This is a genomic window from Bacillus sp. EKM501B (assembly GCF_011800505.1).
Classification (GTDB): Bacteria; Bacillota; Bacilli; order Bacillales; family Bacillaceae_G; genus Bacillus_A; species Bacillus_A cereus.
On record NZ_JAALFZ010000001.1, the window covers coordinates 57,473 to 115,143 of the forward strand.

A 57,671-nucleotide genomic window follows, 5' to 3' on the forward strand; every position below is an offset into this window, starting at 1 on the left:
AAGTTGATGAACTTCCCATTTATTGAAAAACCCTGGGTTAAACCATGGAATGGAGTAGTCTTGTTCTAATTTTCTTTTTGCTCTGACAATTGGTTTGTAATTTTCCGCTTGTCGATTCGGTAGTCGATCGTAAATGACGTTTGGTAAAGGAACCTTTTTCTTTATCCATTGTTTCTCTCGAAAGAAATATCCTTCAATTGTTTCTTCTTCCCAGTTTATATGTTGAACGCCAAAGACGAATACGAACGGTCGTAATGAGAATGGTGGTGTTAACAACTCACTGAGAGCGATTGAACGATTTCCTAAAGGATTAGAAGAATCATCGTTAAAGCCAGTTGTGAAAATGCCGATCAATGGTCCGAAAATAATCGTTTGGTTTTGTGTGAATGCATGAATAGTAGTTGATTGAGGCAGTAAAAGTTTTTCGGCAATATGCTTTCCGATAATAATTTCGCGAGTAAAGGAATAATGAATTTTTACTTCTTCACTTGCTATATGACGTATGCCGAAGGAGAGGGATGTAATAGGTGGTGTAATAGAAAAAACGTAAGGTAAAGTAATGCTATTTGGATGTTCATCTGAAATATTTAATGTATATATATGTTCTTTCAAAATAGGTTTACCTCCTTTCATTATGGTGTAAAGCGACTGAATTTAAGTGGTCCGTGAAATATCTTTTCAGCTAATGAATCACTATGACGAATGTATTGTTCGTAAGGAGGGATCGTGTTGACATACATAAGCCAGATTGCACCTTTTTGATCCATAATTGTGGAAAGTTCTAGTTCAAATAACGAAGAATAAGACTGATCTAGTGTTTGGAATACTTCATTTATAATGTCGTGTAAAGCGTCGTGTAATAGTTGCACACCTGTACTAGATAGTACGTATTTAATTTTTGAAAATGAATGTAATGAATCATCGTCCGTTGTTGAGGGTAAAAGCTGATTAGGAAATGAGCTTTTTTGTATAAATTGACCGATAACATTCCAAGTTTGTTCTTTGTTTTTTTGCAAAATGGTTCGAATGTGCAGTGGATATGTTAATTGATTTGGTGGTTGTAGCATAGTGTGCGCTATGTAACGTGATGAACGTATGTTAGATTTACACCAAGATATAAATTCGTCTGTGCGTTTGATTGGAATAGAAGTATGGTATTTTTCATTTACTGTATCGATCTGAAACGTTTTATTTTTGTAAGCGACTCGATATAAGTTATCTTTAGAATGTATATTAGTGGGGCGTATAATAATATCCTTAGTTTTTAACAACAGTTTGAAAATGTTTTGTATCGTCGCAATTTCAAATTTTGGTATATAAGGAGACAGTTTTTTATTAGTGAGAAATAAATCATGTAGTTCACTTGAATTAATAAGTGTGTTATTTAAAAAGGTAGTGGAAGGACGATTGTGCAAAGAGTGAATAATTGATTTTACTTTTTCAAAGTCTGTTTCCTCTTGAAAAGAATAACGATCATATATATAAGAAGGAATAGGGAATGTTTGCTTTTTCCATTTTCCTGTATCTGTATCGTAAATAAGACCAGAAACAAGGTCTGTTTTAGGATCAATACAAAATGGCGTAAACTGGGCAACGACATTATGATAAAGCCGAGCGCGTTTAGCGATTTCGGTGTAATACGTTTGCTCATAATGAAGTTTAGAAGTTAAAAGGCCGAGAACCAACGAAATCACTCCTTTACTACTATTTGCATAATAGGCGAAGCTATATATTGCAAATACGTTTTTATACCATTATACTTTTGTCCGTATGATGATATGCTATAGTTTTGGAGAAGTGAAAGGTTGATTGTAATGAATATATGGTTAAATATGTTAACGACGACAGGACTCGGAGCAATTATTGGAGGATATACGAATCATTTAGCGATAAAAATGTTATTTCGTCCTCATCGTCCTATTTATATCGGAAAGTTTCAAGTTCCATTTACACCAGGGTTAATTCCGAAGCGGCGTGATGAACTTGCTGTTCAATTAGGAAAAATGGTTGTAGAACATTTGTTAACACCAGAAGGAATCGGAAAAAAGCTAACAAATGAAGAGTTTCAAAAAGGTTTAATTCACTGGGCGCAAGTGGAAGTGGATAAAGTAATTACGAATGAACAATCACTGCGATATATGTTAGAAAAATGGAATGTAGCACATGTAGAAGAAGAAGCGACTCGAAAAATCGAACATGTGATTACAGAAAAAATTCATGCATTTTTAGCAGAGTATTATACATATACATGGGAACAGGCTTTACCTCATTCTGTACATGAAAAGATAGAGAATGCGATTCCGAATGCCTCGGCGTTTATTTTAGAGCGAGGAATTAGCTTTTTTGAAAGTGAAGAAGGGAAAGCGCGTCTTTCAAAAATGATTGATGATTTCTTTGCTTCTCGTGGAACGCTACTTAACTTAGTTGGGATGTTTTTAGGAAATGTAAGTGTTGTGGATCGTGTGCAGCCAGAAGTTATTAAGTTTTTAGGGCAAGATGCTACAAAGCAGCTTTTAACTGACGTACTGCAAAAAGAGTGGGAAAAGTTAAAAGGAAGAGATGTAAAAGAATTAGAAGCATTTGTAGAGAAAGAAATGATTGTAAGCTCCGTGCTGTCAGCAGTTAAAGTAGAGGAAACAGTGAGTAAGTTTTTAAATCAATCTGTTCAGCAAGTATGTGAACCAGTTCGAGAAACAATTATTGAAAAAGTGGTTCCAAGTGCAGTAACGAAAGGCTTAAAGTGGGGAACAGAAAACGTAGAGAGTATACTAAACAATCTACACCTTGCGGAAATTGTCCAGCAAGAAGTGTCTACATTCTCAACAGAAAGATTAGAAGACTTAGTTCTGTCTATTACGAAAAACGAATTAAAAATGATTACGTATTTAGGAGCGTTATTAGGCGGAATGATCGGGCTCGTACAAGGATTGTTACTATTGTTTCTTAGATAATAAGGTGAGTACATAGAAATAAAAGTGAAATTTCTTCACATCTCTTGCATAGTTTGATATGGTAAAAAGAGGTGCGTATGTAAATGCACTGAAAAGGCAGTGCGTATGAAAAGCGCTAGCCTTCTAAAGGAGGAAAAATAAAATGACAAAGAACATTCATGATGTTGCATATGAATTACAAAAAGCAATCGCTGAAAACGATGACTTCAAAACTTTAAAAGAGAGCTACGCAGCAGTTCAAGCTGACACAGCTTCAAAGAACTTATTCGATGAGTTCCGTACAATGCAACTTAGCCTACAACAAAAAATGATGCAAGGCCAAGAAATCACTGAAGAAGACAACCAACAAGCACAAGAAGTTGTAGCTCGCATTCAACAAGATGCTAAAATTACAAAATTAATGGAAACTGAGCAACGCCTAAACGTTGTAATCGGTGACGTTAACAAAATTATCATGAAGCCACTTGAAGAATTATATAGCGCGCAACAACAAGCGTAATAGTGGAAGACGCTCCTAGTTTAGGAGCGTCTTTTTTGTTTAGGGAATTTAATAGTTATATCACAAAAACTCCCTTTCAAAATAGCCATTTCTTATTGATTATTTTGAAAGGGATATGTAACACATCGGTTAATTTTTTTTATTGCTGTTAATTGAAGTTTTAATATTTTTTTCGTTCAAAAACTTTTCAATCTCTTTTTGTTTCCTCCCATTTATTTTCTCAAAGCGCTTTGTAAAAGAAAAATTGGCCTTGAATAAGTTACCATCTTGGGCGAGTTTGTCTAATTCTTGATCTAGCTCTACGAAAATATCCGTAGATGATGACATAAATTCATAGATTTCTTTTGAAGGTTTTTTATAATCATTAGGTAAATTATTATTACTAATAAACTCATGGAAATTCATATCGTTTTGCTTCGCTAAATCAATTAGTTTTTGTAATTTTTCTCGGTCAGATTCTGTGAAACTCTTATCAGAATTTGTTGAAGCGAGAGGGATAATATTTTCAGATAACTCCCAACTATAATCTATATAATTTTTTATATTTTGTTTCATTTCGTCTTCATTAATAGTTTCATTTTTCTTTGAGGAACTAAATATATTTTCTGGAACTTTAATAGCAACATCTTTGATAGATTGTACATCATTTTTTTCCTTAGGCTGTACACTGTTTGAACAAGCTGATAGAAATAACATTGTAAGTAACATGAGTGGATATAAAATATATTTTTTCATAGTAATCTCCTTTTACATTCATTAGTATCTTTGTAAAATAGCTACATTCCATTTCAAATACTTAACTAAAGCTACGTATAGATGTTTTATTATTTGATAACATATGACGGATATTAGTAAGCCGATGCAAAAAGCTATGAATACATTGTAAACATCGGAATAACTGATTTGATGAAACCCTTTAAAGAATCCTAACCCTATTAATAATATAGGTGAAATAATTAATAACGGTGTAGCAATTATAAGTGCTAGAAGAAGCGGTAATAGAAAGAGTAATACGAAAAAGGCGATAATGATAAATATAAAGTTTAAAAGACTTAAGCTCATAACAGAAAACAGTGCTGTCATAATGTTTTTTAGGCTGCGTTTCTTGTCAGCTTTACTGATTACATATGAAATATTAAGTTCTTTAGCGATAGTTTTAGGGTTTCCTAGCTTTTTAGAAATTTCCTCTTCAGATATTCCATCTTGTTTACCACTAATAAAATGAGTTTCGTACTCCGAGATAATATCCTCCTTTTCTAAATTAGGCATATTCTGCAGAGAGGAACTAAGTTGTTCCAAAAATTCATTTTTGTTCATAACAATCACTTTCCTTTATAGAATGATGAATTACAGTTGAGAATCTTATCTTCTTTCTAAACAGCACAATCTATATCTACCTTTTGAAGGGTATATATAAATTATAAAAAAAGATTCCAAATAATGGTTATTCTATTATTTACAAATATATCACTTGCTATTATTCTTTGCAAGGTACTATAAATTTGTTAATAATGTGAATAGGTGGAAGTATTTTTGTACATTTTTAGAAGAGATATAAAAATGTTATTTTAAGATAAACAAAAGGTTGTAAGCGCATTCTTTAAATCTTGTCAAAATAATATCGAATTCATATTGTTGGAAAAATAATGCATTTGTAATATAATGATAAATGATACTTCACCACATTAATTAACTAGGTGAAATTGAAAATCTTTATTACACAAATTATGAAACAAAGGAATGATTAGTTTGAGTACAGGTGTAAAAGTAAACGACGTGAAGACAAAAACAAAAGGAGCAGATCTTGTTGTTGATTGTTTAATTAAACAAGGTGTTACACATGTTTTCGGTATTCCAGGAGCAAAGATTGACTCTGTATTTGATGTATTGCAAGAAAGAGGACCAGAGTTAATCGTTTGTCGTCATGAACAAAATGCAGCATTTATGGCAGCTGCTATTGGTAGATTAACAGGGAAACCGGGCGTATGTCTTGTAACTTCAGGACCAGGGACATCAAATTTAGCGACAGGTCTTGTTACTGCGAATGCGGAGAGTGATCCCGTTGTTGCTTTAGCTGGTGCAGTACCGCGTACGGATCGATTAAAACGTACGCATCAATCTATGGATAATGCTGCACTATTCGAACCAATCACAAAATATAGCGTAGAAGTAGAGCATCCTGATAATGTGCCAGAAGCACTTAGTAATGCATTTCGAAGTGCGACTTCCACAAATCCGGGAGCTACTTTAGTAAGTCTTCCGCAAGACGTTATGACTGCGGAAACAACTGTAGAGTCTATCGGTGCGCTTTCTAAGCCACAGCTTGGAATCGCTCCCACAAATGATATTACATATGTAGTAGAAAAAATAAAATCAGCGAAATTACCAGTTATTTTACTCGGTATGAGAGCGAGCACAAATGAAGTGACGAAAGCTGTTCGTAAATTAATTGCGGATACAGAACTTCCTGTCGTTGAAACATATCAAGCAGCTGGTGCGATTTCACGTGAGTTAGAAGATCATTTCTTCGGCCGCGTTGGATTATTCCGTAACCAACCAGGTGATATTTTACTAGAAGAAGCAGACCTTGTTATTTCTATCGGTTATGATCCAATCGAGTATGATCCAAAGTTCTGGAATAAACTTGGCGACAGAACGATTATTCATCTTGACGACCATCAAGCAGATATCGACCATGATTACCAACCAGAGCGTGAATTAATTGGTGATATTGCCTTAACGGTAAATAGCATCGCGGAGAAATTACCGAAACTTGTATTAAGTACGAAATCAGAAGCGGTATTAGAACGATTACGCGCAAAATTATCAGAACAAGCAGAAGTTCCAAATCGTCCTTCAGAAGGTGTTACGCATCCACTTCAAGTGATTCGTACACTTCGTTCTTTAATTAGTGACGATACAACCGTTACATGTGACATCGGTTCCCATTCTATTTGGATGGCGAGATGTTTCCGTTCTTATGAACCACGTAGATTATTATTTAGTAACGGTATGCAAACGTTAGGTGTTGCACTTCCTTGGGCAATCGCAGCGACTTTAGTAGAACCAGGTAAAAAAGTAGTTTCCGTATCAGGTGACGGTGGTTTCTTATTCTCAGCGATGGAGTTAGAAACGGCAGTACGTTTAAATTCTCCAATCGTCCATCTTGTTTGGAGAGACGGCACATATGATATGGTTGCATTCCAACAAATGATGAAATACGGCAGAACATCCGCTACAGAGTTTGGCGATGTTGATCTTGTGAAATATGCGGAAAGTTTCGGGGCGTTAGGTCTTCGTGTTAACACGCCTGATGAATTAGAAGGGGTATTAAAAGAAGCATTAGCAGCAGACGGCCCTGTCATTATTGATATTCCAATTGACTATCGTGACAACATTAAATTAAGCGAAAAATTATTACCAAACCAATTAAACTAATGGAGGCAGATTTGAGATGACTGTTGCGCAATTAATTGATATTGATGCAAAAAAAACGAAAATGAGTAATGAAGTATATCAAACATCTACAATGCTTGCGCTATTAGATGGTATATATGATGGTGTGATTAGCTTTGAAGATTTGAAAAAACATGGTGATTTTGGCATCGGCACATTTGATCAATTAGACGGTGAAATGATTGCATTTGATAATGAATTTTATCATTTACGTTCAGACGGTTCAGCGGAAAAAGTAGAGCCAGAAGAAACAACGCCATTTGCAACTGTAACGTTTTTTGAAAAAGAAATGAGTTATACGGTAGAGCGTCCGATGAATCGTGAAGAAGTTGAAGCGTTATTACATGAATTAATGCCAAGTAAAAACTTATTTTACGCTATTCGAATGGACGGTACGTTCCGTGAAGTAAGGACGAGAACTGTTCCAAGACAAGAAAAACCGTATACACCGCTCGTTGAAGTGACGAAATCACAGCCAATCTTTTCATTTGAAAATACAGAAGGTACGCTTGCTGGATTTTGGACACCAGATTACGCACAAGGTATTGGGGTAGCTGGATTCCACTTACATTATATTGATGATGAAAGAAGCGGGGGCGGACATGTTTTCGACTATGTTGTAGAAAACTGTACGATCCAAATTTGTCAAAAAGCTCATATGCATTTAGCACTTCCAGAAACAGCAGATTTTATGGCGGCTGAATTATCAAGAGAAAATTTAGAGGATAATATTGCAACTGCGGAAGGTGCAGAGTAAAAGGAGAAGACTGTTCCACTTTGGAACAGTCTTCTTTTATTTGTCGGTAAGTCGATATCGTTTATTTCTTTGAAACAAACGGATGTCCCTCATAATAAAAACGCCACGGATAATGTACAGCTTCTTCTGCATAGTCGATATTAATACGAGGTCCTGCTGTTATTTTATATTGTGATGATATGTGTTCTTCTTTTGGAACTAATTCAATATGTAACGTATCACTTTGTAACGATACACCGCGTTCTTCTAAAGTAATTCCGAGGGCACGGCATAGTTTGCCAGGACCGTTCGTTAAATTTTTGTACTGCGCTTTTGTAATTTCGGTCTTATTGTAGCGCGCTAGTTTTATTTCTTCTATTCCATCTACCGGCTCAAGGGCTCGAATGAGAACACCTTGCGGGGTGCCCGCTGGTGCTGTAATAACGTTAAAGCAATGATACATACCGTAAATTAAATATACGTAAGCATGCCCTGGTGCACCAAACATAACTTCTGTGCGGTCCGTTCGTCTGCCTCCGTAACTATGTGCTGCCTTATCATCGGGGCCTTTATATGCTTCTACTTCTACAATGATTCCGCTTCGCTTTATTCCGTCTACAATATGAACAAGTTTTTGTCCGAGTAATTTTTTTGCGACTTCTAACGTATCGCCTTCATAAAAAGAAGGAGGTGCCTGCATTGTACTATCTCCTTTGCTAAGTGTATATGTATATAGTAAACCAAATTTTCAGTAGTAATTCTAACTCGTTCTATTTATCGGGTTTATTTCATAAATTATGGATAGAGTACAACAGCGAAGAGGGGGAGTGCGACATGATTTATCGCTTACTAGCTCTTAATATAGATGGGACACTACTATACAACAATGGAAAAATTGCAAAAGGATTACGAGAAACAATTGAATTTGTGAAAAGAAAAGATGTATACGTTACGTTATTTACGAGTCGTAATTTTCAATCCGCTCATAAAGTAGCAAAGGCGTTAAAATTAGATTCTATATTAGTGACACATGGTGGTGCTTTCGTTTCAGCAACGTTAGATAAGCCGTACGTTCAAAGAAGATTGTCTGAAGAGAAGACTTTTAACATTGTGCAAGTGTTAGAGCACTTTGATTGTAACGTACGTATTTCTCATGAACGGTTTTCGATAGGAAATCGTGAGAGAAATACACCAAACTTAATTGCGCGCACTGTATTATCAAGCGCAGATCCGTTATTTTATCCAGTTCAATTTGTAGATTCGTTAGGTGACGCGCTTCGTGACCATCCGGTAGCGGCGCCAAAAATTGATGTTCTTTTCCAAACTAAAGGTGAAAAAGAACGCGGGCTAAATACATTAAGAAAAGCGTTCCAAGATGTAGAGTATGTTGAATGTGATTCAAAACGAATAGAAATTTTACCGCAAAATGTATCAAAATTACGTGGATTACAATTGCTTGGAGAGCATTTAAATATTTCGCTAAATGAAATGGTTGCGATTGGAGATAGTATGGAAGATTTAGAGGTTATTGAAAACGTGGGACTTGGGGTAGCGATGGGGAACTCGCCTGTAGAATTAAAGCAAGCAGCAGATTGGATTACACGTTCAAATAGCGAAAACGGTGTAGAGTATATGATTAAAGAGCATTTCCGTAAGCAATTCCCGCTTCCGTTTTTGAAGAATCATAAAAATACACCGAAACGATGACAGAAAAACGTAGCTTTTTGGCTACGTTTTTTTGTTTATCTTATTAAAAACAGTGAAAGCGTTTTAAAATATGAATTGTGTATGAAATCTATACAATTCACTTGAATCCTTTAGAAAACTAATGTAAAGTGGATGATGTTGCCAAAACAGTTACACCACATGAAATATTCTTCAGATTAATTTTATTGGGCTCCCATACGTAAAAGTATTTCCGCATGACAGTTTAGTTCACGTATTATTTCAAAAATGAATTGTAGCAATCTTATTAAGTAGTTGTAGTGTTTCTTTATTTTATTTAAATGGATTATTTTAAGTTAATGTGAGTAAGGTTTGGTGCATATGATATGTACTTCTTTTTTGGGTTTTAGGAAGTTTAAAAGGGGGAATGAATTTCTTGAGGAAATCATTTAATCAAAAAATTAAAAAGTTAAGTAGTAGTTTAATAGTTGTATTACTAATATGTATGAATTTTTTAATCCATTTACCATTTAAAGCAGAGGCAGCTACAACAGAATTAAAAGGTTTAGGTGATGTATCTTATTACAATGCCATCATTTTTGGAGATCATAGTGCAACGAGTGCGGATATTGAAGGTGCGATGGCTGTTCAGAAAAATATGAACGCATCAAGTTATACAGTCGTAGCGGCTGCAACTGGAGCAAATAACTTAGCTGGAGCAACTTGGGTAGATGAAGGATATCCATCATTATTACTAGGCGGTCAATTTACGAAAGCGGGAGCAGGACAAGTAATTATTCAAGATGGAACAGTGGCGATGACAAAAGACGGTGACCCAGATGGCGCAATGAAAACATCATATGACCGTATCTCTTATAAAGAGCAAGCGGAGATTGATGCTAAGTTTAAAGAATTTAGAAAAGACGTTGATGGTGTAATCGGGGATGCAAGTAAACTACAGACTGATAAGCCAAAACCTAATATGAGCTTTGGCATCGGTGAAGATGTAAATAACCCTAATATTTATGTCTCTTCAGGCCAAACTGGAAAGAAAACATTTGATGTAAAAGACGTTTTTCTTCCGAATGTAGAGAATAAAGACTTTATTGTTATTTATTCAGATGCAGAAGAAGTGAGTTTTGGTGGCGGTGCAATTTTGTATGATACAAGAAATACTGGGATGGCGACGGATTTAATTAATACATCTCAAGCATACGATCCTAATTCATCTTTTACTGAGTTAGCTAGTAAGGTAATTTGGGTATTTCCTAATGCTACAAAGATAACAACTAAAGGTTATGGTGTAGTAGGTAGTGTGTTTGCACCTAATGCAGTTGTAGAAACAAAAGGTGGTTCTATTAATGGACAAGCCTATGTTGGAGGATTACACCAAAGAGATGGTTTTGAGGTTCATAACTTTAAATTTAACTGGCCAAAGTGGAATAAGCCAGCAACTGAAAAAGGACATTTACAAATTAAAAAAGTTGATGAAAACGATGAAAACATTGTTTTAAAAGACGCAAAATTTGATGTTATAGACAAAGATAATAACGTTGTGGCTACTGTTACAACAAACGAAAAGGGTATTGCGGAAGTTAAAGATTTACCACTTGGTGACTATTTTGTAAAAGAAATAAATGCACCAGAAGGATATATAAAAGTTGATACACCAGTCAAAGTAACAATTGATAATACAAACGTAATTGAACTTGTTATGAAGAATACGAGAAAAGTAGAGAATGGCCAATTTAAATTATTGAAAAAAGATAGTGAATCTGGTCAACTTCTACCAGGTGCAAAATTTGATGTTATCGATAAAGATGGGAAAGTTGTGGAAACAATTGTTACAGATGATAAAGGCGAAGCCTTATCGAAACAACTTCCAGTTGGAAGCTATACATTAAAAGAAGTAGAAGCACCGAAAGGATATGAATTATCATCTAGTTCAGTTTCTGTTGATGTAGAGGCTAATAAAGTAGTGACTGTAGATGTGGTGAATAAAAAGATCTCCGAAAAAGTAACGGGTCAATTTGAAATCGTGAAAGTAGATGCGGAAGATAAAACGAAAGTATTATCAGATGCAGAATTCGAAGTGTATAAAGATGGTAAAAAAGTAGATACGTTACGAACAGATAAAACTGGTAAAGTAGTTTCACAGAAATTAGAACCAGGAAAGTATACATTAAAAGAAACGAAAGCACCACAAGGATATAAATTGTTAAAAGAAGAAATTGAAGTCGTTGTGGAAGCAAACAAGTTAGTAGAAGTACAAATAGAAAATGCGAAAGAACTAGGAAGCTTACAAGTAATCAAAAAGGATGCAGAGAGTGGAACAGTTCTAGCAGGTGCAGAATTTAAATTAAAGAACGAAGCTGGTCAAGTAGTTGGAGAAGCGAAAACAACGAATAAAGAAGGTGTTGTGAAATTCGAAAACTTAGTGCCAGGAAAGTACACGTTAGAGGAAACAAAAGCGCCAGAAGGTTATAAGGCGTTAGAAGTAACAGTAGAAGTAAACGTTGTAGCGAACGAAGTAGTAAAACAAGAAGTTACGAATGAAAAAGTAACAGGTCAATTTGAAATCGTGAAAGTAGATGCGAATGATAAAACGAAATTGTTATCAGGTGCAGAATTCGAAGTGTATAAAGATGGTAAAAAGGTAGCAGAACTAAAAACAGATGAGAGTGGAAAAGTGATGTCACCGAAATTACCGCTAGGTGAATACACAGTGAAAGAAACGAAAGCACCAGCGGGCTACAAGCTTTCAAATAAAGAATGGAAAGTAACAATTCAAAACGAGAAAGAAGTAGTAAAAGTAGAGGCAGAAAACGAAAAAATCTTAGGTTCTCTACAAATTATTAAAATGGATGATAAAGATCAAACGAAACGCTTAGCAGGCGCACAATTTACATTGAAAGATGCGAAAGGAAATGTTGTAAAAGAAGGACTTACAACAGATAAGTCTGGAACGGTTAAAGTAGACGGACTTGTGCCAGGTGAATATACGTTAGAAGAAACAAAAGCACCAGAAGGTTATGAGTTAACAAAACAAATAATTCATGTAACAGTTGACGGTGAAAAAGTTGTTGATGTAAAAGTAACGAACAGTAAGAGCCTTGGTCAATTCGAAATTGTAAAAGTAGATGCGGAAGATAAAACGAAAGTATTATCAGACGCAGAATTTGAAGTGTATAAAGATGGTAAGAAAGTAGATACGTTACGAACAGATAAAACAGGTAAAGTAATTTCTCAGAAATTAGAGCCAGGAACATACACATTAAAAGAAACGAAAGCACCACAAGGATATAAGTTGTTAAAAGAAGAAATTGAAGTCGTTGTGGAAGCAAACAAAGTAGTAGAAGTACAAGTAGAAAACGCAAAAGAACTAGGAAGCTTACAAGTAATCAAAAAGGATTCGGAGAGTGGAAAAGTTCTAGCAGGTGCAGAATTTAAATTAAAGAACGAAGCTGGTCAAGTAGTTGGAGAAGCGAAAACAACGAATAAAGACGGCGTTGTGAAATTCGAAAGCTTAGTGCCAGGAAAGTACACGTTAGAGGAAACGAAAGCGCCGGAAGGTTATAAAGCGCTAGAAGTGACAGTAGAAGTGAACGTTGTAGCGAACGAAGTAGTAAAACAAGAAGTTATGAATGAAAAAGCGAAAGAAGAAATTACAGGTCAATTAGAAATTACAAAGGTAGACGCTAATAATACAAATAAAATATTAGCAGGCGCAGTGTTTGAAATTTGGAAAGACGGAACAAAAATCGACACATTAACAACAAACAAGAGCGGTAAAGCGACTTCTAAGAAGTTAGAACCAGGAGATTACACTTTAAAAGAAATCAAAGCGCCAGAAGGATATACTTTATCCGATAAGGAAATGAAATTTACGATTTCTAATGAAAAAATTGAAGTTGTAAAGCTTCAAATTACAAATAAAAAAGATACAGAAAAAGGTCCGGAAAAACCAGGTGAAGGAACAGAAAAACCAGGTGAAGGAACAGAAAAGCCAGGTGAAGGAACAGAAAAGCCAGGTGAAGGAACAGAGAAGCCAGGTGAAGGAACAGAAAAGCCAGGTGAAGGAACAGAGAAGCCAGGTGAAGGAACAGAGAAGCCAGGTGAAGGAACAGAAAAGCCAGGTGAAGGAACAGAGAAACCGGGTGAAGGAACAGAAAAGCCGGGTGAAGGAACAGAAAAACCAGGTGAGGGAGTAGAAAAACCTAATTTACCAGAAAAAGGACAAGGTTCTTCTAATAATCAACAACTTCCAGCTACAGGACACAATACGAATTACGTTCCATTCATCGGTTTTATACTTCTGCTATTAGGAATACGTTTAAGGTTCATGGCTAAAAATAGCTAAAAGATGTATAAAAGGCATCAGAGATATATAATCTCTGATGCCTTTTAAGTGAATACAGATAAAATGAAAATATCTATATGGAATGATAAATATGTTAAGCTTCAATTACGCTAAGCATTCTGTTTATAAATGCAGCTGCGTGTGCACGTTGTGATGGTCCTTTTGGTACGAATTGATTAAATTCATTACCTTTTACAATTCCATATCCATACACTCTTTGTACTTCTTCTTTAGCGTAAATTAAGTTTTGGTCTACGAATGGTAGTTCAACTTGTTTTGCAAAAATACCAGCGTGTTTTAGAGAACGATCGATCATAATAACAGCTTCTTCGCGTGTAATTGTAGTATTTGGATCAAATGTATTATCACCACGTCCGCGGATTATGCCTGCGCTTGCTGCACGATTAATACCGTCTCTTAACGATGGGTGTACTTGTTCTAAGTCTGTGAAATTAGCATTTCCACTTGGCAATTGTAAAGCACGAGTAATTAACGTAGCAAATTCAGCACGCGTTACAAGACGTTCTGGGAAGTACTTGCCGTTCCCTTCTCCTTGCATAATGCCTCTAGCTGCTAATTGACGAATGTCTTGTTCATACCATCCACCTGTAATGTCATCAGTTACGGGATTTTTTTGATTTTCCTTATAGTATGTTTCAGTTCCTTTTAAGAAAGCATCCCATTGTCCGCGTTGAATCATAAACGCAGGGCAGTTTTTTCCTGACCAAAATTGGTGTTTTTGGACCTTATCTAGAGAAATATTTAAGTCGTTCATTAAATAAGCTGCCAATTTACGGGCATTTTCTACCGCTTTTTCATAGTTTCCATCTTGATTAACGGCAATTTCAATTCCGATAGATTCATAGTTTCCAGTTTTATTTCCAGCATGCCATCCAACTTCATTTACTGGAAGATGTTGATAAATTTCTTTATCATCTACTGTGAAATGCCAAGATGCGGCGCGATCAGCTGTTCCGCGTGCTTGATTATCTAAGAATTTTGCATGATTTAGAGCATTAGCACCCTTCGCTGTATTAGCCGTTTCGTGAATCGTAATATATTTAGGCACCATCGGGTAGCCAGGGCGAATATCGTCATTTCCTTTTGGGACAATCATTTCTTTAAATGTAACGCCATAAATATTGTTTGTTTGTAGAGCTTCTGGCGATCTTAATAAACTATTTTTAGCAGTACGACTGTTTTTTAATAATGAAGCTTTTGTACCTTCAAATGTAGCAGAAGGTGCATAAATCCATTTTGTTGTTTCATTTATTTGGACTTTAAACCAATTTCCAGCTTGTTCAGTAGGAGTTATGACTTGTGGCTGTAGTTTCCCTTCTTCTTTAAATGATTGGAACGGAAGGGCATGTATGAAAGCTTCTTCTTTTACGATTAATTTTTGATTAGATAGTTTATGAATCTCTTGAACTTCTAAGCTATTATCATTGTTATCTATCCATCCAGCGCCAGTTGGCGTCGTTATGTAATAAGCATTTCCTTTTTTCTTTGTCGCCGTTACGACTTGTTCTGTAATCTCGATATTCGATTTGTTTTTTAAATCATTCGCGGTATATAATGAATGTTTTTTTGAAGTGTATAGTAGGAATTGACCAGTAACCTCGATATCTTCTTCATGAGTACTATGCTCATTAACATGCTCTTTAATACTTTTAAAAACTTGATCTTCCGTATATACTTCAGCGGATTTTTCAGCACTCTCTGCAAATGAATAAGTAGGTGCAAGAACAGTTTGTAATGCAAGAGAGAGAGTTAAAACACTATAAAATTTCTTTTTCATATTTTTTTTAACACATTAGATTATGGAATCTAGTGTTAACATTCCTCCTTTTTATATTGTATTTTCACTATGTATCGATTTTAGTACTAATAAATTTTAACAAGAGAAAATGATGATGTCTATATACAGGAGCGATATTCATAAAAAGAATTATTTGAAAAAATGTAAGAGAAACAGGTAAAACCTTCTGTATTGACCTGTAAACGCCCTTCAAGTAAACTAAAGAGAGTTTGCAAATGAAAAGGTGATAATGTTGTTAATTTCAATTAAAACGTTACAAGATGATCGTTTTTTACGTCCGCTACAAAATATTGGCGGCTTATTTTTTGAAGATAGTACGATTGGATTTGAACAAGAGGAAGCAAATCTTATCGTTGATATACACATTGAGGATAATGTGAAAGCATCCGCTCGATTAACGGATGTTAGCACAGGAAATGTGTATGAAGAAACATTCTCGAAAGATTTATCTGCTTTCACAGATGAAAAAGAGCGTATGAAGCAAGTGAAGCACGTTGTTTCTTATGTATATCTTTCTGTTCTTCAGCAGTTAACTGGTATTGAACAAAGCTGGGGTATTTTAACGGGAGTACGTCCGACGAAACTTCTTCATAAAATGCTTCAAAATGGTATGTCAAAAGAAGAAGCGCATCAAGAGCTTCGTGAAAGTTATTTAATTCATGAAGAGAAAATTGAACTTCTTCAGCGTATTGTTGATTGCCAATTAGCAGTTGTTCCGGATTTATACCGTTTGAAAGAAGAAGTAAGTATTTATATCGGTATTCCGTTCTGCCCAACGAAATGTGCATATTGTACATTCCCGGCTTATGCGATTAATGGACGCCAAGGCTCTGTTGATTCGTTCTTGGGTGGTTTACATTATGAAGTTCGTGAAATTGGTAAGTTTTTAAAAGAAAAAGGTGTAAAAGTTACGACGATTTATTACGGCGGCGGTACACCTACAAGTATTACAGCAGAAGAGATGGATATGCTGTATGAAGAAATGTATGAAGCGTTCCCAGATGTGAAAAATGTGCGTGAAGTAACAGTTGAGGCAGGTCGCCCAGATACGATCACGCCAGCAAAGCTAGAAGTTTTAAATAAATGGAATATTGACCGTATTAGTATTAATCCGCAGTCATACCATCAAGAGACACTAAAAGCAATTGGACGTCATCATACTGTAGAAGAAACAATTGAGAAATACCATTTAGCTCGTGAAATGGGAATGAACAATATTAATATGGACTTAATTATTGGTCTTCCTGGTGAAGGGTTAGATATCTTCAAACATACGTTAGATGAAACAGAAAAGTTAATGCCAGAATCATTAACAGTTCATACGTTATCATTCAAACGTGCTTCTGAAATGACGCAAAACAAACGTAAATATAAAGTAGCAGGTCGCGAAGAAATTACAGCGATGATGCACGAAGCAGAAGAGTGGACGCAAAAGCATAATTACGTACCATATTACCTATATCGTCAAAAGAATATTTTAGGTAACTTAGAGAACGTTGGTTATGCAATGCCGACGCAAGAAAGTATTTACAACATTGTCATTATGGAAGAAGTACAATCAATTATCGGACTTGGCTGTGGTGCATCAAGTAAATTTGTTCATCCGAAGACGGGAGCAATTACTCACTTCGCAAATCCGAAAGATCCAAAATCATATAACGATGGCTTCGTAAAATATACAGAAGATAAACTGAAAATTTTAGAAGAGCTATTTGCATAAGAAGAAAGAGGTTGTTCCGAGTTGGAACAACCTCTTTTTATCCTGCAGTAACGGGCGGTCCGATTATATCTTGTCAGTTTTTGTCGGTAAGTCGATATATTCGAAAAATCGCTGATATAATTCGAGTTGCGCTGATATATTTTGAAAATCGCTGATATATTTCAAGTTACGGTCGATATATCTGGAAAATCGCTGATATAATTTCATTTACCGTCTAGTGGTACCGTATGTAAAACTATGTCGATAATAATCAGAAAAATTAGTCAAATAATTAAAGGACAATGTCTACTTATGGACGAAATGATAGATTTATGAAAGAGAAAAGGGGGAAATTGTTGGCATGTACATGACGATAGGGAGAATTTTTGATTTATCAGTTGGTAAGTATCCGAATAAAGAGGCGTTAGTGGAACCTGAAAAGAATATTCGCTGGACGTATAAACAGTGGGATGAACAAATAAATAAAACAGCGCACGCTCTATTAGAAGACGGAGTAAGAAAGGGAGATACGGTATCTGTTTACTTATATAATTGCCGTGAATTTGTAAACGTTTACTTAGCCTGTGCGAAAATCGGAGCGATCTTTAACCCGATTAATTTCCGCTTAAAAGCAAAAGAAGTATCTTATATTCTTCAGGACGCATCCTCGAAAGTCGTTGTCTTTGAAAAAGCAGTTGAGTCAACTGTTGCTATAATTGAAAGAGATTTTCCAAATACATCTTTTTGGTCTATAGAAAACGATAAACCTTCCTATGCAAGCTCCTACCATGAAAAAGTGAATGCAGCATCTTCTGAGAAAGTAAATATCGAAATTGATGAAATGGATTATTGTTCAATGCTTTATACGAGCGGTACGACAGGTCATCCGAAAGGCGTATTACATCGTCATCGCGAAATGACTGAGCATAGTATGATTTGTACGTATTTCCTTAAATATAATAGAGATAGTGTAGGGCTTGTTGTGGCGCCTTTATATCACTGTGGTGAATTAAATGCCGGAATCATACCACGCATTCAAGTTGGTGGAAAGAATGTTATTTTGCATCATTTTGATACAGAAACAGTATTACATACGATTCAAGAAGAAAAGATTACGACGTTCTTTGCAGCGCCGACGATGTGGAATATGTTGTTGCAAAAAGATTTAGCTCAGTATGATTTAACTTCGATGAAGATTGGTATATACGGCGGAGCAGCAATGGCACCGGCGTTAGTAAAAGAATGTAAAGAACGTCTTTATATTGATCTTGTTCAAATATACGGAATGACAGAAATGGGGCCAGTTGTTGCGTTTCTCGTAGAGGAGGATCAAATTACGAAAGCTGGTTCAGCAGGCACGCCATGCTTTAGCCATGAAGTTCGTATTGTGAAACCGAACGAGGATGCACCGGCAGAACCAGAGGATGTATTACCTCCTTATGAAGTGGGAGAAATTATTTTGCGCGGCCCAACTATGATGGCTGGCTATCATAATCGTGAAGAAGCGAATAAAAAATCGATGTATAAAGGATGGTATCATTCTGGTGATCTAGGCTATTTTGATAAAGACGGTTATTTATTCGTTGCTGATCGCGTTGATGATATGGTAATTAGCGGTGGCGTAAATATTTATCCTCGTGAAATTGAAGATTTCCTTCATAGTCATCCTGGTATATTAGATGTGGCGGTACTTGGTGAGCCAGACGAATTATGGGGAGAGCGTGTTGTGGCAGTTATTGTGAAGAAAGATGAAACAATAACAGAAGCTGATTTAGAAACGTATTGCAAAGAAAGTGATGAACTAGCAGATTATAAACGTCCGCGTCATTATTTATTTGTAGATGAACTTCCGCGTAATGCGAGCGGGAAGTTGCAGAAATTTGTGCTGAGGGAGTCATTGAAAGGTGCGAAAAAATAAAAAATGAAGGATGCCCCATATCTATGGGGTATCCTTCATTTTTCGGTATTAAACAGAAGAAACAATATCTTTGTTAATTCTCATTTCTTCTTGGTGAAGGTTAATTAGCGCATTTGAAATAAGGTGGAAACACAAAATGGATGTAATACAAAAAGAAAAGGCACCTTAAGGTGCCTCTCTCCGACTTGAACCATTTCATTTCATACGAATCGGAATCTATCCGTATTACCATTACCCCTTTGTTATGAGTGTAAACACATACTATAAAGCAGAATCGTCTATATACACTAGATTGTTAGTTCACAAAAGACAAGAGATTTGAGATCAATATTGAAGTGACGCCACATCCCCTATAATAATTGATATGTTACGCCTTTTAAAAGAATCTGCTTTATAGAACGTGCCCACAAGTTATATTTTACTACATGTAATATTCATTTAGTGTATTTTTTGATGAATATGTATAATTACATAAACTGTATGAAAAAAAGAGAGTATACTCTGATGTTGTGTAATAAAGATAAAGCCCGCCTACGGAATAGGGGGCTTTTCTTACTTTTTATAAATATTTATTCCAATTATATTATCAGATGAGTCTAAACGAATATAAACGTCAGCTGATAAAAGGTGTGCATTATATATTCTTTGTTTATATGTTGATATCTCGAAGCGTTTTCCATTTAATTCACATTCTAGAATAATCATATCGCCATGTTCTTTCCAATTTATTAATTTAGCAGTTGTATTCATATAAACCTCCTCTGAATCATTTTATGAAAATTAGTAGAGATAGTGTGAGAAAGGAGTTTATATAACAAAAAAAGACACCTTAAGTGTCTTCTTTGATTACTATAAAAGTCGTTGAATGAAATAGGTTTCTATTTTTATTTGCGTGAAAAGCCTTCTTCATCAAGGTATTCCGCAGCTTCTGGATAAGAGTTGAATGTACCGTCTAAGTTTACACCAGCGTACACGTTCCACATGTCATCCTCTGAAATAAGAGTAAGAATATGACCATCTTCGTTCTGCCATTCTTCTTCTTTCGCAGGTTCTACAGGTGCTACTACCTCTTCTTGTGATAGAAGGTCAATTGATTTCTCAATTACTGAACGTAACTCCTCTGCTGAAAACTCACGGATGTTAACCATGCCTTTATCATCTGTTTTATAACCTTTAATACCGCTTGCATATACAAATCCATTTCCATTTGGGTGTAAATGAAATACAACGTTCTTTTTATCTAAACGACTTTCTTCAAAGTGGAAGTTTACACGTTTTAATGATACGTTCTTTCTTTCTAGTTCTGGGAAAGATTCAATAATCGATAATTTTTCTTCAAAAGTTAGCATAGTGCCTCCAAGTATATAGTAAAAGATTTAATTTGTTCATTATAGCATAGTTGCAATTGTTTCCAAAGATAAGGGGAAAACTTTTCGTTGAATACGTTTACGTCACGAGAATGTAAAAAGTGAGCTAACGAATGTATCTTTTTAGGTGTACAATGGAACATGGACTTTATACAAAGGTGGTTTTTTTATGTTTCAAAAAATAGCAAAGGAATGTTTAGCAGGATTTACTGTTGCGATTGTTGCGTTACCACTTGCGATTGCATTTGGTATTGCCGCGACAGGAACGTCTGAGGGAGCGCTTGTTGGATTGTATGGTGCGATTTTTGCAGGTTTATTCGCAGCGTTATTTGGCGGGACACCTGGGCAAGTAACAGGGCCAACTGGACCAATTACCGTTATTGCAACAGGAGTTATTGCGACGCACGGGTTAGAGGCAAGTTTTATTGCCTTTATGATGGCAGGGTTATTTCAAATTTTATTCGGTGTATGTAAGCTCGGTTCTTACGTTCGATATATTCCGTATCCTGTCGTTTCAGGATTTATGAATGGTATTGCATTAATCATTATTTTAGGCGAAATAAAGCACGTACAAAATAGTTTTCTACTTGTTGTGTTAACGATTATTGTAATGATTGTTTCTGGCAAATGGATTAAGGCGATTCCGTCTAGTTTAGTAGCACTAGTCGGTGTGACAGCTTTGCTTCCTTTATTTTCTTCCTTACTCGAAGGACTTACAGTAAAGTTACCGATTATCGGAAATCTTTCACTAAATAAAGTAATTGAAAAGATTGGAACCATTCCAGAAGCGATACCTACGCTTCATATTCCATCTTTAAGTGGAACAGGAATAGCAGCACTTATTTTACCAGCGCTTAGTATTGCTTTATTAGGATCGATTGACTCGTTGTTAACATCGGTCGTAATGGATAATGTGACAGGTACACGTCATAAAAGTAATAAAGAGCTCGTTGGACAAGGTATCGGTAATATGATGAGCGGATTGTTTGGCGGATTAGCAGGTGCAGGTGCGACTGTAAGGTCTATCGTGAATATAAGAAGTGGCGGTAAAACGGCACTTTCGGCATGTATGCATAGTGTTATCTTATTTATTTTTATTATGGGTCTTGGTTCGGTCGTACAATATATTCCACTTGCTGTATTATCAGGTATTTTAATTTTAACTGGTATTGGAATGTTCGATTGGGGAAGCATGAAAAAGATGCATGTCGCTCCTAAAGGTGATGTCGTTGTTATGCTCGTAACGATGATTGTAACGGTGAAGTTTGATTTAATGATTGCTGTTGCATTCGGTATTATTCTTTCGTTCATCATATATATGGTGAAATGTAAAGAACGTAAAACTTCTATCGTAAAAGAAAAAGAAGAAACGTACACAATTCAAGGACCGCTCTCTTTCCTATCAGTAGATCGTATTTTCTCTACTTTACAAGATGTGAAGTCACCGGTTGTTTTACGTATGAAAGATGTGCGTTATATGGATGTATCAGGAGCTATGGCATTATTAAATTTTGTTGAGCAATCAAATAAAGTAGGAGCAAGTGTAAAGCTTGAGCAAGTACATCCGAGTATTGAAAAAACAATCGCAGTAATGGCAAGCGATGAACAGAAAGAGCAATTGAAAATCTTAAGTGTTTAGATAGTAATTAGAATATCTCACAATTTTACATAAATTATAATGTAGAGTTGTGGGATGTTTTTATAATGTTTTTAGTAATATGTATCGCAGTGACAGAGAGGAAGGGCTCTTTTGGCGTAACAGAAATGGTTATAGTGTGTACATATATAATGGAAGGAATTAGAAAAATATTGTGAAGAGACAGGCTTAAATGGGTTCGCTTTTCTATTTTGAAAAAAAAACCAAGTATTCAACCTATAATAAATTTGTTATGATAACCAATGGGATAAAGTGAATTCCTATCGTTTGAAACAATATGTTTGAGAGTATATGTATAAAAGAAAAGAGAAAAAATATGAATAAAACATTTGTAAAAGGAGCAGCAATTTTAACCATTACAACTTTTTTGTCAAAATTGCTTGGTAGTTTTTTTCAAATTCCATTACAAAATATTGCAGGAGATGAAGTGCTCGGTATTTTTCGCCTTGTTTTTCCTGTATATATGATTGCTCTTACATTATCGGTAGCCGGAGTTCCACTTGCAATTTCGAAACTAATTGCAGAGTTGAACGAAAAAAATAAGCAAAAGGAAATTGCGAAATTATTTAAATCAGCGTCAATTATTGGGATAGCATTTGGCGTTTTCGGCTGTTTAGTCATTGTATTATTTTCTATTGAAATTGCGAATATGCTCGGTGGACAAGAAACTAGAATGCCGTTGCTTATTACTTCATTAGCATTACTCATTGCGCCATACATGGCGGTGTATAGAGGGTATTTTCAAGGTTTCGGTGATATGAAACCAACAGGGGTATCACAGGTCATTGAGCAATTTGTACGTGTGTTTTTTATGTTAATAATTGCTTACATACTAGTATCATGGGATAAGAGTAATACTGTTATTACTAGTGGTGCGATGGTTGGCTCTTTTCTTGGAGTCATTAGTTCGCTTATATATTTGCGTATAAAATATAATAGAAGTCCATACTACAATAAAAGCAATTCCTATTCGCTCCGAGATTTAAGAGAACACGGCAAAAAGATATTGCGGGTATCGATCCCAATCGCTATCGGAGCTTTATCAATGCCACTTTTAAATTTAGTAGACTCGCTTACAATACCACATGTATTACAAGGATCATCAGCAGAAATTCAAGAACAATTTGGAATATACAGTCGCGGTTTTGCATTCACGCAAATAATTGTTATTTTTGCAAGTGCAATTGTATTTCCGTTAATACCACTCTTAACTTCCGCATTGGCCAAAAGAGATATAAATTTGGCGAAAATAACAATTCAAAATACAAATCGACTAGCGCATGTTTTGACAGCACCGTTAACAATATGGTTGATGGCATTAACCGTACCGTTAAATGTCGGATTGTTCACAGACGTAAAAGGCAGTAGTATGTTAACAGTTATGATTGGCAGTTCGTATTTTACTGCGGTTATGGTATTATCAATAGGTGTTTTACAGGGCATTAACCGTTCTGCACAAGCTGCATGGATTGTTATTGGTGCGAGTTGTGTGAAAGTCATGTTAAACATGATGTTCGTGCAGAAGTTTGGCATAGATGGAGCGGCGTATAGTACATTAATTACTTACGTATTGATTTGTATTGTAAATCATTTGTATATTCGAAGCTATATTGCCTATTCTATTCATTTAAAAAGCTTTTTCGGTGTGCTAGCAATAGCATGTATTTTGGGACTAGGATTGTATGAATTATGTAATGTGATAGATGTTACAACTTCAAGAATTATGACGTTATTATTCAGTGGTATAGCATTAAGTATTACAACCATTTTGTATGGTGTATGTGCTTTGAAATTAAAATGGATATCAATAAACAAAATACCATTTTTGAAAAGATAAATATAGAAATTTAATTTTTTATTATAATTCAGATGAACTGATAAAGAGGAAACTATGTAGGGTATCAAGTGTTTAGGTAAGGAATGGGTACTAGTTTATGTTAGATGAAATAAACGGTTACCTAGTTTTGGAGGAGATTTAGGGTGCGTTTAGTCTTATCAGGATATTATGGTTTTTATAATGTTGGAGACGAGGCGATTCTACAATCAATTATTGAATCGTTAAGTAAAGAGAACCCGGATATAGAACTAGTAGTACTATCAAATGATTCTAAATATACAAAGGAAATGTATGGTGTAGAATCGGTAGATCGCTGGGATATAAAAGCTGTTTATCATGCGATAAAAAACAGTGATGGAGTTATTAGCGGTGGCGGGAGCCTTCTTCAAGATCAGACAAGTACGAAGAGTATTCTATATTATACGGGTATTATGGGACTCGCTCGATTATTAAAAAAGCCGTATTATATTTATTCACAAGGAATAGGTCCAATTACAAAAGGATATAATCGTCTATTAGTAAAATGGAACTTGTCAAAAGCTTCCTATGTATCAGTTCGAGATGAGGATTCGTTTTTATATTTAAAAGAACTTGGCATAAAAAACGATATTGAAATTGTTCCAGACCCTGTTTTAACATGGAAACGGACAAAACAATCGGATTGGTTGCAAAAGCATTCGATACATGGAAAAGTAATTGCGGTTAGTGTGCGTTATTGGAATGCAAAAGAAGATTATATAAAAAAATTAGCTGCGGCATTAAAAAAATTAAAGCAAGAAGGATACCAAATTCTATTTGTTCCAATGCATGAGCCATTTGATCAAAAAGCTTCGCGTGAAGTAGTAGACTTAATGGGAGAAGAGACGTATATGCTTCCATATAAAATGGATATCGACGAGAAAATATTCATTTTATCACAATGTTCATTACTAATTGGTATGCGTCTTCATGCACTAGTTTTTTCTGCTGTAGCCAAAACTCCAATGGTCGGGATTTCATACGATCCGAAAATTGATTCGTTTTTAAGTCAAGTGAATCAGCCAGTTATAGGAAGTGTGGATGGCGAATGGAGTGCTGAGTATTTATATGAAATTGCGAAAAAGCAATTAATGCAACAAGGAACTGTGCAGCAAGAGTTACAATTGACAATAGATGAGCTTCGGTTGCAAGGCAAACAGGCAACAAAGAAACTCATTGATCATATGGAAAAAGGCACTTTATTAAAAAAGTAAAGTGTCTTTTGTTTTGTTTTGAATTTAATGAAAATTCTAATTAAAAAACGTTTTATTTTAATTCCTATTTATTATGCTAAAATGATTGTGATTATTATATAATCAAATTTGTGATAATAAATTCGTAGATTACGAGGAGGATAACCTTGAAGACTTTTTCAAAAGGTATAACAGCAGTGGCATTAACGGGATCATTACTTTTAACTCCTATTTCAAGTTATGCGGCAAATGATGATATTACAGGACATATGTTTGAGACGAATATGCGCTCACTTATTACTAAAGGAGTTTTAATGGGGTATGGAGACAATGTATATGCGCCTGATAAATTAGTAACAAGAGCAGAGTTTGCTACATTCATAGCAAGGGCTTTAAATTTACCGAAAGCTGATTCGAATTTCGAGGATGTGCCGAAGACTTACGGTTTATATGATGGTGTAAGTAGAGCATATGGAGCGAAAATTATTAATGGTCGTACGAACGAGACATTCTCACCAAATGATGTGATTACACGTGAAGAAATGTCGATAATGGTAAAGCGAGCGTTAGACTATAAAAATATTAAAGTAGCTGTAAGTCCGCTTACCTTTACTGATAAAGATAGTATTAACTATAAAGAGCATGTACAAGTTATGGTGGCTACTCAAATTATTAAAGGGTATCCAGAAGATAATACATTTAGACCACATTTATCAGCTACAAGAGGGATGGCTTCAGCTATGTTGGATCGCATGCTTCAGACGATTGAAAAAAACGGAAATAGCAATCCTGTAGAAACTAAGAAATATGTTGTGACAAATGTAAGAGAAAACGGAACAGAGCAAGAAGTAGAGCGCTATAATACGTATAAAGAAGCGGTTACGGCTGCTCAAAATAAAGGTATGAATGCGGTAAAATACGAGAACGAATTTTTATGGATTAAAGATGGTTTTGCAAGTGCGAAAAGAATAACTGGGCAAAACATCATTAATATTTATGATGAGAATTTGTCAACAGTATATACGTATATTCAGTATGGAACAGAATTGAAAGTGTTAGAAGTTGGCGAAGATCGTGTGAAAATTCAACTTTCTGGTTTGACAGGTTATGTGAAGAAGAATGAAATCACTTTAATTCCTACAAATGAAATGAAACAGTCGTCTTATTATGTGAAATCGGATGGATATTTATACCATAAATATTATACATATAATACAAGTTCACCTGGATATACAGAATTTAGATATGGTGTGGCACCTTCTTTCATGAAGCAAGGACAGCAAATGTATAGTGTAGATGGAAAGACATTTGGAGACGAAACTTTCTATCAATATTTCAATTATTTATCATTACGTTCGAAAACAGATTATACAGCTGAACAACTAGATAGTTATGTGAAATCGATTAAACCAGACTCTCCATTAATTGGTTTAGGAAAGAAATTTAAAGAAGTAGAAAGCAAGTATAATGTAAATGCATTATTCTTATATTCATTAGCAATTCATGAAAGTTATTATGGAACAAGCGCTCTTGCAAAAGACAAAAATAATTTATTTGGTTTAAAAGCAACAGACGATAGTCCGTATGGTAACGGAGAAGCATTCAATTCAAAAGAAGATTGTATTGAACATGCAGCAAAATTATACATGAATGAAGGATATTTAAATCCAGGACATTGGCGTTATACAGCAACATATACAGGTGATAAAGCTGCTGGTTTAAATGCGAAATATGCATCTGATGCGAACTGGGGTAAAAAAGTAGCGGGGCATATGAACCGTTTTGATTCTTATTTAGGTAAAAAAGAATACAACAAGTACAAACTTGCACGTGTGATGAATAACGTGGAAGTGAAAAAGAATCCTAGTATATCAAATGAGCGACTGTATCGTTTAAATACAAATGTAGTTGTCACAGTTACTGGTGAAGAGATAATAAACGGAAAAGCGTGGGTTAAAGTTATTTCAGATAATCCTACTGTAACAGAAGCGTATATTGCAAAAGAAAGCTTAGAATACGTAAAACATTAATTAAATAAAAAAGAAGGTGCTACTAATATTTCGTAGCACCTTCTTTTTATTCAATTTCAAAATCAACAATGATATAAGCGAGTATAACAACGAAGAAAATACTAACGGCTGGTGCTGTTAATACGTGGCCAGACATAAAGCCAATGCCAAGTGATAGAACGAGTGTGCTCGCTAATAGCATATACTTTACTTTCATGATTTTCTTAAAGTTTGTGATCATGCGGATAAATAATTTAATACCAAAGTATAGAAGAGGTATTAAGTAAATAAGGAAACCGACAATTCCAAAGGCGAAAAATAGGTCATGGAAGTCCATTTCAATTAATTTAATTTTATCTGTGTAGTTACCAGCGTAACCCATTCCGAATAGTTTTTGTGAAAGCGGTGCGTCTTTATAGTATTGTTTGTATGTTTTTAAGAATTTGTCGCGATCACTGTAAATTAAACTTTTTACTTCAGAATCTGTAAGTTCACCTTTTGCATGTTTTTTTGCATCTTCTGGATCTGCTTTAATTACTTTTCCTTCTTTTCGATCTTTCTCTTCTTGTACTGATTTTTTGTATTCGTATATTTGCATGTGAATGCCCATATTTTTTGCGATAGGAGTATGCGGTGTAAGAGCAATTAAACCTCCTAGTATAACTGCGACAACAACGGTATTTACAATATGTGTGAATCCTTTTCCTTCTTTTTTACGATTTATCATATATTCAATGAATGAGAAGAAAAGTGCTACGCCTAATGTAATAACAATTGCGCCATATCCGACTTTCGTTCCGACCATAATACTTGCATACATCGCAAGTATTGTTGGAATCCAGTAATATATTTTCGAGAAAGAAGTTGTTTTATGAATCGAATATAAGACAATGATTGGGAACATAATGGCGAAAAGAGAACTTAAATCATTTCCAGCGAAGAACCAACCTCTTGAACCGATTTTTGAGTGAGGATAGCTTGGGAAATCCGTTCCAGTTTGCATTGCGACAATCATTGTAATGCTTAAAATTAAAGTTGCATATAAGAAATATGTAATGATTTTATGGAATACATACTCTTTATTTTTTAGCTCTTTAAAGGCGATAATATATCCAAACAGTAGCACAATTGGATATACGCTCTTTAAGATGAATTTAACTTCTTCTCCAAATGAAACTGGAGATTTAACCATCATATTATTTACAAGACCGATTGCGAGTGCGATCCCGAGTAAGCACAAATAGAGGATGTACTTTTTCGCATCTTGTTGTTTGTGATGAAGAAGTAGGTACCCTAATGCAAGAAGCATAAAGGCGAAACGGACTACAACTCCAACTGTTGCGCTCATGTGTAGTATATAGATTGAAAAAGATGTTAATAAATCTAAAATTGGTTGAAACACAATGAATAGCAATAGGAAATGTGGGAAGTAGTTATCCGTTTGTTTCAACTTATTAACCATATGTTCCTCCAGTTCTTCATTCCTTTATTACAACACCCAAAAGATGGGTATAAAGCCTTTTTTACATAGTAAGGCGAATGAATTTCAATATTTGTTTTTTATCAAACTTAAGAATACACCATTTCATTGTAATGGTAAATAGATGAAAAGCATGGATAAACCGACTTTAATTTCTATATTTTTCAACGGAATTGTATGTTTTATACGGTAAATGTACAAATTGCGAGATTATTAGACAGAAAATTGAGAAAAAAAGAAGGATTTTTCAGTGGTTTTCTATAATTATATAAGTATAATCTTTATGGAGAAAAGAGGGGTATGTAATGGAAGTAACGAGTAAAACAGAATCTGTTATTGTGAAATATGAAGGCCACGTTGCAACGGTTATGGTCAATCGCCCAGAGGTGTTAAATGCGTTGGATGAGCCGACATTAAAAGAGTTATTACAAAAGTTGAAAGAAGTAGCGGAAAGTTCTGCGCATATCGTTGTGTTATGCGGGAACGGCCGTGGTTTTTCTGCGGGTGGGGATATTAAATCGATGCTTTCAAGTAATGATGAAAGTAAGTTTGATGGCATTATGAATACCATTTCTGAAGTTGTCGTGACATTATATACGATGCCAAAGCTTGTTATTAGTGCAATTCATGGACCGACTGCAGGTCTTGGGTTAAGTATTGCGTTAACAGCTGATTATGTAATGGCGGATATATCATCTGTTATTGCAATGAACTTTATTGGAATCGCTTTAATTCCAGATGGAGGCGGTCATTTCTTCCTTCAAAAGCGTGTCGGTGAAAATATGACGAAGCAAATTATTTGGGAAGGTAAGAAGTTATCAGCGACAGAAGCGCTTGATATCGGCTTAATTGATGAAGTAATCGGCGAAGATTTCCAAACGGCTGTGAAACAAAAAATTAATGAATGGTCACAAAAACCGATTAAAGCAATGATTCAAACGAAGCAAATTTTATGTGAAGTAAATCGCTCTAATTTAGAGCAAACATTGCAATTAGAAAAGCGTGGTCAATATGCAATGAGACAAACAGCGGATCATAAAGAAGGAATTGCTGCGTTTTTAGAGAAACGTTTACCAGCATTTAAAGGGGAATAAAGTGAAGTGAGGATTTTGTCCATTCCTCACTGATTATTAGCTCGTTAATTCGGGATAAAGGGGAGAAAGTGCTAACACATTTTAGTATAATTGTGTTAGCACTTTTTTTAAGGAGTAATACATGAAGAAAATGATCGGTGTTATTACTATTATTTTGCTTACATATTCTGCTTTGCATAGTACACCATCTTTGGCAGTTCGGACTGCGTTGTTTTTTGAGGGACATCCAAGTGTTGCATTTTCTGACGGGGTGACGAAAGAAAAAGATGTGAAAAAAGAAGCGATTCCAGATGAGTATCAAACTCTATATGGTAAGGACGAAGACTTAGAGCACTATTTCTTTCCACATGTAAGAGCACATGGATCAGGAATTGATATGTTAAGTGCGTGCGTGAAGAAAAAATGGTTTTTCTATAAAGCAGAGCTCGGATGTTATTAAATATAGGAGGATGAATGATGTCAGCATATAACAAGTTAGTAAGAGATCGTGTTCCAGAGAAGATTTTAATGTCTGGAAAAACGTATACAGCACAAAAATTAACAGGGCAAGCATACATACAGGCTTTAGCGAAAATTGGAACGGAAGAAATTCGTGAATTTGCTTCTATGAAAGAACGCGAACATGCGCTAGATTCTCTTGCGGATGCGCTAGAAGTTATCATTTCATTAGCACGTGCAGAAGGTGCATCGATTGAAGATGTAGAACGCCTTCGTAAGAAAAAAGAAGTAGAGCGCGGTGGATTTGAAAGAGGTATTTATTTATTAGACGTTTCAGAAGAATAGTTTTATAGGAAAAGCATAGCGTTAATGAGTAACGCTATGCTTTTTTGTTGCAATGAAGCTAATAATGAAGAAGATAGCTGTTAATATCCAGCCGATTGTAATAGAAGTAGTAGTGTGAATGGCATAAGAGATTTGTAAACAAAATAATGATGCTAAAAACCAAATGAGTGCAATGTGTATATATTTTTTTAATATATTCATATTTTATAACTCCTTTTATATACTAAAAAGAATTTTACTACAATTTAGAAAATTAAGCTATATAAGTAGAGGTTTTCTGGTGAATTTTGTATACTGAATAGTAGAGAAAAAGAGGAGGAAACGACAATGGCACATCATGCGAAAGAAACGATGGAACTGATTAAGGAGCTTGTCTCTATTCCAAGTCCATCTGGAAATACAGCAAAAATTATTAATTTCATTGAAAACTATGTCAGTGAGTGGAACGTAGAAACGAAACGTAATAATAAGGGAGCTCTTATTTTAACGGTAAAAGGGAAAAATGATGCACAGCACCGCTTATTAACGGCACACGTTGATACGTTAGGTGCGATGGTAAAAGAAATTAAGCCTGACGGTCGCCTGAGTCTTTCTATGATTGGTGGATTTCGCTGGAACTCCGTAGAAGGGGAATATTGCGAAATTGAAACATCAAGTGGCAAGACGTATACAGGAACAATTTTAATGCATCAAACATCTGTACATGTATATAAAGATGCAGGTGAAGCAAAACGCGATGAGAAAAATATTGAAGTTCGTATTGATGAGCGCGTATTTTCAGCTGATGAAGTACGCGAATTAGGAATTGAAGTAGGAGACTTCGTTTCATTTGATCCGCGCGTTCAAATTACAGAGAGTGGATACATAAAATCACGTCATTTAGATGACAAAGTAAGTGTTGCAATTTTATTAAAATTAATTAAAAGATTACAAGATGAAAACATAACATTACCATATACGACGCATTTCTTAATTTCTAATAATGAAGAGATTGGATACGGTGGTAACTCTAACATTCCAGAAGAAACTGTTGAATACTTAGCAGTTGATATGGGAGCGTTAGGTGATGGACAAGCATCTGATGAATATACAGTATCTATTTGTGCAAAAGACTCTAGCGGCCCGTATCATTACGCTTTACGTAAACATTTAGTAGAGCTTGCGAAAACGAATCATATTGAATATAAAGTAGATATTTATCCATACTACGGATCTGATGCATCAGCTGCGATTCGCGCGGGATTTGATGTGAAACATGCTTTAATTGGAGCGGGTATTGATTCTTCCCACGCATTTGAACGTACGCATGAAAGTTCTATTGCGCATACAGAAGCATTAGTGTATGCATATGTAATGTCTAATTTAATTGAAGAATAATTTCATAGATAATAGAGAGCTGATTAAAGATATTATTTTTAATCAGCTTTTTATTTGGCAAAGCGATTAGGAGACATGTCCTAATCGCTTTTTTATCCCGCTATTTGCCGGGCAGTAAGACCCCTACCTCAAAATTCAGCGAAAGCAAAAAAGTTAGATGGGGGCGGGCTGCCCGTAAAAGCCCGATTGGTGAGGGCTGATTAAAGTTTTTTATATACATTCATTATAAGTTATATATATGCGATTTTTGTTATACGGCCGGAAACGTATTTACTATAGATATATAATGTTATACACTATGAAAGGAATTAATTAATAGTTAATATTTTTTAGTTAGCTTGATTAAAAAAATGAATGAATATGAAGTTTTGAGAGGAGATTTATTTTTCATGAAGTACAAAGCAATAGCCGCAGGTTTATTAGCAGCAAATTTACTAGCACATCCAATTAGTAGTTTAGCAGAAACGAAGAAATTTCCTGATGTTTCAGATAGTGCGTGGTCAAAAGACGCAATTTATTATTTAGTAGAGAGAAATGTAATTAACGGTATGCCAGATGGTAACTTTATGCCATACGGAAATTTAACACGCGCTCAGGCAGCAAAGATTATCGCAACAGCAATTGGTGCTAAAATAGATCCAAATGCAAAGCCGTCTTATAATGATGCAAAAAATAGTTGGGCAGCTTCATTTATTGCAGCCATGGAAAAAGAGAATATTATTAAAGGGCGAGAACCAGGAGTATTTGATCCTGAAGGAAAAGTAACTCGTGCTGAAATGGCAGCTATGCTTGTAAGAGCATATAATCTGAAAAGCAAAGTAACAGGACCAGTTCCTACAAAATTTGCTGATTTAGAGAATCATTGGGGTAAAGAAGAAGTTAATATTTTAGTAGAATTAAAACTTTCTTTAGGTACAGAGGATGGCTGGAAACCGAATGATTCTATTACGCGTGAACAAGCAGCTCAACTTACTGCGCAAACAGATAAATTTAGCAAGAATAGTGATCGTCCAGTAGAAACAAAGAAAATGTACATAGATAGAAAATTCATTACATATCACGCACCATCATTAAGTTCTGGGATTAGTGCAAATCAGCATAATCCACAAATGGTTGAAATTAAAGAAGAACGAGATGGATGGATCAAAATTGCAACAAGTAAAGGTGATAAATGGACACCTTTAGTAGAGAAAACAGAAGTTATTAATGAAGGATTCACTACTTATGCAGAAGCTTCTTCTTCTTCAAAAATAATGGGAACACATAACGCACAACAAGTAACTGTTATTGAAGAGAACGGCAGCTGGATTCGTATCCGCATGGGCGCTGGTTTCCAATGGGTTAATAAAAATCAATTAAATCCAGTGAAGCAAGGTAACTTCTTAGAAGGAAAAGCGATTATCATTGATCCAGGTCATGGGGGAGCGGATTCAGGTAATCCAGGTTATTATGAGAAAGAAAGTGAAACTGTATTAGATGTATCACTACGATTACAGAAAATATTTGAGAAAAAGACACCATTTACTGTGTTATTCACTCGTACAGATGATACACGTCCAGGAACAAGTGCTTCTGATTCTTTAAAGAAACGTGTAGAATTTGCTCAAAAAAATAATGGGGATATTTTTGTAAGTATTCATGGTAATGGCACGGAAGAGAAAAATGGACAAGGTACAGAAACGTTCTACTATGAATCAGCGACAGCAAGAGGAACAAATCCTAACGTATCAGAAAGTCGTTTACTAGCAGAAAAAATTCAAGAGCGTCTTGTAGATGCACTGGGAACAAAAGATCGTGGTGTGAAAAAAGGCGATTTATACGTAATTAGAGAAAATACAATGCCAGCTGTATTAGCAGAATTAGCATTTGTAGATAATAAAAGTGATGCAGATAAAATAGCTACACCAGCGCAGAGACAAAGTGCAGCGGAAGCGATTTATCAAGGTATTTTAGATTACTATGAAGAAATGGGTAACAACGTGTCTTCTTTCCGTTAATAAATAATAAGAGATTGCCATTGGCAGTCTCTTTTATATATTAACGTTTCTCTTTATTTCCGGCATATGATATCATTTAATTTTATATACAAAAGAAAAGTATTTGAGTAATTGTAATCAGAACAATTTTAAACGATAGAGGATGATAATAGATTGAATAATCATAGTAAAACACCTGCCTGTATATATACGTATGCATTTCGTGAGGAGGAGCGTGCTTTATGTTACTTGGAAATGCGCTCGTTCTTTGGAATGGAGTCCCACGTTAATATTTTAAAAAGTGATGTCAAAATTGACCCGAGTAGAAGTGCGTTTATTAAAGAGCGAATTGAAGTTATGTATGAAGGGGACGACTTAGAAAGCATTTTAAAACAAGTGGAACAAATTGATTTGGCGGGAGCGACATTTAAAGTTATCTTCGTTAAAATCAATGACCTCGTTGGAGAGAATAAAATTGAATATGGAGAAAGACGTCTGATTGAACGAGACCTCGGCATGCATATTGAAGGAGAAGCGGATGTTCGTAATCCAGAGCGTGTATTCGGGATTGTTCCTCTTGGAGGACGCTGGTACTTCGGGCACTATGTAGAAAGCGAACCCGTTTGGTATCATCACATAAAAAAACCGCATAGTTATTCGACATCTCTTAGCACACGTGTTGCGAGATCAGTTGCAAATATCGCTGTACCAAATCCAGAGGGAGTACGAGCAATTGACCCGTGCTGCGGTATTGGAACAGTAGTAGTAGAAGCACTTTCTATGGGGATTAACATCGTTGGTAGAGATATAAATCCACTTGTAGTTCTTGGAACGAGAAAAAATATCGCGCATTTCGGATTTGAAGGAACAGTAACAAAAGGGCCGATCGAGGAAATTACTGAGAACTACGACGTTGCTATTATCGATATGCCGTACGACTTATTTACGCATGCCACACCAGAAGATCAACTATCAATTCTCTCAAGTGCACGCCGCATCGCGAAAAAAGTAGTCGTTGTCACGATGGAAACAATGGACGACATGATCCATGAAGCAGGATTCGAAATTACAGATCGCTGTATTACAAGAAAAGGATCATTTACTAGACAGATTCTTGTTTGTGAATAAGAAAGAAAGGTCACCCGTTTGGGTGACCTTTTTTGTTTGTATTGATGTGTAATTGGTTGGTGGTTTAGGTAGATGAATTAGCGAAATTTGTCGGTAAGTCGATATTGCATGTCGAATCGCCGATATCGTTACATTAGAATGTTACTGTTCTTTTAATTTCTCTTGTTGTGCAAGTAGTAAATTGCGCAAGATGTGCCCGCGGTAACTTTCTAGTTTTCGTCCTTCATGATAGCGTACGCCTAATTTTTTTAGTTCAGCTACGTACCAGCCCTTTGTTCCGTAATACATTGGATCACTTCCTTTTTGCTTTTGAACAGTATATGTTGGGGGTGGAAGTAACTTTCCAGTGAAAATAATAAGACTGGTTGTATCAAGGGGCTCCATAACATAGCCTCTGGACAGTGTATAAAAAAATAGACAGTAATGTATGCTTTTTTAAACAATGTATACAAATTTATATCCTATGCGTTGGCATGATATTTGCAATAAAAAGAGTATCAACATATAGGGGAGAGATAGAAATGAAGGTTAGTAAAGTGTACACAACAATTGATGCTCACGTAGCTGGGGAACCGCTTCGAATTATTACGGGCGGCGTGCCGGAAATAAAAGGAGACACGCAGCTAGAAAGACGTGCGTACTGCATGGAACATTTGGATCATCTTCGCGAAGTTCTTATGTATGAACCGAGAGGACATCACGGCATGTACGGTTGTATCATTACTCCGCCTGCGAGTGCTCACGCTGATTTTGGCGTATTATTTATGCACAACGAAGGATGGAGTACGATGTGTGGTCATGGCATTATTGCTGTTATTACAGTCGGAATTGAAACAGGCATGTTTGAAGTAAAGGGGGAAAAACAAAAGTTCATTATTGATAGCCCAGCTGGGGAAGTCATTGCGTATGCAACATATAACGGGAGTGAAGTAGAATCTGTATCATTTGAAAATGTTCCTTCATTTGTATACAAAAAAGACGTTCCTATTAAAATAGATGACTATGAATTTCAAGTAGATATCGCGTTTGGCGGAGCTTTTTATGCGGTAGTAGACTGTAAAGAATTTGGCTTGAAAGTCGATTTCAAAGACTTATCTGCTATTCAAGCGTGGGGCGGTAAAATTAAGCACTACATCGAGAGCAAAATGGAAGTGAAGCATCCACTTGAAGAAGGAGTAAAAGGGATATACGGCGTTATTTTCTCAGATGAACCGAAAGGAGAAGACGCAACTTTACGAAATGTAACAATCTTTGCTGATGGGCAAGTAGATCGTTCTCCTTGCGGTACAGGAACTTCCGCAAGAATCGCAACTCTTTTTGAAAAAGATGCTTTACAAAAGGGAGAAATTTTCGTCCATGAATGCATTACTGACGGGAAATTCGAGGGGGAAGTATTGTCGGTAACCGCAGTAGATACATATGAAGCTGTCGTTCCAAAAGTAACGGGGCATGCCTTTATTACAGGATTTCATCAGTTCGTTGTAGACCCGAGAGATGATTTGAACCGTGGATTTTTGTTAGGATAGAAGGAGGGGGTGGAAAGATATGTTAGTCATAAGCGCGAACGAACAAAGAAACTTAGTAAATATGAATGAAGTTATTGAATACGCGGCGCTTGCTTTAAAAGAATTTTCCGCAGAAAGAACGATTACACCAATAAGGGGCTCATTACCATTTGCGAACGAGCGAAATACGGCATTAATTATGCCTTCAGTAGCGGAAGGGCTTGAGGCACTTGGCTTAAAAGTAGTAACAGTAGTCCCCGAGAACAAAAAGGTAGGAAAGAAAACGATAAACGGGATTGTGATGCTATCAGACTTTCAAACGGGAGAACCGCTCGCACTTTTAGAAGGATCCTACTTAACGATGATTCGAACAGGCGCCTTATCAGGAGTAGCGACAAAATATTTAGCTCGTCATAACGCAAAAACTTTATGCATTATCGGCACGGGTGAACAAGCGAAAGGAATTGCTGAAGCAATATTTGCGGTTAGAGATATCGAAAAAGTCATCTTATACAATCGCACAGAAGAAAAGGCGTATGCATTTGCGGAATATATACAAGAGAGATTCAACAAACCTGCATATGTTCACACAAATGCAAATGAAGCAATAAGCGAAGCAGACATCATCGTCACAACTACGAACGCATCCACACCAGTCTTCTCAGAAAAACTACAAAAAGGCGTCCACATAAACGCCGTCGGCTCATTCAAACCGAACATGCAAGAACTACCATCCCATGCCATCGCGGGAGCAAACAAAGTAGTAGTCGAATCAAAAGAAGCAGCACTAGACGAAACAGGAGACCTTCAAGTTCCGATAAAAGAAGGTCTATTCAAAGCAAACGCCATTCACGCTGAACTTGGTCAAATTATAAGTGGAGAAAAAGCTGGACGCGAAAATAATGAAGAGATTACTATTTTCAAATCAGTTGGTTTGGCAGTAGTAGATATTATTGTTGCAAAGTATTTGTATGAGAAAGCGGTGGAGTGCGGGATTGGGAATAGGATTGAGTTTTGAGGGACTGCCTTTTGGTGGTCTTTTTTGTCAGGATGGGTGTGCTAGTATTTATAATTGAATCCTCTTAATATTATGTTGCAATGTATGAATTCTGTGCGGACATCAAATCATTCATTCAATTGGTATATGAAAAAAGTTGCCCCTCTAATTATTAGAGGGGCAACTTTTTACCATTCTCGCCATTCTTCTGTTATATCTTCTTCGGATTCTAGACCAGCTATTCTTGCTGCTGTATCGATAAATTCATAGAGATCTTCTCTTTCCATTGTTTCGATAAAATAGTCATGTTCGTCATTTAATTCATTTATGTTAAGAACAACCTCTTTAACAACATGCATTATTTCAACTTCAGTTGGATTTTTTCCCAATTGCTCTAAATTATTTATGTAAGTATCAAGAACTTTATTTGTTGCACTTATATTTTCTTCAGTGAAAAATTCCCCACCTTCATCATTCTCAATCCATTGGGTTGTTGGTTTGTTTTTTTTTCAGTTCATCAAATGTCATGATAACCTCCTAAATGTGTTTTTTGTCTTTAATCCCATTCTACATTTCCGAGTATATATAACAATCATTTTAGAGGGATTTTCTGTAAGCTGCTAGTTTTTTTACTCATTTTACGAGGTTACTTATTCGTGGTCTTCTTATTTTACGTAAAAGAAATTGATTATTCTTAATCATTCGACAAGATGCAACAATTTAAGATCGTGTTTTTTGCTATGATAAGTAAGAAATTTACATATCGTGTTATTGGGGGATAAAAAAAGATGTTGAAAAAATTTACTACATGTATTTTAGGTGGCGCTTTAGTATTCAATTTATCTGGTTGTGGCAATACATCCGACAAAACTTCTTCAGAATCTAAAGAAACCAATTCTAAACAAGAAGAAAAGAAAGTGCAAACAACTGATGAGACGAAAACGAAAGAAAATACAAAGCAGAAAAATACAGAACAAACAAAAGAGAAATCAAAAATAAAAGAAAAAGAGTATGCTGTAAACAAGGATTTCCATACACCTAAATTTGATGTAACTGTAAAAAGAGTTGTAGAAAGAGATAAGGTTGGTAAAGAGAGTATAGGATTCCAAAAACCTGAAGATGGACATGTCTTTATTGTTGTAGAAGCAGAAGGGAAAAATATCACAAACGAACCGATGAAATTAGCCGTTTTACCATCAGTGGATTTAGTGGATGAAAATGATAATGCTTACCAAAGTGATGTGTTGGCAGCTAGTAGTTATGCGGTTGAAAAAGGCGAGACATCTACTATTACTAAGGGATTAAAACCAGGGGAGGTAATGAGAGAAAGTAAAGTTTACGTGATTAATAAAGAAAAATTTGATACAGGAAAGTGGTATGTAGTTGTTAACCATGAGTATAAGGAACAAATTAAATAGTGTTTATTTATGAAGAGGAGATGGCTCCTCTTTTTTTTTAACAAGTTAACACAGAATTTCGTTATAATGTAGAAATTTAATGTTTTCGAAAAAAAGAATTGACTTCTATATTAGTTGTAACTAAAATAGTTACATAAAGATGTAATTAATTTAGTTACAACTAATATCTGCTAAAAATATGATTTATATATTTAATTAAGGATGGTGGTCCATACGTTGCCACCCGGTGTAGAAAGTTACTAACACATTCAAATCAATGCATATTCCAAGCTTTAGTATTTTCTGTTACGGGGCAATAAGGTGCAATGTTATCTTTTGTTAAAAACCTTGGTGGATCTTTCTTTGGAAATATTAGTTTTTGGGAAATATAGTAAGGTAGCTAAAAAAGAACAAGGTATAAAAAGATGTACTTATATAAACCAAAAATTTAGTTGAGCTGGATAATAAAAAAAAGGTAGGAGATTTAAATGGAGACGAAACAAGATAACCTTATTTACGTATGGGATGCATATTGTGGATGGTGCTATGGTTTTTCAGAAAGTATTAAAGGATTTTACAAAAACCACACTGAAGTACCATTAACGGTTTTATGTGGAGGGTTATTTTTAGATAATTTACCAATGAAAAACTTCTCATATATAGAAGAAGGAAATAAAAGAATTAATCAACTTACAGGTGCTGAATTTGGTCCTTCATATCAAAAATTGGTGGAGGAAGGGACTTTTAAAATGAATTCGAAAGATGCTGCAATTGGCTTTTCAGCTTTACGCTCATTAGCGCCAGACCGTTTATTAGAATTCACTTCGGCTATGCAAAAAGCGTTTTATTATGAGGGCCAAAGTCTGAGTGATCCTGAAACATATCGCAAGATTGCAATCGAGCATGGTTTGGACCCTGAACAAGTATTAGAACGTTTAAACGCTCAAGAAACAATAATAGATGTCCAAAATGATTTCAATAAAGTTCGACAGCTTGGTGTTAATAGCTATCCTTCATTACTTTTACAAAAGGATAATCAAATTATTCCTATTGGTGGTGGCGTAATGAAACCGGATAAAATTGAAGCGCGTTTTAAAAATTTATATTAAGAAAATTTAGGATACAGTAGCAAACATGTTATCTTAGACCACCTGACGTTGATCTCCGGAATATTCGCCAGTACTATTACACTTTCAGATAAATGGGAGTGGGAGATTTTATCGGAACAAGCTAAAAATATGATAATTAGTTAATAACTTTAACAAAAGGAGAATAACATACTATGTTTAAAACAATCGATACAAATCAAAAAGATGTGAAATTAACGGTGTTTAGTTCGGACGAAAAAAGCTTTATGGTCACAGCAACATTAGTTGAGAAAGCAGGACATGCATTTTTAATAAACTCAAAATTTACTCAATCTGATTCGAAAGAAATTGTTGAGTATCTGAAAAAAAACAACTTATCTCTAGATAAAATCTTTATTATTCATGGGGATCCAGACTACTACTTTGGATTAGAGAGCATTAAAGCCGTTTACCCAGAAGCTATAGCGTATGCAACAGAGTCTACTGTTGAACATATCGTTCATTCTGTCTTAGGGAAATTAAAAGTTTGGAAAGACGTCCTTGGAGAAAATGCACCAAGTAACGTGGTATTACCTCAAGTATTTAAAGAAAAAGCGATTGATTTTCAGGGGTTAACATTTGAACTAGTAGGCTTAGATCATTACAGAACTAGCCTATTTAATAAAGAACTAAAAGTATTAATTGGTGGTATCGATGTATTTAACGAAATACATGTATTCTTAGCGGATACTAGCTCAAAAGCGGATATGGAGGCATGGATTGAGAACTTGAAAGTATTACAAGCATTACATGCTGACATAATTGTGCCTAGCCATGGATCAATCGAAAAATCCCTAAATAATCAAGCACTTACTGCGACAATGGATTATCTAAGAACGGCGGTTCAAGCTTCTGAGGAAAGTGGAACTTCAAAAGATTTTGTGGCAAAACTTGAAGCAGCATATCCAGGCTATGCAAATAAAGGTGTATTAGAATTAAGTGCAAAAGTTGTAACAAAAGAAATGCCTTGGGGTTAATGATATGAATAAATATCAAAAACTATTACATGAAACGTATGTGTTAACTGGCGAAGGGAAATTGGATGCGTTCAAAACGTATTTAAGTGAAAATGTATCTTGGACAGAAGCTGCTGGGTTTCCATATGCAGGTACTTATATAGGTCCAGATGAAGTAGTGAAAAACGTACATGAACGTCTTGGCACAGAATGGGATGACTATAGCGCTAAAGATGAAATTTATGCTTTTAATAACAATACTGTTATCGTTTATGGAAAATATAGTGGAACATATAAAGCTACAGGGAAGTCATTTGTAGCAGATTTTTGTCACCTTTATAAGTTTGATGAGAACGATAAGGTTAAGAAGTTTATTCAAATTGTGGACAGTGCAACTGTTAATGAGGTATTAAGTTAGAATTAATCGTTTCTAATATGCCTTGTATAGGGGGAGGTTAGGATAAATGAAATTCCTAACATTACCCCTGACATTACATTTTGGGGAAGGTTTCTCCTTCTTCAAGCTTTTTATAGAAGAAAACTTATTTAAGTAGAAGAGGTAGGTATATATGAAATTAGAGAAAAGTTTAATCATAACAATTATTTCTGTATTTATTTTAGGAGTAGTTTCGACTTTGGTATATCAAGCTTCCAACGGTAATAACAAAGGTAACTCAATTAAGAGCGAGAATGTCGCTTCTGTATCAAAAGAAGTAAAAGAAAATGAAAAGAATAAAAAGATGGTAGTTGATTTCTATAATGAAGTTTTTAACAAACATAATATCGATATTATCCCTAAATATGTTAGCGAAGATTATAAGCAACATAATCCTTTTGTTGCTGATGGACGAAAAGCCTTCATGGATTTCTTTAAGGAGGATTTTGTTAAAAATCCTAATTCCTCTGCAGAGATTAAACGCGTAGTAGCTGAAGGGGATACAGTTGCTCTTCATGTACATTCTCGTACTAATTCTCAAGATAAGGGAGTTGCTATAGTGGATATATTTCGTATCAAGGATGGAAAGATTGTCGAACACTGGGATGTAATTCAAGAGATTCCAAGTGAAGCAGCTAATGATAATACGATGTTTTAGATAGAAGATATATTTAATAATTGTTTAATTGATAGTGCTGTATAGAGTTTAGAAATTTAGATAATTAGTCATCAAATTTGGAAATCATTTAAAAATAGCATATTAAATGATGGCGCAAATTAATACGAAATAGCTCTTTAATAAAAAATCCTACTCATTAAAAAATGAGTAGGATTTTTTATTAAAGAATAGTGCTAATTTTGTGGTTCGGCACCATCTAAATTTGGAAACCATGAAAGTATAGGTACTCTATATCCACGTAAAGTAAAATCGTAATTTTTTCCTTCTTTTATGTTTGCTTGCAGATCCACTGAATGAAACTTCATCATAAGAAGGCTATCCTCATTAGAAATAACTTTTTCGGTTCCATTTTTTTGCTCAACCTAGTACAATCTTACCAATTTAAAAAAGACCACCATTACTGGCAGTCCTTTTTTGGTAGTTTTAGAAATTAAATTATAACATATTAATATACAAATTATAAATATACTTTTACAAAAGATACTATAAGTTTTTTATAATTCTTGATTTCTCAATTTCCATTGCATACTGAATTTTCCTGTAAGTATTAATAACTACCATTAAAATTATCAATCCACTAGATTATTAGAAAAAACTGGTTATCTACATAATTGTTTGGTAAAATATAGATATAATTTAAGAGGGTAAAGTTAATATAGATCAACTAAGTAATGCTAAGAAAATGTTTTATTGCATAAAAAAAGGCTCCATTGCTGGAGCAATCAAAATAAACAAACGAATTAAAACAAGAAACAGACAATTTAACTATATAGATAAAACATAAATAAATCTATATATATGTAAAAATGCATATAAAAATTCTATTTATTGATGCTATAATAGGTTTACTCGATGATTGTTATATTTTTTTATGGTTTTTAAGCAATAAATACCTTCTTAACACCAAGTGTAAAAGGAAAAGAAGACATCTTAAGCGATGTCTTCTTTTCTTATATAATAACTACACAATAAAATTAAGATGGTTCAAGTCGGAAGAAGGCACCTTTGGGTGTCTTTTCTTTTTCGAATTTGCCTAATAGGGGCAGCACCACATTGCTATCAAGTTAAAAATTTTTTCACCCAAAACAAAAAATGAGCTGAATTCACATAAATAACTATGGAAGAAAACGTTACTTATCGTAGGGTTCAAGGTGGTGATAGTAAAGAGTTAATTTTAGTTAATGATGATGGTACACTCTCTTTAAATAGTAAATGGAGGGCAGATCATAATTTAAATGTATCTACTGGAAAAGATCACTCTACATATTTCAAAAATAAACGAGCAGACTCATATATTGTGGAATTTGATGTACCACAGTATTTAGATGATTTAATTAGAGAAAATGCGATTTCTCAGAAGGATTATAAAACTAATCCACTTAATGAAGGTAGAACAGCTCCTAAGATTGTTGACAAGGGTACTTTTGATAAATATGGATTTGAAGGTATTGCATACGAATTACCTGACCCCACTAGTCGGTGGTTGGTAGAATATGGATGAAATGCTAAACTTATTAAGTAAGAGAGGAGAACGAGTTAAATGATTAAGCCTTTATACGCCGAAAATATTATAGTAGGTGTAAAATATAAAAATAAGCTCAATTGGTATATAACTGAATCGGATTTATGGTATTTAGATTATAATCAAGCTGGATATTCTCCTAGTGAATATCCAGAGGAAAGAAAAGGCATTAGTATTTTAAATGAGACTACAATAGCTAACTTTTTAGAAAGAATAGAAAAATATAAAAGATTTACAGAAGATATTAGGTTAGAATTTTTAAGAGAACTAAGAACTAATAGAGAAGAAGCCTATTATGATTATAATCCATGTTTCCTAATAGATTTTGAGCGTTTAATTTTTTATTCTAATTATCCGGAATCAATATCTTTTGAAGAATATATTCCGAATAACTGGAGAGGTTATTTACAGCGATTTGATGAACAAGTACCCTATGAATATAGATATTGGGAAGATGAGAATAAAAACTATTTAGTTAGAGAGGATTAGGTCATGGAAGAAAATAAAGTAGTTATGATAAAAGAAACATTTAAAAATGAAGAAACTGGTGAACTAACGCCAGGAGTTACTATAATACTTGATGGGAATTTAAGGGAAGTGTTGGAGATAATTATGGAAAAAGAAGGCTATTCGGATTATCCAGAAGCTTTAAAAGAAGTAATCTTTGAAGGGATTCATCATTTTGTGAAAAGAAATAAATAATAAGCTGACATATACTTTTAAGGTAAAGGGCAATTCTGAAAGGGATATGCCCTTTTTATTTTTTAAATTTGAAATGTAGCTCAGATATTATCTTTTTCTTCCTTATTGATACCAATATATTTTAAGTGTAATTTATGAGGTGCTATGATTGAGTATTTCTTACAACATAGCGAAATCTTTTGTTTGTTTATAGAACCAATAGCCGAAGGTTTTGCACATGGTGTGAGTCCCAATAGATTCGATCCCAGCAAAATCTCCGGCTTTTTGAAATTTTTGATAAGTCTAGATCTTATTAATGGGTTGATCTTCTTTTCAAGAAGGGAATAATATTCCACAGAAGGTGTAAAATGGGGGGTTAATTTAGATGGTGATGGTGAAAACGGGTGCGAAAAAAACTTGGTCAACAGTAGCAGGGTGGTTTAATTAACATGAAAAAAAGTATAGATTTTAATAAGAAAGCTTTTGAATATTATATGGCTCTTTACGCTGTAAGTGATATAAGATCGACTATAATTACTCTTGTGATTGGGATAGCAGATATATTTGTGCTTTTACCTGCTTTTGCGAATCCTGTTCAACCGATATATATGTACATAATAGTTCCACCAGTTGCTTTTTTAAATGTATGGGCAATATGGATTGTTATAAATCCTAGGAAGCGGCAATTACAATACACTCTATTTCGTGGGGTATTTGGCATCGTATGTTCAGTAGGATTATTAGTTATAACCCAAAAGTTTGCATATGGAATGTTAGGATTACAAACTCCTATCTATTTTATTTTTTCGGTTGGTTTGTATATTTTTGCTTTGTATTATTATTATAAAAATCATATTAAAAAACTTCAGGAATCAATCAAAAAATCAAAATCATCGAAAAAAAACTCTAGTTTCGGAGTAGTGGCTTTTGTAGGATTGGGTCAACTCATTGCTAATATCAGTCTTGGTTTTGCAACACAAAAGATGGTAGCAATTGTATTAATGTGTGTATACTCCATGCTTTCGTTTATGTTGTTTCATTTCATTATGGAACTCCATAGGTACTATTATTTAAGGAAGCATATAGAAGATGGGGGTAGAACACATGAAACCTTTTAAAGAGGTTTATTGAATTTTAAGTATTGTGATTTATGGAAGGAAACAAAAACTTATGGTTAAAGAACCTGTGATGTATGACTATATTGGCTGTTTTTATCCAGAAGGAGGAAAGCTGATATGCAAGCATTTAAAGTTGGGAAATTAGTCACATTCGTTGCAATTATAATACTTCTTGTAGTTGCTATTTTATCTCCTTACAACTTATTTAAAAAGATTTATTTTATTATTGGTGTTCTTATTATTGGCGCAATTTCACTTGGTACAAATAAATTCTTTGAACTGATACACAGTAAATTTAATAAGAAATGATATTACTTATGTAATAAAGAAATTCCCCTCTAAATCCTTAATGATTTAGAGGGGAATTTCTACAATATGATTTTACTGGATTACGTGGAACTAAATTAGTCCATCACCATATTGGTGGTGGTCAAGCTGTTGGTGTTCCGCTGCCACTACATCCTGGTTTTGGAGGGATTCATAACGCAGAAAAATCGATTGGAGCATGGGGGAAAAGATGCAGGGATTGAACCACCCCCATATTCTAATGCAGCACATCATCTAACACCTTGGAATGATAGTAGGGCAGAAAAGGCACAAAAATTATTAAAGGAATTTGGGATAGACCATGATTCGGCGGCTAATGGAGTATTTTTACCTTATAAAGTTAATAAATACGTGACTACTGAAGTCTTACACATAGGGAAGCATAGTTCAGAGTATATACTTGAAGTAGAGAGAGTATTAAGTCTTGTTAAGAAACGGGGCGGTACTCAAGAAGATGCTGTTGACGCCTTACATGATATAAGAGAACGTTTATTGAATGGTGAATTAAAATTAAATAAACCGAAGAAAGAGTAATCTTATAATAGAAAAATAACAAAGGAGAGTAAAAATGAAAATTTGGGAATTAAAGAGTTCATTTGATGACTATGAATCCTTTCAACTATTGAACTTAGAAGAAGATTCTAAAAAGTATTTTGAAGGAAAAATTGACTCGGCAGTAAAAGCATCTGATTCATGGGGAGAAATACGTATTAAATGTGTAGAAGAAGGAAATCAAAGTGATTTGCCTCATTTTTGGGGAGAAGTTGGTACACCAATGGTTAGTGGGAAAGCTAAAAAATTTTTAGAGTCTATACTTGGTGATAATGTAGAATTTCTTCCCCTAATTCATGATGTGACGGGAGAAGTGTATTATATAATTAACGTTTTAAATGCAATAGATGCTATTGACTATGAGAAAGCTATACTAAAGAAACTACGTTCTGGCTTAGTAATAGATTTCAAAAAATACGCATTCTTACCTAATATGGTTAAGAACCAAACAATATTTAAAGTTTACTTAAATGAAATATTACATATTCCTTCCGTTTTTGTATCAGATGAATTTAGAAATACATTGTTAGAAAGTGATTTAAAAGGTTTTGAATTTATCGAGGTATGGGATTCAGAAGCAAACATGTAAAAGAAAGTCCTAAAATAATTGATAGGAGTTAGTGACATGGATGTAAAGGATTTAAAAATTCTAAGAATGTTAAACAATTATGAGGGAAATGAAAAAGAAATTTTTGAACTGATTCAAGCTGAAGCAATGGTGAAATTTATATGTGGAAAAATCTGATTTTAGAAATTGAAAAAATAGAGAAAAGTTTTAATGATAAACTGAATACACCAGCAACAGATAGTGAAGTTAAGAAATTAAGAGAACGCATGAAAAAGAGTTTTAATGTTGACCTCCCGAGTGAATATGAGGAGTTTCTTAAAACTGTAAATGGATTAGATTTTAACGGGTTAGTACTTTATGGAGTTGACTCTTATTTGTTGGATACAGAAAGGGACGAATCAATTTGCGGGCTTATAGAAACCAATGAGATTTGGTATGAAAATGAATTTCAAAAAGAGTATCTTTTCCTTGGAGATTCAAATATAGCATGGTTCTGTAAAAACTTATCTGATGGTACTTATTTAGAACTTGATAAACCATCTGGTACAGTGATGAATACATATAATGATTGCAACACAATGCTTGAGGAAGCATTGAAAACAGCCCTTCTTTAATAGGAGGTAGTAAAAATTATGTTTAATTTTTTGAAAGAATATGTTGTAGCAGACAGAAGTGTCCGTTCTAAACAGAAACCTATTTTCTATCCTATATATCAAGATGAGATAGATGAGGCAGAAAGTTTATTACAAATGGAACTCCCAAAAGAACTAAAACGCTTTTATCAAGAAATAGGTTATGGTTTTTTAAAGTCTGATAAAAGAACGTTTTTCAACAGATTTATGGACCCGATTTCAGTTGTAGATTTCCGTTTAAGGCAAGATATTTATGAATATAATCCAAACCTAGATGATGTAGATGATGATTCATTAGTGTTTTTTGAAGTAACAGAACTTAACTTTTTAACAATTAAATTTAAAGAGGAAAATGAATTAGGTCAATGTCCTATTTACTCTGAAGATGAGAAAATAGCGGATTCTTTAGAAGAATTTTTAATTAAAATGGATGAAAATCCTGACTATTATATTTAATGGATATCAATTCTATTTTGTAGAGTGTGCATTATTGGTTCGTCCTTTTGAGAAGTGTTTTCTAGCTTATGTGATTGCAAAGACAAATAATAATTAATTATGAGTAACAAAAGTAAGACTTATGTGAATTACGCATAAGTCTTTTTAATATTATCTCAAAGTTAAGAAGATTGAGAGGGAAAATTCTCATGAATCTAGGGGAGCTAGTTTAAAAGAAATTAAAAGACAATTAAATATACCTAGATTTCAACACCCGATTAGTCAAAAAATGGTACCATTAACAGATAGTAATGGTAAAAGGATATTAAATGATAATAAACAGCCTATTATAACTCGAGAATTAACATATGAAGTAAAAGGTCAAAAAATTATAATTCAAGATCATTCAGAGGGTCATAAGTTTGGAGAAGGTGGAATTGGAGATCAGTCACCGCATCATAATGTAAGACCTGAATACAATACACGAACAGGACAGGTAGATGGTATGGAGGATCATTATTATTTTGAGAAGAGAAATAAAAATAGGAAGTATAAAAATGATTGATCAATTTAAATTTTTAAATCCACAAGCGTTAATTAGTATTTTTGGGAAAATACCAAAGTTTGAAGAATCAGAGTTATTAGATGTGCATCTTAAAAGAGATGGTCCTACTTTAGTTATTCAATTGATGACAAAGGAAAATGTGGAAAATAAGCCAAAAAGATGGGATAAGTGGGATGTAATTTATGTAGAGATATCTTTCTTTGCTATTCATAATTTAACAATAAAAGGTTTAGGGACAGAAAATATAATTGATTATTTTGAAATAAATACGATAGAAGAAGGTTTATTAAGAATTAAGTGTAAGAATCAAATGTTAGTTGAGTGCTCGTTTGAATGGGCGAAGGTAGAAGGAGTAATCCCAGGCTTAATAGGATTACCGTAATTTTGATGGGAAGTAGATAGTTAATTTTTATAATATTCATATTTTAATGTTTTGGGGTTAAATAAGGAATGTATAAAGGACATTTGAAACGTTGATAGTGTTGCAAACATATGAAGCGGAAATTACTAAAATTAAGATACCTAATTATATACCTGTATTAGGTGATTATGATATAAGTTCCAAAGGTGAGATTGTAATAGGTGGGTATGGTTATAGATTCCGCAGGAGTTTCATTTAAGTTTGAGAAGGAAGCGAGATAATAGAATGCGAAAATTTTCAAAAATAGTTATATGTGTTGGTGCGTTAATAATGATTATACTAGGCATGATTGTACATGATACATGGAAGGATAGGATTTATTTTTCTTTAGCTGTACTTTTTGTTACCGTACTTTCTTTACTATGGAATATAGTTGCTCATAATATTATGGATAAATTTAGGGGGAGAGAATGAATAGTTATGAAACTTTTACTGATTGGAACAGTAGCGGGGTAGTTTAATTAACATGAAAAAAAGTCTAGATTTTAATAAGAAAGCTTTTGCACATTATATGGCTCTTTATCCTGTAAATGAAATAAGAGTCCACGTAATTGGTCTTGTCCTTTTGGGGGCAGATGTGTTTGTTCTTTTGCCTGCTTTTGCGAATCCTTTTCGATTACTCTATGTATATATAGTAACTCCTCCAGTTATTTTTTTAAATTTGTGGGCGATATGGATTGCTATCAATCCTCGGAAACGACAGTTACAATACACTCTATTTCGAGGAATATATGGCGCCATATGTTCAGTCGGATTATTGGTTATAACTCAAAAATATGCTTATGAAGTGTTACAATTACAAACTCCTATCTATTTTATTTTTTCAGTTGGTTTGTATAGTGTTGCTTTGTATTATTTTTATAAAAATCATATTGAAAAACTTCAGGAACCAAGAAAAAAATCAAAATCATCGAAAGGAACTGGTGGTGTAAAAGTAGCAGCTATTGCAGCGGGATCGGGGCAGTTAATTGCTAATATAATTCTTAGCATTGCAACACAACAGATGGGGGCAATTGTATTTATGTCTGCATGCACAGTGATTTCGTTTGTTTTGTTTTATATGATTATAGAACTCCATAAGTACTATTATTTACGGAAGCATATAGAAGATGGAGGGAAAATACGTATAGGCTTTTAAAGAGAATTTGTTGCATTTCAAGTATATAATCGCATTCTTCTTATGGAAGCCATTCACGAGGCTTATAGCAATAAAAGATGTATAGGTGGAAGGTTATATTCTGGTAAAACATCTGAAGGAATGGAAATTAGGTTTGTTCTTATTAATGGTAAGATTATAACTGTTTATCCAATGTATTAAAGAATGTGAGGTACTCAAAAATGAAAGTAACTACTCAGCTCATAGTTAAAAATGCAAGACAATATAGAGGTAATTGCTAAGAAGCACTCCTCCTAAGTTTCAGATGAAATTAAATGATTGAATATTTATATTTAAATAACCGTCTATTTATGCTTTAATATTTCTATGTACATAACTGGAATGATTAGGAAATTGTATTTAATATGTTTTAAGAAAGGGGAATGTTTTTTATATGGAAACTCCAGAAAATCAATTTAAGCGTGCACTTAATCCTTGGTTCTCCATTTGGACAAAACCACGTGATACAATGAAAGAAATTTTTATATCCAAACCTAAGAATGTGTTTTTACTCATTTTATTAGGCTCATTCGTACAGAGTTTAGATCGAGCATCTTCTAAAAATATGGCGGATTCAATAAATAGTCCAGTTTCAATAATCTCAATGGTTATATTCGGTACCTTCGTTGCTTTTTTAATTTATTATTTTTTGCTACCAGCGTTATTTAATTGGGTGGCAAAAAAACTTGGTGGACAAGGTACCTTTGAAAAAACACGTTACTCAGTTGCCTATTCTTATATCCCTTACGTTTATTCTCTTATATTAGTTTGGGTGCCTTCATTTTTCTTGTTTGGGATAGAAAACTTTACGAGTGAGACACCGGAAATGGATAGTAGCATAACTTTAACGATTTTGTTTCTTATTTTTGCCATAATTGATATAGTTATTGGAATTTGGACAATCATTATTTCCTTAAAATGTTTAGGAGAAGCACACCAATTTTCAGCATGGAAAGCATTATTAACAATAATAATATCCTTTATGATTATCATTCTTCCTTTAGTAATAATAGTATTTCTTATAGTAGGGGTTACAATCTTTTAATAATTTATTTGCTTCTTATTTATCCAAACGTTTTCTACTTGCTGTTAGTAATTGTTACAGGGTGAACAACCACATGATTCGGATGTTCCACTTGGCGAAGCGTATGACCTTTATGATCAAATTGATCGCCCGTTACGGCCTGTTTTTCTTATTATTAGTGTTAACAGGAATTTGTGAAGGCAAACTTGAAAATCAAAATATTAAACCATTAAAATCTTAGGGTAGCTGAGTAGATTGTCTTTGTTTGTCCCTTATTTTCCAATTGGAGGCTAATTATTACCAATTGGTTCTGTAGCTCTTATAGAAGAAATTAATCAACCTCTTATGATTTATGGAAGAAAGCAACAACAAGCTGATAATAAATTATGCGATTATGTTTCTTGTCCATATCCTCATGGTAATTTATCAAAAGAATATAATGTGTTTTTTAATCATAATCAAATAATTCATTTATTATTTAAGGGTTTCGAAACAGAGGATGAATTAGAATTAAGAAGTAAATTATCTGAGTTTTAGTGAAAATGGAGAAAATATAATATGGTTTTAGGAATTTCATATTCTGATATTTTTCATATCATAATTATTGTTTTGGTTTTTTTCATTTTTTGGAGATTGAATACTTGGTATAATAAAAAATATAATGTTCCTAAGGTTTTTCAATGGTTTCCTAGAAGATGGGGAAAAAGAAAAGTTTCAGAGCATTTGTCTCAACTAGATAAAAAGTTAGAAGCTGAAGGTAAAGGTATCTGGGTTACAATCTATGCTATAGATTTGTACATTGTAACTATTCCTTGTACAGTAAAAAAATATAAATCTTAATACATATATGTGTATAAAAAAGACCTTTTATTTTAAAATAAAAGGTCTTTTTTATGATGATTGAAATAGTAATTTTAAGTGAATTAAATTTGAAATGTATCAAGAATATTATCTTTTTCTTCTTTATTAATTCCGATATATTCCAGAGTGATGTGTGGTGTGCTATGGTTAAGAATTTCTTGTAACATAGCAACATCTTTTGTTTGTTTATAGAACCAATAGCCGAAGGTTTTTCGCATGGTGTGAGTACCAATGGATTCTACATTGGCAAAATCTCCGGCTTTTTGCAATTGTCGATAATACGTGTTTTTTCGTCATACAAAAACCCCTACATATAAGTAGAGGTTTTTAAATTATATCTTAATGAATTATGCTTTTTTAGATAAAGCAAATCGAGTTCAGGTAAACGAAGAACATAGAATACATAATTTTAACTAGACTTATTATTAACTAGTGTATCTCCACCACCAAGCTCTGCCTCAATCTGCGAAGTCTTCGATGACTCATCCATACGCCAATACGTAATAAAGCTGATCGCGATACATCCAGCTACGTAGAAGTAGAATAGTGATTCCATTCCGATACTTTTTAGCCATAATGCGATGAACTCAGCTGTTCCGCCAAATATCGCAACTGTTAGTGCATATGGTAAACCTACGCCTAGTGCGCGAATTTCGGTCGGGAAGAGTTCTGCTTTTACAATTGCGTTAATAGAAGTGTAACCAGTAACGATGATGAGACCGACCATCATGAGTAAGAATGCTACGATTGGTTCTGTCGTTTTTTCCATGAAGAAGAAGATCGGTGCTGTTAGTAATGTTCCAAGAATACCGAATGCCATTAATAATGGGCGGCGTCCGATTTTATCGGATAGTAGTCCTGCAATTGGTTGAAGTACGACGAAAATAAGTAGTGCGACAAAGTTAATCCAGCTTACAACTTCTTTCGGAAGACCGACTGTGTTTACCATGAACTTTTGTAAATATGTTGTGTACGTATAGAATGCGACAGTGCCTCCTAATGTTAGGCCGACTACTGTTAATACTGCTTTCGGGTGTTTCATAAGAGCGCGAACGGTTCCTGCGCTTTCGCGTTTTTGTGATTTTATGTTTGCGAACTGCTCCGATTCATCCATCGTGCGGCGAAGCCATAATACAGCTACTGCGCCCATCGCTCCAATAATGAACGGAATGCGCCAGCCCCAAGCTTTCATATCGGGTTCGCTTAGCAATTGCTGAAGAACAATTTGAACGCCTAACGCAACCATTTGCCCAGCAACGAGCGTTACATATTGGAAACTTGAATAAAAGCCGCGGCGACCACTACTAGCCATTTCAGATAAATATGTGGCAGAAGTTCCGTACTCTCCGCCAAGTGATAATCCTTGTAGTAAACGGGCAAGAACTAAAATAATTGGTGCCATAATACCGATACTTTCGTAACTAGGTGTACAGGCGATAATTAAAGAACCACCGGCCATAACCGTAATCGAAAGTGTTAATGCTGCCCGGCGTCCGTGCCGATCTGCATAGCGTCCCATTAATAAACTTCCGATAGGGCGCATTAAAAATCCAACTGCGAAAATAGCTGCTGTGTTGAGTAACTGACTCGTTGGATCTCCTTTAGGAAAGAACTCTGCTGAGAAGTAAACAGCGAAAGCAGAGTAAACGTACCAATCGTACCATTCAATTAAATTGCCGACAGAACCTTTGAAAATATTGCCGGCGACTCGATTAGATTTTGCTTGAGCCATAATAATTCCTCCTCTTGCTTATAAATAAAATGATAATTATGAAAGCGTGTTCATTATAGTTGAATTGTACTGTCTGTAGAATGAAATCTCAATATTATGACAATTTTATTCTTTTTGTACTTTATGTACATGGAGAGTTTTAATAGTTGCTTCCTTATTCGTTTTGTCATAATAATAGAAAAAGGAGATTGATAGTTTAGAATATTTTATCAAAGGATATGAAGTATGAAGAAATCACGCAAAGTGTCATTGCAAACGAAAATAGTAAGCTTAATTATTACGTTAATTTTATTTGTTGTTCTCCTATTAGCAGGAATATTTGTTTACATTCAGTCCGTTGATACGAAGCGCCAAGTGGAGCAGTTAGCACTACAAACAGCCAAGTCGCTTTCTTTTATGCCAGCTATAAAAGATGCTTTTCAAAATAACGAGCATAAAAATACGATTCAATCCATTGCGGAACAAGTTCGTGAGCAAGCTGGTGCAGATACTGTCATTATAGAAGATCGCTTTGGGGTGACGTATTCCCATTCTAATTCGGAGTTAATTGGCACAAAGAGTAACAATCCATATAACTATGAGGCACTCACTTTTGGAGGGTACTATACGCTTGAAGGAAATGGTGTAAGTGGTCCAGCCTTAATGGCAAAGGCACCTATTATTGTTCATAACGAAGACTACGATCAAGTAGTAGGCGTTGTAACAGTAGAGTTTTCAATAAAAGGTATCGAATCTAACATATTAAGCAGAACGAAAGAAATTATCCTCTTTTCCTTAGGTGTATTACTAGCTGGAATCATTGGTGGTATTCTTTTAGCGCGTAGCATTCGTAAAGACACACTCGGTTTAGAGCCGAATGAAATTGCAGCGTTATACCGTGAAAGAAGTGCGATATTACTATCTATAAAAGAAGGAATTATAGCTATTGATCAAAACGGTTTTATTACGATGATGAACACCTCGGCAGAAGAAATGCTACATGTAAATTGTGATTATATGCAGCAACACATTTCAAAAGTTTTACCAGAATTTAATATGGAAAGAGTGCTAGAAAACGATCAAGAAATCGCGTTTCAAGATAAAGTGTTTATTTTAAATATGACACCGATACTTGAAAATAACAGTACGGTAGGAATTGTATGTAGTTTTAGAGATAAAACAGAACTGCAAAACCTTGTGAACACAATATCTGAGGTAAGAAAGTATTCTGAGGACTTACGCGCTCAAACACATGAATTTACAAATAAGCTTTTCGTTTTATCAGGATTACTTCAGTTAGGACATTACAAAGAGGCGATTGAATTTATCCAGCAAGAATCTAATATTCATCAAAGCCAAAATCATATTTTATTCCATCAAATTCATGATGCAAAAGTACAAGCAATTTTATTAGGGAAAATCGGAACAGCATCTGAGAAGAAAATTGATTTTCATATTGAAGGAGATAGTGCGCTTCATCCGTTACCAGACCATATAAAGGTGTCGCACCTCATTACGATCCTTGGAAACATAATCGATAATGCGTTTGATGTGGTGAGTGGGCAAGAGGAGAAGAGAGTTTCCTTCTTCGTTACGAATATAGGACACGATATTGTATTTGAAGTGATAGATAGTGGGATAGGAATACCGGTAGAAAAAATTACGACCATTTTTCAAAAAGGATTTTCAACGAAAGGGAATGATCGTGGTTACGGATTAGCGAATGTGAAAGAAATGGTAGATCTACTAGAGGGAACAATTGAAATTCAAAACGAAAAAAATGGGGGAGCGATTTTTACAATTTACCTTCCGAAAACATTGAGAGAAAGTACATGACAAACAGGGGGATGGGCATATGTTGAAGGTTGCAATTGCAGAAGATGATTTCCGCGTCGCACAAATTCAAGAGGAATTTTTATCAAAAATAAAAGATGTAAAAGTGATTGGAAAAGCGCTGAATGCGAAAGAAACGATGGAACTACTACAAAGAGAAGAAATCGATTTACTTCTATTAGATAATTATTTACCAGACGGAATTGGGACAGACTTATTACCAAAAATCCACGCTGATTTTCCAAACGTTGACGTCATTATGGTTACTGCAGCGAATGAAAACTATATGCTAGAAAAAGCAATTCGAAATGGCGTAAGCAACTACCTTATAAAACCGGTCACGTTAGAAAAATTTGTTCGCACCATTGAAGACTATAAAAGAAAGAAGCAATTATTACATAGTAACAATGAAGTAAATCAAGCACTCATCGATAATTTCTTCGGGACTTCGCAAACACAAGACATAAAAAACTTACCGACAGGTGTGGATCCGTTAACACTGCAAAAAGTGAAAGGCATTATAAAAGGATTCGAAGAGGGCATTACAATAGAAGAAATGGGAGAACAAATGGGGGCCTCCAGAACAACCGCAAGAAGATATTTAGAATACTTAGTAGCGACAAACGAATGCACAGTAGAGTACACATACGGCATTATCGGACGACCAGAACGAAAATATCGAATAGGGCGAGGACTATGAAAAAAAGATTATTACTATGTATATGGATCATGACAGGAGTAATAGCTGGTTGCTCCTCGGAAAAATCCCATACGAATACAGTGAACATCGACAAATTAGAAATCGTTGCACCAAACGTTCAAGGAGCAGGATGGGACTTAACGGCACGAGCGATGCAAAAAACATTAACAGAAGAAAAAATCTTCACAAAACCAATCACAGTCACAAATAAAGTAGGTGGCAGCGGTGATGTCGGATGGAAATATACGAAACAAAAAGGCGGTCACGTACTGGCGATTAACTCAAGCTTACTCATAACGAACAACCTACTAGGCCACAGTAAACTAACATATAAAGACTTCACCCCACTCGCGACACTCGCATCGGACTGGGAAGTCGTTGTCGTCTCAAAAGACTCTAGCATAGAAAACGCAAAACAACTCATGGAACAACTAAAACAAAACAAGAAAAACTTCAAAATCGGCGTTGCCCCAGGCCTAGGAAACGACAACCACCTATCCTTCGTACAAGTAAGCAAAGCATTCGGCATAAACCCTGCCGAACTACAATTCTTTGTCTACGAAAACAAAGAAAAAATCATAAACGCCCTAACGAACAAACAAATAGGCGCCGCAACCATGACCCTATCCGAAGCCGAAAAACAATACAAAGCCGGCAAAATAAAAATACTAGCCGTATCGGCACCAAAACGACTAGACCGACTACCAGAAATCCCAACATGGAAAGAACAAGGAATCAACGTCATCTTCCAGCACTGGAAAGGCATTATGGGCCCGAAAGATATGACAGAGGAAGAGGTTGCTTATTGGGATGGTGTTATTAAGAGGATGGTGGAGAGTGAGAGTTGGAAGGGGATTTTGAGGGAGCGGGGTTGGGAGAGTTTTTATAAGGGGAGTGGGGAGACTAGGGGGTTTTTGGAGGAGAGTAGTGGGTGGTATGGGGGAATGGTTGGTGGAGCTAAAGTTGATAAGTAATTTTAGCAACCACAGCTCATGAAATATTGATGTCATTCTTAGTATGTTTATTTAGAATTTTAAATAGAGAGTATTTAGTTCAATAAGTTTTTATATAGAATTTTCCTCTTATGATAATAATCAATTATCATGGTTTTATAGTTTAAGATAGAAAGGGAAATCTAAACAGGAGTATAATTGAACTGAGTGATAAAACATTAAAGGTGTAGGACGGGGGAATTATGATGATACATACTTTAGTAAGGGGACAAAAGATAGATGTTACAAAGAATCATCCAGAGATGAAAGGGTTACTGGTAGATTTAACTTGGAATGCCCCGATGAATATGGATGTAGATGCATCAGCTTTTTTAGTAGGTTTTAATGGGAAAATTACTAAAGAAGAGGATTTCGTTTTTTATGGACAACCTTATTCTAGTTGTCGATCTGTTCAATTAAATCAAAATATCGTAAATGGAAGTAAACAAAGATT

At 34.7% G+C, this 57,671-nt stretch carries 56 protein-coding genes and 5 pseudogenes (2 of these 61 running past the window's edge); 46 read left to right on the plus strand and 15 right to left on the minus strand.

What is annotated here, in order from left to right; translation table 11 throughout:
- Together HFD78_RS00315 and HFD78_RS00320 are read right to left on the minus strand one after the other, a co-directional pair.
- A protein-coding gene (locus HFD78_RS00315) for a YheC/YheD family endospore coat-associated protein (RefSeq protein WP_065704788.1) crosses the window boundary here: on the minus strand, positions 1–612 show its start. 846 nt of this gene lie to the left of the window's left edge; the window shows 612 of its 1,458 coding nt (coding positions 1–612); the start codon lies at positions 610–612; its stop codon lies beyond the left edge, outside the window.
- A gap of 20 nt (positions 613–632) precedes the next feature.
- Complete coding sequence (locus HFD78_RS00320) at positions 633–1,685, minus strand: YheC/YheD family endospore coat-associated protein (RefSeq protein ID WP_000242813.1); 1,053 nt, start codon at positions 1,683–1,685, stop codon at positions 633–635.
- A 129-nt stretch (positions 1,686–1,814) separates the two neighbouring features.
- Between HFD78_RS00320 and HFD78_RS00325 the strand changes: the two genes are divergently transcribed.
- Both HFD78_RS00325 and HFD78_RS00330 read left to right on the plus strand, forming a co-directional pair.
- Positions 1,815–2,951, plus strand: coding sequence for a DUF445 domain-containing protein (locus HFD78_RS00325; protein ID WP_001985918.1), 1,137 nt, complete (start codon positions 1,815–1,817; stop codon positions 2,949–2,951).
- A gap of 142 nt (positions 2,952–3,093) precedes the next feature.
- On the plus strand, positions 3,094–3,450 hold the full coding sequence (locus HFD78_RS00330) for a YlbF/YmcA family competence regulator (RefSeq protein ID WP_000164610.1): 357 nt from the start codon (positions 3,094–3,096) through the stop codon (positions 3,448–3,450).
- 129 nt (positions 3,451–3,579) lie between these two features.
- On the opposite strand, the gene HFD78_RS00335 is transcribed toward HFD78_RS00330, so the two are convergent.
- Both HFD78_RS00335 and HFD78_RS00340 read right to left on the minus strand, forming a co-directional pair.
- Complete coding sequence (locus HFD78_RS00335) at positions 3,580–4,185, minus strand: NDxxF motif lipoprotein (protein WP_000760033.1); 606 nt, start codon at positions 4,183–4,185, stop codon at positions 3,580–3,582.
- A gap of 21 nt (positions 4,186–4,206) precedes the next feature.
- Positions 4,207–4,767, minus strand: coding sequence for an HAAS signaling domain-containing protein (locus HFD78_RS00340; RefSeq protein ID WP_098218533.1), 561 nt, complete (start codon positions 4,765–4,767; stop codon positions 4,207–4,209).
- A gap of 432 nt (positions 4,768–5,199) precedes the next feature.
- On the opposite strand from HFD78_RS00340, the gene alsS reads away from it, so the two are divergent.
- Positions 5,200–6,888, plus strand: a complete 1,689-nt coding sequence (gene alsS, locus HFD78_RS00345; protein ID WP_097856508.1) for an acetolactate synthase AlsS — start codon at positions 5,200–5,202, stop codon at positions 6,886–6,888.
- Positions 6,889–6,904: 16 nt separating this feature from the next.
- On the plus strand, positions 6,905–7,663 hold the full coding sequence (gene alsD / locus HFD78_RS00350; RefSeq protein ID WP_000215005.1) for an alpha-acetolactate decarboxylase: 759 nt from the start codon (positions 6,905–6,907) through the stop codon (positions 7,661–7,663).
- 61 nt (positions 7,664–7,724) lie between these two features.
- On the opposite strand, the gene HFD78_RS00355 is transcribed toward alsD, so the two are convergent.
- Positions 7,725–8,342 (minus strand): DNA-3-methyladenine glycosylase, encoded by a 618-nt coding sequence (locus HFD78_RS00355; RefSeq protein WP_001148778.1) that lies wholly within the window; start codon positions 8,340–8,342, stop codon positions 7,725–7,727.
- Between the two features lie 134 nt (positions 8,343–8,476).
- On the opposite strand from HFD78_RS00355, the gene HFD78_RS00360 reads away from it, so the two are divergent.
- Entirely contained in the window at positions 8,477–9,349 is an 873-nt protein-coding gene (locus tag HFD78_RS00360) for a Cof-type HAD-IIB family hydrolase (RefSeq protein ID WP_000640431.1), read from the plus strand.
- A gap of 394 nt (positions 9,350–9,743) precedes the next feature.
- Positions 9,744–13,667 carry an MSCRAMM family protein gene (locus HFD78_RS00365; protein ID WP_191968046.1) on the plus strand — a complete coding sequence of 1,308 codons (3,924 nt, stop codon included), beginning with the start codon at positions 9,744–9,746 and terminating at the stop codon, positions 13,665–13,667.
- A 94-nt stretch (positions 13,668–13,761) separates the two neighbouring features.
- Here HFD78_RS00365 and HFD78_RS00370 read toward each other — a convergent pair whose 3' ends face one another.
- On the minus strand, positions 13,762–15,465 hold the full coding sequence (locus HFD78_RS00370; RefSeq protein ID WP_191968047.1) for an S-layer homology domain-containing protein: 1,704 nt from the start codon (positions 15,463–15,465) through the stop codon (positions 13,762–13,764).
- 250 nt (positions 15,466–15,715) lie between these two features.
- Between HFD78_RS00370 and HFD78_RS00375 the strand changes: the two genes are divergently transcribed.
- Both HFD78_RS00375 and HFD78_RS00380 read left to right on the plus strand, forming a co-directional pair.
- Positions 15,716–17,206: a coproporphyrinogen III oxidase gene (locus tag HFD78_RS00375; RefSeq protein ID WP_001999181.1), complete on the plus strand. Its 1,491-nt coding sequence runs from the start codon at positions 15,716–15,718 to the stop codon at positions 17,204–17,206.
- 340 nt (positions 17,207–17,546) lie between these two features.
- Positions 17,547–19,103 (plus strand): fatty acid--CoA ligase, encoded by a 1,557-nt coding sequence (locus HFD78_RS00380; RefSeq protein ID WP_000281980.1) that lies wholly within the window; start codon positions 17,547–17,549, stop codon positions 19,101–19,103.
- Positions 19,104–19,655: 552 nt separating this feature from the next.
- Here the strand turns inward: HFD78_RS00380 and HFD78_RS00385 are convergent.
- Together HFD78_RS00385 and HFD78_RS00390 are read right to left on the minus strand one after the other, a co-directional pair.
- Positions 19,656–19,853: a hypothetical protein gene (locus HFD78_RS00385; protein WP_001098258.1), complete on the minus strand. Its 198-nt coding sequence runs from the start codon at positions 19,851–19,853 to the stop codon at positions 19,656–19,658.
- Between the two features lie 134 nt (positions 19,854–19,987).
- Complete coding sequence (locus tag HFD78_RS00390) at positions 19,988–20,452, minus strand: hypothetical protein (protein WP_000954998.1); 465 nt, start codon at positions 20,450–20,452, stop codon at positions 19,988–19,990.
- A 187-nt stretch (positions 20,453–20,639) separates the two neighbouring features.
- Between HFD78_RS00390 and HFD78_RS00395 the strand changes: the two genes are divergently transcribed.
- The 4 genes from HFD78_RS00395 to HFD78_RS00410 all read left to right on the plus strand — a co-directional run bounded on the left by HFD78_RS00395 (position 20,640) and on the right by HFD78_RS00410 (position 27,205).
- Positions 20,640–22,109, plus strand: a complete 1,470-nt coding sequence (locus HFD78_RS00395; RefSeq protein ID WP_000486650.1) for a SulP family inorganic anion transporter — start codon at positions 20,640–20,642, stop codon at positions 22,107–22,109.
- Positions 22,110–22,443: 334 nt separating this feature from the next.
- Positions 22,444–23,964 (plus strand): putative polysaccharide biosynthesis protein, encoded by a 1,521-nt coding sequence (locus HFD78_RS00400; protein ID WP_001043994.1) that lies wholly within the window; start codon positions 22,444–22,446, stop codon positions 23,962–23,964.
- A 143-nt stretch (positions 23,965–24,107) separates the two neighbouring features.
- A complete protein-coding gene (csaB, locus tag HFD78_RS00405) occupies positions 24,108–25,196 on the plus strand; it encodes a polysaccharide pyruvyl transferase CsaB (protein WP_001241591.1) in 1,089 nt (362 codons plus the stop codon).
- Between the two features lie 146 nt (positions 25,197–25,342).
- On the plus strand, positions 25,343–27,205 hold the full coding sequence (locus HFD78_RS00410; RefSeq protein WP_000847504.1) for an S-layer homology domain-containing protein: 1,863 nt from the start codon (positions 25,343–25,345) through the stop codon (positions 27,203–27,205).
- 46 nt (positions 27,206–27,251) lie between these two features.
- Here HFD78_RS00410 and HFD78_RS00415 read toward each other — a convergent pair whose 3' ends face one another.
- On the minus strand, positions 27,252–28,646 hold the full coding sequence (locus tag HFD78_RS00415; protein ID WP_000247535.1) for an O-antigen ligase family protein: 1,395 nt from the start codon (positions 28,644–28,646) through the stop codon (positions 27,252–27,254).
- A gap of 323 nt (positions 28,647–28,969) precedes the next feature.
- Here HFD78_RS00415 and HFD78_RS00420 point away from each other — a divergent pair, with 323 nt between their 5' ends.
- From HFD78_RS00420 to HFD78_RS00430, 3 genes are all read left to right on the plus strand, one after another.
- On the plus strand, positions 28,970–29,758 hold the full coding sequence (locus tag HFD78_RS00420; RefSeq protein WP_087966291.1) for an enoyl-CoA hydratase: 789 nt from the start codon (positions 28,970–28,972) through the stop codon (positions 29,756–29,758).
- Positions 29,759–29,879: 121 nt separating this feature from the next.
- Positions 29,880–30,197: a hypothetical protein gene (locus HFD78_RS00425; RefSeq protein ID WP_000738198.1), complete on the plus strand. Its 318-nt coding sequence runs from the start codon at positions 29,880–29,882 to the stop codon at positions 30,195–30,197.
- A gap of 17 nt (positions 30,198–30,214) precedes the next feature.
- Positions 30,215–30,541, plus strand: a complete 327-nt coding sequence (locus HFD78_RS00430; RefSeq protein WP_001277348.1) for a nucleoside triphosphate pyrophosphohydrolase — start codon at positions 30,215–30,217, stop codon at positions 30,539–30,541.
- 21 nt (positions 30,542–30,562) lie between these two features.
- On the opposite strand, the gene HFD78_RS00435 is transcribed toward HFD78_RS00430, so the two are convergent.
- Positions 30,563–30,742 carry a hypothetical protein gene (locus HFD78_RS00435; RefSeq protein WP_001023485.1) on the minus strand — a complete coding sequence of 60 codons (180 nt, stop codon included), beginning with the start codon at positions 30,740–30,742 and terminating at the stop codon, positions 30,563–30,565.
- Positions 30,743–30,868: 126 nt separating this feature from the next.
- On the opposite strand from HFD78_RS00435, the gene HFD78_RS00440 reads away from it, so the two are divergent.
- From HFD78_RS00440 to HFD78_RS00450, 3 genes are all read left to right on the plus strand, one after another.
- A complete protein-coding gene (locus tag HFD78_RS00440) occupies positions 30,869–31,918 on the plus strand; it encodes a M42 family metallopeptidase (protein ID WP_000930027.1) in 1,050 nt (349 codons plus the stop codon).
- A 389-nt stretch (positions 31,919–32,307) separates the two neighbouring features.
- Positions 32,308–33,915, plus strand: coding sequence for an N-acetylmuramoyl-L-alanine amidase (locus HFD78_RS00445; RefSeq protein WP_065704777.1), 1,608 nt, complete (start codon positions 32,308–32,310; stop codon positions 33,913–33,915).
- A gap of 153 nt (positions 33,916–34,068) precedes the next feature.
- Entirely contained in the window at positions 34,069–35,022 is a 954-nt protein-coding gene (locus tag HFD78_RS00450; protein WP_001059308.1) for a TRM11 family SAM-dependent methyltransferase, read from the plus strand.
- A 141-nt stretch (positions 35,023–35,163) separates the two neighbouring features.
- Here the strand turns inward: HFD78_RS00450 and HFD78_RS00455 are convergent, their stop codons facing one another.
- Positions 35,164–35,406 (minus strand): YflJ family protein, encoded by a 243-nt coding sequence (locus HFD78_RS00455; protein ID WP_000433499.1) that lies wholly within the window; start codon positions 35,404–35,406, stop codon positions 35,164–35,166.
- A 137-nt stretch (positions 35,407–35,543) separates the two neighbouring features.
- Here HFD78_RS00455 and HFD78_RS00460 point away from each other — a divergent pair, with 137 nt between their 5' ends.
- Positions 35,544–36,548, plus strand: a complete 1,005-nt coding sequence (locus tag HFD78_RS00460; protein WP_098582198.1) for a proline racemase family protein — start codon at positions 35,544–35,546, stop codon at positions 36,546–36,548.
- Between the two features lie 19 nt (positions 36,549–36,567).
- Positions 36,568–37,545 (plus strand): ornithine cyclodeaminase family protein, encoded by a 978-nt coding sequence (locus tag HFD78_RS00465; RefSeq protein WP_098582197.1) that lies wholly within the window; start codon positions 36,568–36,570, stop codon positions 37,543–37,545.
- A gap of 167 nt (positions 37,546–37,712) precedes the next feature.
- Here the strand turns inward: HFD78_RS00465 and HFD78_RS29355 are convergent.
- Positions 37,713–38,052 (minus strand): annotated as a pseudogene (locus HFD78_RS29355) (hypothetical protein).
- A 260-nt stretch (positions 38,053–38,312) separates the two neighbouring features.
- Between HFD78_RS29355 and HFD78_RS00475 the strand changes: the two are divergent.
- The 8 genes from HFD78_RS00475 to HFD78_RS00510 all read left to right on the plus strand — a co-directional run bounded on the left by HFD78_RS00475 (position 38,313) and on the right by HFD78_RS00510 (position 44,343).
- On the plus strand, positions 38,313–38,942 hold the full coding sequence (locus HFD78_RS00475; RefSeq protein ID WP_025966929.1) for a hypothetical protein: 630 nt from the start codon (positions 38,313–38,315) through the stop codon (positions 38,940–38,942).
- A 467-nt stretch (positions 38,943–39,409) separates the two neighbouring features.
- Entirely contained in the window at positions 39,410–40,030 is a 621-nt protein-coding gene (locus HFD78_RS00480) for a DsbA family protein (protein WP_097863030.1), read from the plus strand.
- A 173-nt stretch (positions 40,031–40,203) separates the two neighbouring features.
- Positions 40,204–41,025 (plus strand): MBL fold metallo-hydrolase, encoded by an 822-nt coding sequence (locus HFD78_RS00485; RefSeq protein ID WP_000477277.1) that lies wholly within the window; start codon positions 40,204–40,206, stop codon positions 41,023–41,025.
- A 4-nt stretch (positions 41,026–41,029) separates the two neighbouring features.
- Positions 41,030–41,422, plus strand: coding sequence for a nuclear transport factor 2 family protein (locus tag HFD78_RS00490; RefSeq protein WP_001046361.1), 393 nt, complete (start codon positions 41,030–41,032; stop codon positions 41,420–41,422).
- Positions 41,423–41,573: 151 nt separating this feature from the next.
- Positions 41,574–42,098: a nuclear transport factor 2 family protein gene (locus HFD78_RS00495; RefSeq protein WP_000764207.1), complete on the plus strand. Its 525-nt coding sequence runs from the start codon at positions 41,574–41,576 to the stop codon at positions 42,096–42,098.
- A gap of 1,138 nt (positions 42,099–43,236) precedes the next feature.
- On the plus strand, positions 43,237–43,620 hold the full coding sequence (locus HFD78_RS00500) for a hypothetical protein (RefSeq protein ID WP_000392287.1): 384 nt from the start codon (positions 43,237–43,239) through the stop codon (positions 43,618–43,620).
- Positions 43,621–43,659: 39 nt separating this feature from the next.
- Positions 43,660–44,130 carry a hypothetical protein gene (locus HFD78_RS00505; RefSeq protein WP_000595046.1) on the plus strand — a complete coding sequence of 157 codons (471 nt, stop codon included), beginning with the start codon at positions 43,660–43,662 and terminating at the stop codon, positions 44,128–44,130.
- 3 nt (positions 44,131–44,133) lie between these two features.
- A complete protein-coding gene (locus HFD78_RS00510) occupies positions 44,134–44,343 on the plus strand; it encodes a hypothetical protein (RefSeq protein ID WP_000392187.1) in 210 nt (69 codons plus the stop codon).
- 80 nt (positions 44,344–44,423) lie between these two features.
- On the opposite strand, the pseudogene HFD78_RS00515 reads toward HFD78_RS00510, so the two are convergent.
- A pseudogene (locus tag HFD78_RS00515) lies at positions 44,424–44,655 on the minus strand (site-specific integrase); the annotation flags it as partial.
- Between the two features lie 116 nt (positions 44,656–44,771).
- On the opposite strand from HFD78_RS00515, the gene HFD78_RS00520 reads away from it, so the two are divergent.
- The 14 genes and pseudogenes from HFD78_RS00520 (at position 44,772) to HFD78_RS00590 (ending at position 51,960) form a co-directional block, all read left to right on the plus strand.
- Positions 44,772–45,440, plus strand: a complete 669-nt coding sequence (locus tag HFD78_RS00520; protein WP_000748172.1) for a hypothetical protein — start codon at positions 44,772–44,774, stop codon at positions 45,438–45,440.
- 13 nt (positions 45,441–45,453) lie between these two features.
- Positions 45,454–45,546 (plus strand): annotated as a pseudogene (locus HFD78_RS00525) (DUF4176 domain-containing protein); the annotation flags it as partial.
- A gap of 11 nt (positions 45,547–45,557) precedes the next feature.
- Entirely contained in the window at positions 45,558–45,749 is a 192-nt protein-coding gene (locus tag HFD78_RS00530) for a hypothetical protein (protein ID WP_001147554.1), read from the plus strand.
- Positions 45,750–45,856: 107 nt separating this feature from the next.
- Positions 45,857–45,970, plus strand: a pseudogene (locus HFD78_RS29360) (hypothetical protein); the annotation flags it as partial.
- Positions 45,939–46,301, plus strand: coding sequence for an AHH domain-containing protein (locus HFD78_RS00540; RefSeq protein WP_000399811.1), 363 nt, complete (start codon positions 45,939–45,941; stop codon positions 46,299–46,301). The pseudogene HFD78_RS29360 and the gene HFD78_RS00540, both read left to right, overlap by 32 nt.
- Before the next feature lie 34 nt (positions 46,302–46,335).
- Complete coding sequence (locus HFD78_RS00545) at positions 46,336–46,908, plus strand: imm11 family protein (RefSeq protein WP_000707082.1); 573 nt, start codon at positions 46,336–46,338, stop codon at positions 46,906–46,908.
- Positions 46,909–47,048: 140 nt separating this feature from the next.
- Complete coding sequence (locus HFD78_RS00550) at positions 47,049–47,501, plus strand: YrhA family protein (RefSeq protein WP_000265786.1); 453 nt, start codon at positions 47,049–47,051, stop codon at positions 47,499–47,501.
- An 18-nt stretch (positions 47,502–47,519) separates the two neighbouring features.
- Positions 47,520–47,975 (plus strand): SMI1/KNR4 family protein, encoded by a 456-nt coding sequence (locus HFD78_RS00555; RefSeq protein ID WP_000481686.1) that lies wholly within the window; start codon positions 47,520–47,522, stop codon positions 47,973–47,975.
- A 268-nt stretch (positions 47,976–48,243) separates the two neighbouring features.
- Positions 48,244–48,519, plus strand: coding sequence for an HNH/endonuclease VII fold putative polymorphic toxin (locus HFD78_RS00560; protein WP_000249010.1), 276 nt, complete (start codon positions 48,244–48,246; stop codon positions 48,517–48,519).
- On the plus strand, positions 48,512–48,901 hold the full coding sequence (locus HFD78_RS00565) for an immunity 50 family protein (protein WP_000566915.1): 390 nt from the start codon (positions 48,512–48,514) through the stop codon (positions 48,899–48,901). Before HFD78_RS00560 ends, HFD78_RS00565 begins: the two co-directional genes overlap by 8 nt.
- A 505-nt stretch (positions 48,902–49,406) precedes the next feature.
- Positions 49,407–50,078 carry a hypothetical protein gene (locus HFD78_RS00570; protein ID WP_000749010.1) on the plus strand — a complete coding sequence of 224 codons (672 nt, stop codon included), beginning with the start codon at positions 49,407–49,409 and terminating at the stop codon, positions 50,076–50,078.
- A gap of 412 nt (positions 50,079–50,490) precedes the next feature.
- On the plus strand, positions 50,491–51,141 hold the full coding sequence (locus HFD78_RS00580) for a Yip1 family protein (protein WP_000449711.1): 651 nt from the start codon (positions 50,491–50,493) through the stop codon (positions 51,139–51,141).
- Between the two features lie 324 nt (positions 51,142–51,465).
- Positions 51,466–51,657, plus strand: a complete 192-nt coding sequence (locus HFD78_RS00585) for a DUF4176 domain-containing protein (RefSeq protein ID WP_000639126.1) — start codon at positions 51,466–51,468, stop codon at positions 51,655–51,657.
- Between the two features lie 21 nt (positions 51,658–51,678).
- Entirely contained in the window at positions 51,679–51,960 is a 282-nt protein-coding gene (locus HFD78_RS00590) for a hypothetical protein (RefSeq protein WP_000242737.1), read from the plus strand.
- Between the two features lie 83 nt (positions 51,961–52,043).
- Here HFD78_RS00590 and HFD78_RS00595 read toward each other — a convergent pair.
- Both HFD78_RS00595 and HFD78_RS00600 read right to left on the minus strand, forming a co-directional pair.
- Positions 52,044–52,259, minus strand: a pseudogene (locus HFD78_RS00595) (tyrosine-type recombinase/integrase); the annotation flags it as partial.
- Positions 52,260–52,390: 131 nt separating this feature from the next.
- Positions 52,391–53,713: an MFS transporter gene (locus HFD78_RS00600; RefSeq protein ID WP_000035824.1), complete on the minus strand. Its 1,323-nt coding sequence runs from the start codon at positions 53,711–53,713 to the stop codon at positions 52,391–52,393.
- A gap of 225 nt (positions 53,714–53,938) precedes the next feature.
- Between HFD78_RS00600 and HFD78_RS00605 the strand changes: the two genes are divergently transcribed.
- From HFD78_RS00605 to HFD78_RS00620, 4 genes are all read left to right on the plus strand, one after another.
- Positions 53,939–55,528: an ATP-binding protein gene (locus tag HFD78_RS00605; protein WP_000749657.1), complete on the plus strand. Its 1,590-nt coding sequence runs from the start codon at positions 53,939–53,941 to the stop codon at positions 55,526–55,528.
- A gap of 19 nt (positions 55,529–55,547) precedes the next feature.
- Positions 55,548–56,225, plus strand: a complete 678-nt coding sequence (locus HFD78_RS00610; RefSeq protein ID WP_000921555.1) for a response regulator — start codon at positions 55,548–55,550, stop codon at positions 56,223–56,225.
- Entirely contained in the window at positions 56,222–57,199 is a 978-nt protein-coding gene (locus HFD78_RS00615; RefSeq protein ID WP_000746631.1) for a tripartite tricarboxylate transporter substrate binding protein, read from the plus strand. Before HFD78_RS00610 ends, HFD78_RS00615 begins: the two co-directional genes overlap by 4 nt.
- A 224-nt stretch (positions 57,200–57,423) precedes the next feature.
- A protein-coding gene (locus HFD78_RS00620) for a TerD family protein (RefSeq protein WP_000582007.1) crosses the window boundary here: on the plus strand, positions 57,424–57,671 show its 5' end (the start). 958 nt of this gene lie beyond the right edge of the window; the window shows 248 of its 1,206 coding nt (coding positions 1–248); the start codon lies at positions 57,424–57,426; its stop codon lies beyond the right edge, outside the window.

Coding starts and splice junctions, on each gene's coding strand:
- HFD78_RS00455 (WP_000433499.1), bottom strand. CDS start 35,406: ATGGAGCCCCTTGATACAACCAGTCTTATTATTTTCACTGGAAAGTTA.
- HFD78_RS00585 (WP_000639126.1), top strand. CDS start 51,466: ATGATTTATGGAAGAAAGCAACAACAAGCTGATAATAAATTATGCGAT.
- HFD78_RS00490 (WP_001046361.1), top strand. CDS start 41,030: ATGAATAAATATCAAAAACTATTACATGAAACGTATGTGTTAACTGGC.
- HFD78_RS00375 (WP_001999181.1), top strand. CDS start 15,716: ATGTTGTTAATTTCAATTAAAACGTTACAAGATGATCGTTTTTTACGT.
- HFD78_RS00355 (WP_001148778.1), bottom strand. CDS start 8,342: ATGCAGGCACCTCCTTCTTTTTATGAAGGCGATACGTTAGAAGTCGCA.
- HFD78_RS00440 (WP_000930027.1), top strand. CDS start 30,869: ATGGCACATCATGCGAAAGAAACGATGGAACTGATTAAGGAGCTTGTC.
- HFD78_RS00360 (WP_000640431.1), top strand. CDS start 8,477: ATGATTTATCGCTTACTAGCTCTTAATATAGATGGGACACTACTATAC.
- HFD78_RS00520 (WP_000748172.1), top strand. CDS start 44,772: ATGAAAAAAAGTATAGATTTTAATAAGAAAGCTTTTGAATATTATATG.
- HFD78_RS00335 (WP_000760033.1), bottom strand. CDS start 4,185: ATGAAAAAATATATTTTATATCCACTCATGTTACTTACAATGTTATTT.
- HFD78_RS00550 (WP_000265786.1), top strand. CDS start 47,049: ATGTGGAAAAATCTGATTTTAGAAATTGAAAAAATAGAGAAAAGTTTT.
- HFD78_RS00380 (WP_000281980.1), top strand. CDS start 17,547: ATGTACATGACGATAGGGAGAATTTTTGATTTATCAGTTGGTAAGTAT.
- HFD78_RS00545 (WP_000707082.1), top strand. CDS start 46,336: ATGAAAATTTGGGAATTAAAGAGTTCATTTGATGACTATGAATCCTTT.
- HFD78_RS00430 (WP_001277348.1), top strand. CDS start 30,215: ATGTCAGCATATAACAAGTTAGTAAGAGATCGTGTTCCAGAGAAGATT.
- HFD78_RS00510 (WP_000392187.1), top strand. CDS start 44,134: ATGGAAGAAAATAAAGTAGTTATGATAAAAGAAACATTTAAAAATGAA.
- HFD78_RS00555 (WP_000481686.1), top strand. CDS start 47,520: ATGTTTAATTTTTTGAAAGAATATGTTGTAGCAGACAGAAGTGTCCGT.
- HFD78_RS00590 (WP_000242737.1), top strand. CDS start 51,679: ATGGTTTTAGGAATTTCATATTCTGATATTTTTCATATCATAATTATT.
- HFD78_RS00460 (WP_098582198.1), top strand. CDS start 35,544: ATGAAGGTTAGTAAAGTGTACACAACAATTGATGCTCACGTAGCTGGG.
- HFD78_RS00465 (WP_098582197.1), top strand. CDS start 36,568: ATGTTAGTCATAAGCGCGAACGAACAAAGAAACTTAGTAAATATGAAT.
- HFD78_RS00500 (WP_000392287.1), top strand. CDS start 43,237: ATGGAAGAAAACGTTACTTATCGTAGGGTTCAAGGTGGTGATAGTAAA.
- HFD78_RS00530 (WP_001147554.1), top strand. CDS start 45,558: ATGCAAGCATTTAAAGTTGGGAAATTAGTCACATTCGTTGCAATTATA.
- HFD78_RS00435 (WP_001023485.1), bottom strand. CDS start 30,742: ATGAATATATTAAAAAAATATATACACATTGCACTCATTTGGTTTTTA.
- HFD78_RS00565 (WP_000566915.1), top strand. CDS start 48,512: ATGATTGATCAATTTAAATTTTTAAATCCACAAGCGTTAATTAGTATT.
- HFD78_RS00615 (WP_000746631.1), top strand. CDS start 56,222: ATGAAAAAAAGATTATTACTATGTATATGGATCATGACAGGAGTAATA.
- HFD78_RS00485 (WP_000477277.1), top strand. CDS start 40,204: ATGTTTAAAACAATCGATACAAATCAAAAAGATGTGAAATTAACGGTG.
- HFD78_RS00330 (WP_000164610.1), top strand. CDS start 3,094: ATGACAAAGAACATTCATGATGTTGCATATGAATTACAAAAAGCAATC.
- HFD78_RS00415 (WP_000247535.1), bottom strand. CDS start 28,646: ATGGTTAATAAGTTGAAACAAACGGATAACTACTTCCCACATTTCCTA.
- HFD78_RS00400 (WP_001043994.1), top strand. CDS start 22,444: ATGAATAAAACATTTGTAAAAGGAGCAGCAATTTTAACCATTACAACT.
- HFD78_RS00605 (WP_000749657.1), top strand. CDS start 53,939: ATGAAGAAATCACGCAAAGTGTCATTGCAAACGAAAATAGTAAGCTTA.
- HFD78_RS00505 (WP_000595046.1), top strand. CDS start 43,660: ATGATTAAGCCTTTATACGCCGAAAATATTATAGTAGGTGTAAAATAT.
- HFD78_RS00495 (WP_000764207.1), top strand. CDS start 41,574: ATGAAATTAGAGAAAAGTTTAATCATAACAATTATTTCTGTATTTATT.
- HFD78_RS00325 (WP_001985918.1), top strand. CDS start 1,815: ATGAATATATGGTTAAATATGTTAACGACGACAGGACTCGGAGCAATT.
- HFD78_RS00340 (WP_098218533.1), bottom strand. CDS start 4,767: ATGAACAAAAATGAATTTTTGGAACAACTTAGTTCCTCTCTGCAGAAT.
- HFD78_RS00395 (WP_000486650.1), top strand. CDS start 20,640: ATGTTTCAAAAAATAGCAAAGGAATGTTTAGCAGGATTTACTGTTGCG.
- HFD78_RS00425 (WP_000738198.1), top strand. CDS start 29,880: ATGAAGAAAATGATCGGTGTTATTACTATTATTTTGCTTACATATTCT.
- HFD78_RS00480 (WP_097863030.1), top strand. CDS start 39,410: ATGGAGACGAAACAAGATAACCTTATTTACGTATGGGATGCATATTGT.
- HFD78_RS00370 (WP_191968047.1), bottom strand. CDS start 15,465: ATGAAAAAGAAATTTTATAGTGTTTTAACTCTCTCTCTTGCATTACAA.
- HFD78_RS00570 (WP_000749010.1), top strand. CDS start 49,407: ATGAAAAAAAGTCTAGATTTTAATAAGAAAGCTTTTGCACATTATATG.
- HFD78_RS00475 (WP_025966929.1), top strand. CDS start 38,313: ATGTTGAAAAAATTTACTACATGTATTTTAGGTGGCGCTTTAGTATTC.
- alsD (WP_000215005.1), top strand. CDS start 6,905: ATGACTGTTGCGCAATTAATTGATATTGATGCAAAAAAAACGAAAATG.
- HFD78_RS00420 (WP_087966291.1), top strand. CDS start 28,970: ATGGAAGTAACGAGTAAAACAGAATCTGTTATTGTGAAATATGAAGGC.
- HFD78_RS00580 (WP_000449711.1), top strand. CDS start 50,491: ATGGAAACTCCAGAAAATCAATTTAAGCGTGCACTTAATCCTTGGTTC.
- HFD78_RS00610 (WP_000921555.1), top strand. CDS start 55,548: ATGTTGAAGGTTGCAATTGCAGAAGATGATTTCCGCGTCGCACAAATT.
- HFD78_RS00600 (WP_000035824.1), bottom strand. CDS start 53,713: ATGGCTCAAGCAAAATCTAATCGAGTCGCCGGCAATATTTTCAAAGGT.
- HFD78_RS00445 (WP_065704777.1), top strand. CDS start 32,308: ATGAAGTACAAAGCAATAGCCGCAGGTTTATTAGCAGCAAATTTACTA.
- HFD78_RS00385 (WP_001098258.1), bottom strand. CDS start 19,853: ATGAATACAACTGCTAAATTAATAAATTGGAAAGAACATGGCGATATG.
- HFD78_RS00390 (WP_000954998.1), bottom strand. CDS start 20,452: ATGCTAACTTTTGAAGAAAAATTATCGATTATTGAATCTTTCCCAGAA.
- HFD78_RS00560 (WP_000249010.1), top strand. CDS start 48,244: ATGGTACCATTAACAGATAGTAATGGTAAAAGGATATTAAATGATAAT.